The sequence below is a fragment of the Bradyrhizobium forestalis genome, assembly GCF_002795245.1.
Classification (GTDB): Bacteria; Pseudomonadota; Alphaproteobacteria; order Rhizobiales; family Xanthobacteraceae; genus Bradyrhizobium; species Bradyrhizobium forestalis.
Genome location: NZ_PGVG01000013.1, coordinates 1 through 55,473, shown reverse-complemented (window position 1 = coordinate 55,473; position 55,473 = coordinate 1). Strand labels below are relative to the sequence as shown.

Below are 55,473 nucleotides of genomic sequence, written 5' to 3'. Positions count from 1 at the left end.
GAATCCCTCTCGAGTGAGCCCTTTCAGGAAGCCGTAGAGGCTGTCTTCGGCAAGATACGCTCTGTCATGATGGCTGTAGGTGATAAACACGCTTATCGATCTATTAGCGCCTCTGGAGACGGAAGCCGCGTTGGTCGCGACGGGACTGGTGATGATCCCCATGAACTCCGAAAGGATCTCAGACTGGTTAACCTGTGCGAATAGGCGCGCGCCTGGCTCGATATGCCACCTTCGACTTCTGAGATATTCTTCGATGGGTGACAGCGAGGGAATCGTCGATGCGCAGTTCAACATCAGACGGGCGCTACTTGGCCAAGAATCCGGAGCATGCTCGTATAAGCGGCGCGGTTCGGTGATATTCGAATCCGTCACATAGCATGATACGATGATTGCGCCGAGACTCCGTAGTACATCCGCGGCGCTCGTAACGTCTGTTTCGCTTCCATCGGTCGGGTCGCCGTCGGAGAGAAAAAAGATGATAGGGGGACCAAACAACTGGTGTTGCTGAATCTCCGCGCGCAATCGTTCGGTTGCAGTCGTGAGCCCTTCCAACATGGGAGTATTGCCAAACATGCCTACAGCAAGTTTGGTAAGATGGGCCTCCCATAGGTCCCAATTCAGGGCAAGGTCGTGCAACGAAATTGTGGAAGCTCGCCCCCGGCTCGTCTGCAATAAATCGCGAACATCAGGTCCCGGCGAAAGGAAAGCTCCCGGCCCACCGAAACCAAAGCCGTAGGCAAACAGCAAGGTGGACTGAGAAACTTCGCTCAAAGCGCCTTGAGAAAGTTGATCTACCTTCGCGGCATTGCGCTTCAGCGAATCTCGGAATGCTTCCAACCTATTCTGGCCACCAGTACCGCCGCCCATGGCGGAAAGCATGGACCCGGAGACATCTACCAAGATGCCTAAGATCAGGGGGCGCTCACGAGACGGCAAACCTTCAAACATCTCTTCAACATCCAAAACGGATTGTTCATGAGGCAATTTCAGGTTGATTGCAGCATAAGCCTTTTTTGCACAAGGACAAGCATCGCGTTTAAAAGACGGCTCTAGGGCGCCATTGATCCGCGACTATGAAACAGGACTAGCTAACTTTTACTCCCCAGTGGCCGGCCTTGCGCCGCTCCGCCGTGCGTCCCGGACACGATGCTGAGTTGGGACCCGGTTCGGCTTCGTACGCATTGCCCCGGCTCTGCAGCGCACCGCCAAGTGGGCGCTGCGCTGCGTCGGGGCCAAAACTTCCCTTACGCCGATTTCCGGTTCTGCCGGTTCTTGACGAGGTCGTCGACCACGGCGGGATCGGCCAGCGTCGAGGTGTCGCCCAGGCTGCCCGGCTCGTCCTCGGCGATCTTGCGCAGGATGCGGCGCATGATCTTGCCGGAGCGGGTCTTGGGCAGGCCCGGCGCGAACTGGATCTGGTCGGGAGAAGCGATCGGGCCGATCTCCTTGCGCACCCAGGTCACGAGCTCCTTGCGCAGATCCTCGGTCGGCTGCACGCCGGCCATCAGGGTGACATAGGCGTAGATGCCCTGGCCCTTGATGTCGTGCGGGAAGCCGACCACCGCCGCCTCCGACACCTTCTCGTGCGCGACCAGCGCGCTCTCGACCTCCGCGGTGCCCATGCGATGGCCGGAGACGTTGATGACGTCGTCGACGCGGCCGGTGATCCAGTAATAGCCGTCGGCATCGCGCCGGCAGCCGTCGCCGGTGAAGTACTTGCCCTTGTAGGTCGAGAAATAGGTCTGCTCGAAGCGGGCGTGGTCGCCGTAGACCGTGCGCATCATGCCTGGCCATGAACGGGTCAGACAGAGATTGCCTGTCGTCTCGCCCTCCAGGGTTTTGCCGTCGGCATCGACGATCTCCGGCACCACGCCGAAGAACGGCAGCGTTGCCGAGCCCGGCTTCAATTTGGTCGCGCCCGGCAGCGGCGTGATCAGAATGCCGCCGGTCTCGGTCTGCCACCAGGTGTCGACGATCGGGCAGCGGTCCTCGCCGACGACGCGGTGATACCACTCCCAGGCTTCGGGATTGATGGGTTCTCCGACCGACCCGAGCAGGCGGAGCGAGGCGCGCGAGGTCTTCTTCACGGGGGCGTCGCCGCCCTGCATCAGCGCGCGGATCGCGGTCGGCGCGGTGTAGAAGATGTTGACCTTGTGCTTGTCGATGACGTTCCAGAACCGCGAATTGTCCGGATAGTTCGGCACACCCTCGAACATCAGCGTGGTCGCGCCGTTGGCCAGCGGTCCGTAGAGAATGTAGCTGTGGCCGGTCACCCAGCCGACGTCGGCGGTGCACCAGTAGATGTCGCCGTCGTGATAGTCGAAGACGTATTGATGCGTCATCGCGGCATAGACGAGATAGCCGCCCGTGGTGTGCAGCACGCCCTTGGGCTGGCCGGTCGAGCCCGAGGTGTAGAGGATGAACAGCGGATCCTCGGCGTGCATGTGCTCGAGCGGACATTCGGTCGTCACCATCGCCGCCGCCTCGTGATACCAGAGGTCGCGCGTCGGGTTCATGTCGACCTTTCCGCCGGTGTGCTTGACCACGACGACCCAGTCGACGCCGTTGGTCTTGGCGAGCGCCGCGTCGACATTGGACTTCAGCGGCACCTTCTTGCCGCCGCGCAGGCCTTCGTCCGCGGTGATGATGATCTTGGATTGGCAGTCGTTGATGCGCTGGGCGAGGCTGTCCGGCGAGAAGCCCGCGAACACCACGGAGTGGATCGCGCCGATGCGCGCGCAGGCGAGCATCGCGTAAGCCGCTTCGGGGATCATCGGCAGGTAGATCGTGACTCGGTCACCCTTCTTGACGTTGCGGGTGCGCAGGATGTTGGCCATCCGGCAGACCTCGTCGTGCAGCTCCTTGTAGGTGATGTGCTTTGATTGCGAGGGATCGTCGCCTTCCCAAATGATCGCGGTCTGGTTGGCGCGCGTGTGGAGATGCCGGTCGATGCAATTATGGGCGACGTTGAGGATGCCGTCCTCGAACCACTTGATCGAGATATTGCCGGGCGCGAAGGAGACGTTCTCGATCTTGGTCGGCGCCTTCATCCAGTCGATGCGCTTGGCCTGCTCCGCCCAGAAACCGTTCGGGTCCGAGATCGAGCGGGCGTACATTTCCTTGTACTTGGCCTGGTCGATCCAGGCGCGCTTCGTCCATTCCGCCGGCACGTCGTAGATCTTCTCGGACATGGTTCCCTCCACATGCGGCAAGCTCAGGCAATGCCGACATCATCATTTGGCTGATTATGCGTCGGGCTAGCCGGACCCGACAAGGAGCACAAGCTGGACCTTCGGCGGGCTGCCGGCCATGCGAAGGATCAAGGCCACCTGCTGCGACTGTCGCAGATGTGAAACAGCCCCGCGGGCGCCTTTTCTTCGGTGTTTACCCGTTTGCCTGGAACAGCCCGGCGCAGAGCCCTCATGCAGCAATAGAGGTATTTAGAGACCTCTTCTCACTGATTCGGGACTCGCAATACGGTTCGGAACACCCTAAATGGCCAACCCGGGTCCAAAGAGACCCCTCGGAACAAAAATCAGAACGTTGGCATTGATCGATAACAGGCAGGGCTAAGGCATAAGACTATGATGGATCAGCAGAATTTCGGGACGATGCGGCCCGCGTCAGCCGATCCTGCGGCCATTGCCCTCGCCAAAGCCCTCGGACAATGGCCGAAACCGGCCCCTTTCAGGCGCCTGAGCCCGAAGAAAGTCTTCGACACGGCGCCCGCGGCGACGGTCGAGGCGCTCGCCAGGGAGCTGGGCTTGCGGCTCGGCGACCAGAACGAGCTGACCATCCGCCGTATCAAGCGCGGCAAGGGCTACTCCTTCGTCCGTCCCAATGGCGCGCATATCCGCGATGCCCGCACCATCCGTCGGCTGCACGCGATGGCGGTGCCGCCGGCCTATCGCGAGGTGCGCTACTCCGCCGATCCCAACTCGCACCTTCAGGCCGTGGGCCGCGATGCCGCGGGCCGGCTGCAATATCGCTATCACGCCGATTGGGAGAAGGTCCGCGAGCACCGCAAGGCGCACCGCCTGGAGAAGCTCGTCGGAGCGCTGCCAAAAATCCGGCGCAAGGTCTCGGCGTTCCTGTCGGGGGACGAGCCGACGCGCGAGTTCGCGCTCTCGGCCGTGATCGAGCTGATCGCGCGCACCGCGATCCGCCCGGGCAATGAATCCTATGCCCGCCTCAACGGCACCCGCGGCGCCACCACGCTGCTGAAGTCCAACGTCACGCTGGAAGACGACAGCTTCGTGCTGACATTCAAGGCAAAGGGCGGCAAGGCGGTGCGTAAGGAGTGCGACGCGGCCAAGCTGGTGCGCGCCATCGGCATTTTGCAGCGTGTTCCCGGCAAGCGCATGTTCCAGTACCGCGATGCCTACGGCATCGTGCGGGCGGTCAATACCACGCAGGTCAATGCGTTTCTGCGCGAGATCGCCGGCATCAAGATCTCGCTGAAGGATTTTCGTACGCTGATGGCGTCAGCCGTCGTGGTGGAATCGCTGTCGCGGATCACACCGGCGACCAGCCAGCGCGGCCGCAAGAAGCAGGTGCTGGACGCAATCCGCGCCGCCGCGGACAAGCTCTCCAACACGCCGGCCATCTGCCGCAAGAGCTACGTCCACGACACCATTGTCACCGCCTTCGAGGACGGCATCCTCGAGCGCTTCGCCGCGACCATGAAGGGCCAGCGCTCGCAGGCGAGGCGCGAGCAGTTGCTGGCGCAGGTGGTGGCGACCGCGGCGGTCTGACCTCCCCGACACTACGACTTGTCTGAAACGCCTCTGTCCGGACCGGGATCGTTGCCGGCGGCCGCGATCGTCAATCGTTGCAGATAGTGCGCCCATCCCGTCGCATGCGCGGCGGCCTGCGCTTCGCTCGGCAATCCGCTATGCGTCATGCGCAGCAGCGTGCCGCCGTCGCGTTCGATCAGGTCGATCTCGATCAGGCTCGAGCCGGGCGGCACTTCCTGGCCGCCCTCCCAGCCGAACGTGTAGGCCAGACGATGCACCGGCACGACCTCGCGAAAGGCGCCGCGAGCGACGCCGCCGCGCGGGCCAACGCCTTTGAGCAGGTAGAGCCCGCCTGGATACGGCTCCGTGGTCGCGTCGGAGCCCATCCAGCTCAGGATTTTCTCGGGGTCGGTGAGATAGGCGAAGACGGTGGCACGCGGGGCCGCGATCTGGGTCTCGCGTCGCACCATGAACGGCTCGGTCATTGGCGATCATCCCTCGTCTTGCCTTGGGCTGACCCTGGGACATGGCGGCGCTGCGGGGCTCCGTCAAGGATTGCCCGTGACAAAGACGGCTCGGCTTCGTCATCATCGGGCCATGCCCCTCTCCTCGACCCTCGCCTGGCTCGTCGATGCCGCCTCGGATTGTCCCGGGGCCGACCGCCTGCTCGCGGAACTCGGCGCGCATCTGATCACCGACGGCGTGCCGCTTGCGGCAGGTAGCCTGACGTTGGAGGTACCGCATCCACTGATCGCGAAGCGCACGTGGCTGTGGCGTGCCGACAGCGGTCAGGTGATCGAAGCGCTCGGCTTCGCGCCGGGCGGGCTGGCGCCAGACCCGCCGAACGATGCCGGCCGCCGCTGGCTGCGCGACATCGCACACGGCGAGGTGCAGGAAGATGCCGTTGGACGGCCCGATGGGCCGTTGCTCGGCTGGATCGGGCCGCGTTCGTTCAGGGCAGGCGAGATCGAGCAATTGCGCCAGGCCGCTCGCTTCGCCGCGACGCCCCTTGCCGTGCTCGCCGCTCGCGCCACCTTGCGGGCGACGCTGGATGCTTATCTCGGCAAGCGCAGCGCGGAGCGGGTGCTGGCGGCACCTCTGCGGCGCGATCTCGGCGAGACCATCCAGGCCGCACTGCTCTATGCGGACCTGCGCAACTTCACGGTCTTGTCGGAAACCACGCCGCCTGCCGATGTCATCGCCGCGCTCGACGCCTGGTTCGATCGCATCGCCGGTGCGGTTCACGCTTTTGGTGGAGAGGTGCTGAAATTCATCGGCGACGGCGTGCTGGCGATCTTTCCGGTGGTCGAGGCGTCACCGCGCAGCGCCTGCGAGGCCGCTCTGCGTGCGGCCGGCGCAGCCGAAGCCGGGATGGCGTACCTCAACAGGGAGCGCCGCGCGCAAGGGCTGCCGCCGCTGTCGTTTGGTGCTGCGCTCCATCTCGGCGAGATGCTCTGGGGCAATATCGGTGCCGCCAACCGGCTCGATTTCACCGCGATCGGTCCCGCCGTCAATCTCGCCAGCCGGCTCGAGGGTTTGTGCAAGCCACTCGGCCGGACGGTGCTGGTGTCGGGCGCGCTTGCCGCCGAGACGAAGATGCCGCTGATCGCGCTCGGATCGCATTCGCTGCGCGGCATTGCCGCGCCGTGCGAGGTGTTCACGCTGCCGGAGCAGTAGATTCGGACATCGTAGCCCGCATGAGCGTAGCGATATGCGGGACCAGACCATCCCGGATGTCGCGGAGCCTGTCATCGGGCGGCGCTTCGCGCCGACCCATTGGCTCATCCGGGCTACGGCACCAACTAAACCCCGCCCATCTTGCAGACGAGCTTCCACTCCTCCGCCGTCACCGGCTGTACCGACAGGCGCGAATATTTCACCAGGGCCATGCCTTCGAGCTTCTTCTCGGCCTTGACCGCCGCCATGGTCACCGGCGTCTTCAAGGGCTTGTCGGCCTTGATGTCGACGCAGACGAATTTGCCGGTCTTGTCGGTCGGGTCGGGATAGGCTTCCTTGATGATCTCCGCGATCCCGACGATCTCCTTGCCCTCGTTGGAATGATAGAAGAACGCCTTGTCGCCCTTCTTCATGTTCACGAGGTTCTGGCGCGCAGTGAAATTGCGCACGCCGGTCCAGGCCTCGCCCTTGGCGCCCTTCGCAACCTGCTGCTCCCAGGACCACACCGACGGTTCGGATTTCACGAGCCAGTACGCCATGCTTATTCCTCTGCCTTGAAGGGGCGCGTCATCAGCGCCGAGATCGCGGCGTCGATCGTGCTTCGGCCGCTTAGGATCGCCGCGACCGCTTCCGATACCGGCAACTCGATGTTTTGCGAAGCCGCGAGTTCGATTAACACGGGGGCGGTGAACTCGCCCTCGGCGAGCTTGCCGGCGGCAGGCTGCTCGCCGCGCCCGAGCGCGAGTCCGAGCGCGAAGTTGCGCGATTGCGGGCTCGAGCAGGTCAGGATCAGATCGCCGAGACCGGACAGGCCGGTGAGCGTCTCGCTGCGCGCGCCGAGGGCGCGGCCGAGGCGCGTGAGCTCGGCAAAGCCGCGGGTCGTGAGCGCCGCCTGCGCGGAGGCGCCGAGCTTGCGCCCGACCGCAATGCCGACCGCGATCGCCAGCACGTTCTTGGCGGCGCCGCCGATCTCGACGCCGCGGATGTCGGTGGAGTGATAGGGGCGGAATGTCGGCGAGCCCAGCGCCTGCACCAGGCTGCTGGCCAACGCCTCATCGCTTGCCGCCAGGGTCACTGCCGTCGGCAGGCCACGTGCGACGTCGTCGGCAAAGCTCGGCCCCGACAGGATCGCCGGCTGCGCGTGCGGCGCGGCCTCGGCGATCACGTCGGTCATGAACTTGTGGGTGCCGTGCTCGATGCCCTTGGCGCAGGCGACGATCGGTACCGGCTTCGTGATGTGCGAGGCCATCATGTTGACCGCGCCGCGCAAATGTTGCGCCGGTGTTGCAATCAGCAGCATGTCTGCACGCGCGGCAAGCGCCAGATCGCTCGTCACGACAATGTCCGGCGCAAGCCGCACGCCGGGCAGTCGCGGATTGTCGCGCGTCGATGCGATCCGCCTCGCATGCTCCGCGTTGCGCGCCCAGAGCGTGACGCTCCGCCCTGCCCGCGCCGCCACCGTCGCCAGCGCCGTACCCCAGGCGCCCGCGCCGATCACCGCGACGGATTGCAGCGCGGTCATCGCTAGTATCCCGCCCGCGTGTTGCTGTAACCCGCGGGCGCTGTCGCGTTGGCGTCGAGCAACCACCGTGCGCGCGGCTGCGCTTCCATCGTGTCGGTCAGGCCGAGCGCGAGGCGCTCGGCACCGGCCCAGGCGATCATGGCGCCGTTGTCGGTGCAGAGCGCGGGCGGCGGCATGATCAGTTGCGTCTGCGCCTGCTTCGCGACGTCATCGAGAGCGCCGCGGATCGCCTGATTGGCGGCGACGCCGCCGGCGGCGACCAGCGCGCGCGGTGCGCCGAACTGCTCGCGGAAAAGCCTCAGGCCGACGCTCAGCCGGTCGGCGGTCGAGTCGAGCACGGCGGCCTGAAAACTCGCGCAGAGATCGCTGATATCCTGCGGCGTGAGCTCAGTGAGCCGGCTCGCTTCGGTGCGCACCGCCGTCTTCAATCCCGACAGCGAGAAATTGGCATCGGGGCGTCCCTGCATTGGCCGCGGAAACGCAAAGCGCGTGGCGTCACCGCCTGCCGCCGCGCGCTCGACCTGTGGTCCGCCGGGGTAGGGCAGCCCCAGCATCTTCGCGACCTTGTCGAAGGCCTCGCCGATTGCGTCGTCGACCGTCGTGCCGAGCCGCACATACTGGCCGACGCCGGTGACCGCGACGATCTGGGTATGGCCGCCGGAGGCGAGGAAGAGGCAGTAAGGAAATTCGATGCCGTCGGTGAGGCGCGGCGTCAGCGCATGCGCTTCGAGATGGTTCACCGCGACCAGCGGCGTGTCGTGCACCATCGCGATCGCCTTCGCGGTGGTCAGCCCGACGATGACGCCGCCGATCAGGCCGGGCCCCGCGGCAGCGGCGACACCGCTCAACTGGGCGAAGCCGATGCCGGCCTCGCGCATGGCGCGATCGATGATGCCGTCGAGCAGATCGACATGCGCACGCGCCGCGATCTCCGGCACCACGCCGCCGAAGCGGGCATGCTCCTCGACCTGCGACCGCACGATATTGGACAGGATCTTGCCGCTGCCGTCGCCCGCGCGCTCGATCACGGCCGCGGCGGTCTCGTCGCAGGTGGTTTCGATGCCCAGCACCAGCATTGGCGAATTGTTATCCAATTTGCGCCCTTGCGCTCATCCGTAAAGCAGAGTTCAGGTACGTCCGGTAGCATCCCGGGGCCAGATTGCGCAATCGTCACGCGCAGCCGTCCAGGTCAATGCGTCACCGCCACGTGGTTCGGGAACACCAGCGATGTCCATTCTTGTCACACGGCCGCATCCCGACAATGAGGCGACGGCGGAAAATCTGCGCGCGCGCGGGCATGCGGTGCTGCTTGCGCCGGCGCTCAAGTTCGAGCCGGTCGCCTTCCATGGCGAGAGTGAAGCGCCCTACGGCGCCGTTCTCGTCACCTCGGCCAACGCCATCCGCGCCGTCGCGCCGCAATCGCGGGACCTAGGCCTGTTGAAGCTGCCTTTGTTTGCGGTCGGCGAGCATACGGCTGCTGCGGCGCGCGAGGCCGGTTTTGCCGAGGTGATCGTCGCCGGCGGCGATGCTGCTTCCTTGCGGGACAAGGTGGTGCAGAGCGCACGCGCCAAGCTGCTGAAGAAAAAGAGCGTGCTGTTGTATCTCGCGGGCGCGGATCTGTCGCGCGACCTCGGCGACGAACTCGGCACGGAGGGTTTCCGCGTGGTCACGCGGACAACCTATCGCATGACGCCGGTCAAGCACCTGCCGCGCGAGGTCTGCGAGGGCTTTGCCGCCCACGGGATCGAGGCGGTGCTGCACTACTCCCGGCGCAGCGCACGCGTGTTCCTGGATGCGACACGGGACGAAGGCGTCGAAATCTCGGCACTGGCGATCCCGCATTGCTGCCTGTCCGACACGGTTGCGGGCGTGTTACGCGACGCCGGCGCGTCACAGGTTCTGGTGGCCGCAACGCCGGACGAAACTGCCCTGTTCGACACCTTGGAGCGTGCGTTGCGCACCCGTTTGGCGTAAAGGTCGGGCCGAATCCGACGCAATCTAATCCACCCTGGTATGGAAGTGTGAGGAACCGTCACGATGGCCGATGACAAGCCTGAAGACGCTGGATTGGCGCCCGACACGGGTCGTGCCAAGCGCACCCCGCCCACCATCGACCTCGAGGCGACGGAAGTCTCCACCCAGCCGCAGCAGGTCGCGGGCGAGCCCGAGGCTCAGCCGGCGACCGAGCAGGCCGCTCCTGAGGAGGTCAAGATCGAGGAGACCGAGCCCGAGCCTCACCCCGAGTCAGCCGAGGAGCAACTTTCCATTGCGCCCGCTTCCGCCTCGCGGCCGATTTCCCCGTGGGTCATCGCACCGTTCTCGGGCGCGGTGGCCGCAGCGGTCGTGATCGGCGTCGGCTGGATGCTGGGCTGGCCCGTGGTGCAGGCGCCGCCGGCCGCGCCGCAAGTGACAAGCGCGACGGTCGATGCGCTGAGCGGTCGCGTCGCCGCGGTCGAGGCCAAGGCCGGCAAGCCCGTCGCCGATCCGGCCATGGCCGCACGGATCGACGCGTTGGAGAAATCGGCCGGCGCCTTGCGCAGCGACATCGCCAATTTGCGCGCGCAGTCCGACAAGACCGCGAGCGCGCTGAACGATACGAAAACGGCGCCGCGTACCGCCGCGCCTGATATTGCCGCGCTCACTGACCGCATCACGCAGCTCGAGCGCGCCAGCAAGACGGAGCGGGCCGAGCTTGCGCAGCAGGGCGAGAAGATCGCCGATGCAAAAGCGATGGATGACAAGCCGCTGCGCTTTGTGGTGGCGGCGGCCCTGCTCGACGTCGCCGTTCGTCATGGCGATCCCTATCAGTCGCAGCTGTCCGCAGCGCGTTCGCTCGCCGCCAAGCCTGACATGCTGAAGCCCCTCGACACGTTTGCATCGTCGGGCATCCCGACGCCGGTCGCGCTGAGCCGCGAGCTGCTCACCATCGTGCCGAAATTGTCGCCGCCGGCGGAAGCCCCGGCCGCGAGTGCCGGCATCGTCGAGCGTCTTCAGGCGGGAGCGTCGAAACTCGTGCGCATCGAGCGCACCGACGGCGTCGGCAACGATCGCGGTGCCATCGTCGCGCGGGTGACGGCGTCGGCGCTCCGCAACGATTTCGGCGAGGCGCGGCGCGAGCTGAAGACGCTGCCCGAGGCCGATCGCGCGCCGGCGCAGGCCTGGCTCGACAAGGCCGATGCCCGTGACGCCGCGCTCGCCGCGTCCCGCAAATTCGCCGACGATGCCATGGCGGATCTCGCCAAATCAGCTCAGTAAGATTCGCGCAACAATCGGCGCGTAATTAGGGATCGCCATGCTTCGCATCGTCCTTTTCCTCGTTCTTATTGCACTGGCTGGCGCCGGCGCTGCCTGGGTCGCCGACCAGCCGGGCGAGGTCGTGATGACCTGGGGCGGCTGGCGGGCCTCGCCAACCGTTCCGGTGTTCGTGCTCCTTCTCGGCATATTTGCCGTGGCGATCGTGCTGCTTTGGAGCATCCTGACGACGATCTGGCACACGCCGGGGCGTCTGCGCCGCCGTCGCCACGAAAAGCGCCAGGCGCGGGGACGCCACGCCATCACCCACGGCCTGCTCGCGATCGGCCATGGCGATTCTGGGCTCGCCCGCCGTCATGCCGAGGCGGCACGGCGGCATGCGCCGAACGATCCGCTCGCGCTGCTGCTGCACGCGCAATCGGCGCAGCTCGAAGGCAATCGCGACGAGGCGCAGCGCGTCTTCCGCGCCATGGCCGAGCGCGAGGACACGCGCCTGCTCGGCCTGCGCGGCCTGTTCATCGAGGCGCAGCGCGCCGACGATGCGGTCGGCGCCGTGATGATCGCGGAGGAGGCGATCAAGCTGTCGCCGTCGTCGACCTGGGCCTCGCACGCGGTGCTCGGCTTCCGCTGCGCGCGCGGCGACTGGAGCGGCGCGCTCGCGATTCTCGATTCGAATCTGTCCGCAGGCCTGATCGACAAGCAGACCTATCGCCGGCAGCGCGGCGTGCTGCTCACCGCGCGCGCACTGGAATTGGAGAAGATGGATCGCGATGTCGCGCGCGAGAGCGTGATGGAGGCGGTCAAACTCGCGCCGACCTTGGTGCCGGCGGCGGTGCTCGCGGCAAAATTCGAGAGCGAGGCGCATCAGGTGCGCCGCGCCATGAAGCTGGTGGAAGCGGCCTGGCTCGCCAATCCGCATCCCGATCTCGCCGATGCCTATGCACATGTGAAGCTCGGCGATTCCGCGCGGCAGCGCCTGCAGCGGGTCGAGACGCTCGCGGCCAAGACATCGGCGAATGCGCCTGGCCATATCGAGGGCCAGCTTGCGATCGCGCGCGCCGCGATCGACGCCTCCGAGTTCGCCCGCGCCCGCGAGGTGCTTGCGCCCTGCGTCAGCGATCCGACCCAGCGCGTCGCGCTGCTGATGGCCGAGATCGAGCGCACCGAGCATGGCGACGGCGGCCGCGCCCGCGCCTGGACCCTGCGCGCGGTGCGCGCTCGCCTCGATCCGGCCTGGACGGCGGACGGCTATGTCAGCGAGCGCTGGCGTCCGATCTCTCCGGTCACCGGCCGCCTCGATGCGTTCCAGTGGCAGACGCCGGTCGCGAGCCTTCCTTCCGACAAGGGCGCCACGATCGAATCCTCGGCCTTCGAGGAGGCCATGCTGGCGGCCCCGCCGCCGAAGCGGGTGACGGCCACTCCCGAGCAAGGCCCGGCGGAACCGCCGGTGGTGGCCCCGGTGCCGGCACCGGCCGCCCAGGACAATTCGCCCCCTCAGGCCAAGGAAGTTGCCAAGGAAGCTGCCAAGGAGGCTGCCAAGGACGACGAGCCGGCCGTCACGCCCTCCGAGCCGGCGAATCCGGCTCCGACGGGTTCCGAATCATCGCCGCCCGCGGCAACGCCGGTATTCCGAGCCCGAGCCGAGCTCGGCAAGCCGGCCCCGGCGCCGATCCAGGCCGTCATCCCGATCGTCCGTGCACCCGATGATCCCGGGATCGACGACGACGGCCCGAGCGATGAATTTACGGAACAAATCGGCACGCCGAAGGCCCAGGCCGGCGGCTGGCGCGGATTCTGGTCCCGCTGGGGCGCGTGAAGCGCATTTCAGGCCCGGCTTGTCCTTGCCAATTCCGGCCATGCCCGATATCAGGAGCGCGCGTATCGGGGCCGGCATCGCCCGGGTCCCGGCAGGGTTCGCCGCAATAGCTCAGTCGGTAGAGCACGTCATTCGTAATGACGGGGTCGGGGGTTCGAATCCCTCTTGCGGCACCACCTATCAATTTGTCCAGCCTGGACACATAGGTAACAGATCGTACCTAAGACATGGGTGACAACCTCGTGCCGAGCCAGGATCATTCGCGTCTTCAGCCTTGGCTCCGAAAACGCGAATGGCCGGGACGAGCCCGGCCATGACGCAAGTTCAAGCAATCTGAGTGGATGATCGAGCTTACTGCGAGACCGTCTGCACCACGCTTCCGATCGGGCGCGTTGTCGTACCCGCGGTCGGCACTTTCAACTCCTTCAGCAGCGCCTCGTCATATTCCGGCAGGGTCTGGAAGCTCGTCTTGGCCTTCATCTGCACGACCTTGTAGCCGCCGGCCTTGAGCCGCGCGAGTAGCGCCGGCAGGGCCTCGCCGGTGTGCTTTTGGAAGTCGTGCATCAGGATGATGCCCTTGCCAAGCTTGTCGAGCCTGGTCATCACGGTCTCGACGATCTTCTCGGGCGTCGCGCCCTTCCTGAAGTCGAAGGAGTCGATGTCGGTCGAGAACATCGCGACGTTGCGGGTGCCGAAATAGGTCACCATCGCCGAATTGTGCTGGAGCTGCGGGAAGCGGAAGAACGGCGCCGGGTTGGTGCCGAGCGCGAACCGCACCGCGCTAAAGCCCTTCTCGACCTCGTCCTTGACCTGTTGCTCGGTCATCTTCTTGCTGTTCAAATTGACATGCGACCAGGTGTGCGTGCCGACCGTGTGGCCCTGGGCCAGCACCTGGCGCAGGATCTCCGGATGATAGGTCGCGTGCTTGCCGACCGAGAAGAACAGGCCCTTGGTGCATTCATCCGCGAGCGCCTTCAGCACTGCGGGCGTGTTGACCGGCCACGGACCGTCGTCGAAGGTCAGCACGACCTCCTTGTCGGTCAAGAAGTCGAACTGCTTGAAATGCTCAAAGCCGAAACCGGGGCCGCCGGTCGTGTCGATCTCGACGACGCGGGACACACCCAACGCGTTCGGATTGGCGCAGGCCTGTTTCGGCTGCATCGGCATGGCCGGGGCGGGCGCAGGTGCCGGAGCGGCTGCGGCCGGTTTGGCCGCGATCGCCGCGGTGGTCTCGATGTCGTCCTTGGCGGCGAGCTTCGCCTGTGCCGGCAATGGGTCGGCGGCACGGGCGGCAACTGTCTTGGGAGCGCCCTGATCGGCGCGCGCGGAATAATAAAACCAACCGCCGGCGGCGATCACGACCGCGGCAACTACACTGGCCAGCATCAGGCCCAACGCATTACGCATCGCTACTCTTTCCAATTACGCAACCAAACCGGCGGAATTTCCCGCGCGACGAGCCATTAATGCGAAGTAAGAGTTAACGTGACACCAACACGACAGCGGTTGTGGAGGAAATTCAGCGAGGTGCGCCAAAGTGACCGGGATCACAGAGGTAGGGCAGCTCGTGACCGCCATCACATTGGAAACTGATTTGTTGGAGCATCGTAGTTCCCATCACAACGGGCGCCGTTGAGATGGCGCCAATGGGAGCTTCAAATGACCAAGTCGTTTACTGCCAAATCCCTGAGTAGCAAGATCCGCGACACCAGCCTGGCGCTGGGCTTTGCCGCCATCGCCTCGCTCGCTTCGACGAGCGCGAGCTTCGCCTTCACGGCCGAAGCGCAGCAGATGTGTACGGGCGATGCCTTCCGCCTCTGCTCGGCGGAGATCCCCAACATCCCGAAGATCACGGCGTGCATGATCAAGCATCGCTCGGACTTGAGCGCCGGCTGCCGCGCGGTGATGGACAAGGACCTCGCCAAGGGCGCCTCGCGCAAGGTCGCTGACGCCCAGGACAAGCAGTAAGCAACGCGCAACCGAGATCGTTGCGTCGGCAGCTCCCCTCGCGATGTGCCTCAAGCCGAGGCCGTGCGGCATTCGTCCGTTCGGCAACAAAGCCGTTGCAGCCTCGGAACCGTCGCACTAGCTTCGCCCGCAGATTCTTTTGCGTTACGAGGCATTACGCGATGGCTAGATTTCCTCTCATCATCCCTTTGCTCATGTACGCGTCGGCTGCGTCTGCGCAGCAGCAGCCCGGCCACGATGCTTGCGCGCGCGACGTCACACGCTTCTGCCGCGCCGTCATGAACAATGGCGATGGCGCCGTACTCGCCTGCCTGAAGCAGCACCGCACCCGCCTGAGCAAGGCCTGCGACAAGGTGCTGACGGAGCACGGGCAGTAATTGTCATTCCGGGGCGATGCGAAGCATCGAGCCCGGAATCCATTTCACCGGGCATAATGCGGCTCGTTGGATTCCGGTTTCGCGCTACGCGCGCCCCGGAATGACGAGCGAGGGGTTACGTACTGCTCCCCGCCGCGGTTGCGACCACCGGCAGCACCTCGTCCTTCGCGCGGTCCGGCGTCTCGTCCTTCCAGCGCACCGAACCGAATGGGCGCTCCAGCATGCGGCGGATCCGCACCGGCTCGGGGCCGATGTGGAAATCGATCGCCTGCTGATGCAGCGCGCGTTCGGACTGGGTCGAGCGGTTGCGCTGGCGTAAATAGTCGAACCAGGTCGGGCAGTGATAGCGCTCGGTCCACAATTCAGGATCGGCGATGTCGCGGGCGATCGACCAGCCATAGGCGCCGTTGCGCTGCCGGGAGAGCTGCACGTCCTGCATCACGTTGTGGAACGCGCGCGCGTTCTCCTGGGCGACGCGGTACTCGATCTCGACCACCAGGGGCCCGCTGCGTCCGGTCAGTGACAACTTCACCTCGGGATCGGCCAGCACGTCCGCATCCTCGTTACGGGCGCCGACGCGCGGCATCGTAAGCCAGATCCCGAGCAGCGGCGAGATCAGCATCAGGCCGGCTGCGACCAGCAGCGCGACCTCGACGCCGGCATAGTCGGTAAGATGGCCCCAGCCCCAGGCGCCGATCGCGATGCCGCCGGAAATCGAGGCCTGGAACGCCGCCAGCGAACGGCCCGCGACCCAGCGCGGCGCCGACAGCTGCACGCCGATGTTGAACAGCGCGATCGCAGCCATCCAGACCGCGCCGGCCAAGACCAGCGCGGTTGCCGTCAGCACCGGCTCCGTGCTCAGGGCAAGCGTAGCCATCGCGAACGCCATCGAGATGGTGCAGGCGCGGATCGCGGCCTCGCCGCTCATGCGCTTGCGCAGTTCGTGGATGTTCAGCGCGCCGATCACCGCCCCCATGCCGAAGGCGCCCAGCATGATGCCATAGGTCTGCGCGCCGCCATGGAGGAGATCACGCGCGACCAGCGGCATCAGCGCCATCACGGCGCCGCCGATCAGGCCCATCACCAGCGTGCGCAACAGCACGATCTTGATCGGCGGCGAATTGGTGATGTAGCGCACGCCCGAGACCATGGCGCGGTTGAGCTTTTCCCGGGGCAGGCGCGAGGGCTCGGTGCTGCGGCGCCAGAGCAGCAGCACCACCAGCAGCGGCAGATAGAGGATCGCATTGCAGGCGAACGCGGCCACCGCGCCGAGCGCAGCGACGATGACGCCGCCGACCGCGGGACCGAAGCTGCGCGCGATGTTGTAGCTGATGCCGTTCAGTGCGACGGCCGAGGGCAGTGCATCGGGCGGCACCTGCTCGCTGACCGAGGATTGCCAGGCCGGACCGAACAGCGCGTTGCCGCTGCCGACGACGAAGCAGAAGGCGAGCAGCGTTTCCGGGGTGATGAGCTTGAGCCCGGCCAGGATCGTCAGCGCCGTTGCGCCGATCAGCGCGATCGACAGCGAAACCACGCTGACGATGCGGCGGTCATACATGTCGGCGATGGCGCCGGCCGGCATCGAGATCAGCATGATCGGCAGCATCAGGGCGGTCTGGACCAGTGCCACCTTGTCGGCCGAGGCCGCCATCTGCGTCATCGCCCAGGCCGCGCCCACGCCCTGGATCAGGAGGCCGAGATTGGAGAGCAGGCTGGCGAGCCAGATGCGCCGGAACACGGTGTACCGCAGGGGCGCGGTAATGCCCTCGGCGGCCATTTTCTGACGGTTCGTCTGCTCGGTCATATCCCCTTCCAAACGGTCTGGCAGAAATGGTCCCGGGCGATTCCGGCAAATTCAGTGATGCCTGCGAAAGTCCTTCGCTGTCCAGTGGTTAGGCCGCTATAAGCAGTGCAAAGAGGCGGGTTGCCGGGGAGGAACAAATGAAGCTGTCGCGACGGACGATCCTGCAGGGCGTTGGCAGCTTGCCTTTCGCGGTTGCGAGCTTGCGGGCGGGCGCACTGGCGCAGACCGCACCTGCGGCCACGCCGAGCACGGAGGTGCCGCCGATCCTGTTCGTCCACGGCAATGGCGATTACGACGCGCTCTGGATGACCACCTTGTGGCGGATGGAGTGCAACGGCATCGCCCGGGATCGCATGATGGCGATCAATTTCACCGATCCCCTGGCGCGCAGCGACGACAAGGTCGAGCAGGCGGGCCGCTCCTCGACCGAGGACCAGCGCCGCGAGCTCGCCGCTGCTATTGCCGAGCTGAAGCGCCGCACCAGTGCGCCTCGTGTGGCGCTGGTCGGCAGCTCACGCGGCGGTTATGCCATCCGCAACGTCATCAGAAGCGGCGGCGCCGACGATGTCAGCCACGCCGTGCTGTGCGGCACGCCCAATCACGGCGTGTTCGCGACCGACGAACAGCCCAACAACGAATTCAACGGCCGCGGCGCGTTCCTGCGCGGCCTGAACGAGGGCGAGAGCGAGGTGACGCCGGGCGTCGCCTTCCTCACGCTGCGCAGCGACGGCATGGACAAATATGCGCAACCCGATGGCCGCTTCATCGGCAAGCCCGGCACGTCGACCAATGTCACCGCCGAGGGGCCGGAGCTGAAGGGCGCCACCAATCTCGTGCTCGGCGCGCTCGACCATCGCGAGGTGGCGTTTCATCCACGCGCGTTCCGGGAGATCTACAAGTTCATCGCCGGGCATGAGCCCATGCGCATTGCGATCGTGCAGGAGACCAGCGTGAAGCTGAGTGGCCTGGTCACGGGCGCGCCTGGCGGCGTGTCGACCAACCGTCCGGTCGCGGGCGCAACCGTCGATGTCTTCCGTGTCGACCCTGATACCGGTGAACGCAAGGGTGGTGCGCTGCACAGCGCAAAGACCGGCTCCGACGGCCGCTGGGGGCCGGCGCAGGTCGATCCTGCCTGGTCGCTCGAATTCGTCCTGACGTCGCCGGATGCGCCGACGACGCACATCTACCGCTCGCCCTTCCCGCGCTCGTCCGACGTCGTGCACCTCCGGCCCGCGCGCCCGCTCGGGCCGGCGGACAAGGACGCCGGTTCTGTCGTGATCATGTCGCGGCCGCGCGGCTATTTCGGACTGCCGCGGGACGTGGTGCTGTTCGACGGCAAGGAGCCGGCCGACGTCAAGCCGGGCGTGCCCACAGATGCGACAGCAGCCCTGCGGCTTCCGGCCAGTGAGGTCGGGCGTAACATCGTGGCCCAATTCGGCGAAGAACGGATCGTGGCACGCGCCTGGCCGGCCGCCGAGAACAGGATTGCGATTGCCGAAATGACTTACTAGCTGTCTAGGTGCGTCAGATCTGCGGGAGGGAGCCATGAATATCGCCAGTGTGCGTCGGCCCATCGTTCCTCCGGCTCCCCCGCGTGCACCCGACGACATGTCCTTCCTTGGTAAGCTCGCGGTGATCCGGCAGAACATGATCGCGACCTGGGGGCAGCGCGCCTATGAGGAAGACGTCATCCCGGGCCGCTTTTTTTTCCGCAACAGCTTTATCCTGAACCAGCCGGACGCGATCCGGCACGTCCTGGTCAGCAATTACGAGAACTACACGCGCACGCCGGCGGGCATCCGCATGCTGCGCCCCGTGCTCGGCGATGGCCTCCTGATCGCGGAAGGTCATTCCTGGACGTTTCAGCGCCGCACCCTTGCGCCGGCCTTCACGCCGCGCGCCACCGCAAATCTCGTCCCGCACATGACGGCTGTGCTCGACGAGACCATCACAAAGCTTGACGCGCGAACAGGCGAGCCCATCGACCTGCGCGAGGTCATGCAGCGCATGACGCTCGAGATCGCCGGACGCACGATGTTCTCGTTCGGCATGGACCGGCATGGCGCGACCCTGCGCAATTTCATCATGGAATACGCCGCCCGGTTGGGGCGGCCTTATTTCCTCGACATGGTGCTACCAGTGTCCTGGCCGAGCCCGATGGATTTTGCCCGCGCCCGTTTCCGCAAGCGCTGGACCGAATTCGTCGCCATGCTGATCGCCGAGCGGCGGGCGGCCGGAAAGAAGGACGGCGCGCCGCCGCGCGACCTGTTCGATCTCATGGACGAGGCGCGTGATCCCGAGACCGGCAAGGGTTTTTCCGACGAACAGCTCGTCGATGAGGTCGCGACCATGATCCTGGCGGGTCACGAGACCACGGCGACGGCGCTGTTCTGGGCGCTTTACCTGCTTGCGCTCGATCCCGATACGCAGGAGGAAGTCGCCACGGAGACCCGCGGCGAGCATCTCGACAGCATCGCCGATATCGATCGCCAGAAATTCACCCGCGCCGTGATCGAGGAGACCATGCGACTCTATCCGCCCGCCTTCCTGGTTGCGCGAGCCGCGCGCGAGAAGGACAATGCGGCGGGTATCGAGATCGGCAAGGGCGACATCATCATGATTGCGCCCTGGCTGCTGCACCGGCACGAGAAGCTGTGGGATCAGCCGAACGCGTTCGTTCCAAAGCGCTTCATGTCGAAAGAGCCGCCCGACCGCTTTGCCTATTTGCCTTTCGGTGCAGGGCCGCGCGTCTGCATCGGCGCGCCGTTCGCGCAGGCCGAATCCGTGCTGGCACTGGCCAAGCTGATCGGATCATTCCGTGTCGAGCTTGCCGAGCCGACGAATCCCGTGATCCCGCTCGGTGTCGTCACTACCCAGCCGGACCACTCACCCATGTTCCGCATCACGCGTCGGTGACAGGCGCTCGTCTGGCCGATGGCGTGATCCACCCTAGATAGAGCCCCGCCATGAGCGACATCCAGGCCCAGTTCTCCGTTCTGAAGCAGACCGCCGACGCGAAGGTGGTCGATGCGATCGCGCGTCTCATCGAGGATGGCGAGGATCACGAGCTCAACCGCGTCAACGTCGTCGATTTTTCTAGGCAGCACGGCCTCGACGAGGAGCGCGTGATTTCAGCGTTCCTGCATGCCGCCCGGCTCGGGCTGTTCGATCTCGGCTGGAACGTGCTGTGCCCGGGATGTGGCGGCGTGCTGGGCGCGCACTCGACGCTGAAGGCGCTCAAGCCGGACGATTATCACTGTGCGCTCTGCGCCTGCGGCTACAAGGCCTCCGTCGACGACCAGGTCGAGGTCTCCTTCACCGTGAACCCGCGCGTCCGGCGCATTGCGGCGCACGACCCTGATACGCTTCCGGTCTGGGAATATTTCAAGCAGGTATTCTGGAGCTCGGGCGTCGACTTCAACAAGGAATCCTTTGCGACCCTCGCGAACGAGGTGACGCTCGACACGATGGAGCTGCCGGCGGGCGAGAAAGCGACCATGTCGCTGCAACTGCCGAACGACTTCGTCATCATCTTCGAGCCGGTGACGCACGCCGCGCATTTCATCGACATCCAGGGCGAGCCGACCAAGGACCGCCAGCAGCTCGCCATCATGTACAACAAGGTGCAGGCTCCGACGGGAACGACGACGATGCGGCCGGGCCCGCTGCGTCTGTCGCTGGAGAACCAGGCCGGCGTGCGCGTGCTGCCGTCGGTGTTCATCGCAGCCGAGGCGCTCCACCACCTCATCGGCAAGCGCAAGCCGTTCCTCACCGCCAAGCGGATGCTGTCGAACCAGACCTTTCGCGACGTGTTCAAGGCGGACAATCTCAGTCTCGATCAGCGGCTTCAGATCACTTCGCTGACCTTCCTGTTCACCGATCTCAAGGGCTCGACCGCACTCTACGAGCGCGTCGGCGATCTCGCCGCGTTCGACCTCGTGCGCGCGCATTTTCACGCGCTGCTCGAGATCATCTCCTCGGAAAGGGGTGCCGTGGTGAAGACCATCGGCGATGCCGTGATGGCGACCTTCGTCCGCCCCGAGCACGCCATCGTCGCCGGCCTGCGGATGCGTGCGGCCATGGACGAGCTCAACAAGAAGCGCGGCACCGCCGATCTCATCGTCAAGATCGGCATCCATGAAGGTCCTTGCCTTGCGGTCATGCTCAACGAGCGGCAGGATTATTTCGGCCAGACCGTCAACATCGCGGCCCGCGTGCAGAGCCTGTCGACCGCGCAGGAGATCCACATCACCGGGCCGGTCGCGGATGCGCCGGCGGTGGCCGAACTCCTCCAGCAGCGCGAGATCAAGCCGATCCAGAAACAGGCCGCGCTTCGTGGTATCGCCGACAAGATGGTGGTGTACGAGATACCGTGAGGGGCTTCCGCTGTCGTCCCCGCGAACCGTGGGGACCCATAACCACAGGCTGTGGTTTGGCGACGACTTGGGCAACGACCATCCAGCCAATTTCAGAAATCACGCGGTATGGGTCCCGGCGTTCGCCGGGACGACAGCGAAGGGCTTGGCTTGCTGCTTGCGCCTGAATGACAGCGAGCAGATTGCCGAAACGTAATGCGCGCGCGGAACTGACGCCGTTGCGCCGGTAGGGTTTCCCGCTCATATAATGCCCGTAGCTGCCGCACCCGCGGCGTCATCGATCTCGGTAGGACCTCATGCTCGACGGCTTGCGTCAGTTCATCGCCGACATTGTCGGTCCCCAAGTCCAGGACCGCGCATTCGGCGACAGCGATTATCGGCTGGCCGCGACCGCGCTGCTGGTCCACGTGGTCTCGCTGGACGGCCAGCCGAGCGCGGCCGAGCAGCGCAAGCTGCACGGCCTGATCGAAAGCCATTTCGGCCTCGATCGCGGCACCGCGGATCGTCTGATCGCCGATGCGACGGAGGTCGAGGGCGAGGCGGTGGACCTCTATCACTTCACCAGCGTCATCATGCGCTCGCTCGACGAAGAGGGCCGCAAGCGCATCGTGCAGATGATGTGGGAGCTGGTCTATGCCGACGGTCAGGTCAGCGAGTTCGAGGACAATGTGGTCTGGCGCGCGTCCGACCTGCTGGGGATTTCCCAGCGCGACCGGATCGAGCTGAAGCACGCGGTTGCAGAGCGTGTCGGTGGCCAGGTCAAGGCTAGCGCCGTCGGCGGCTGACGGTTCTGGACGCGGCGAATCGCGGCTGCGCGGATACATGAAGAAACTTTAATCTATTCGCTGCCTGCGCCGAATTCGCCTGTAAATCAACGGTCTTTCCGCACTGCCTGTCGTTCTGCTCAAGCGGCCATGCTGCCAGTGCCGCTTGCCTGTTGCGCTCGGCCTATGCTCTCGTTCCGCCGTTGCGGGGCCAAAATACTTGAATTCAAGAGACGTCGATCGTGGCTGAGCGGGTGACGCTGATTACTGGTGCCTCGGCGGGCATCGGCATGGAGCTGGCGCGTGTGTTTGCCGCCAATGGACATCGCCTCGCATTGACCGCGAGACGAGCGGATCGGCTCGAAGCGCTCGCGAATGAGCTCGCCGCCGAGGGCGGCAAGAAGCCGATCGTGATCGCCTGCGATCTCGAGGACGCGGATGCCGGCGAGACGATCGCGGCCGCACTTGCCGCCGAAGGCGCCGAGCTCGATCATCTCGTCAACAATGCCGGCTTCGGTGTGTTCGGCGATGCCGTCGAGCACGATCGCGCGGAGCAGCTCGGCATCGTCGACGTCAACGTCCGGGCCCTGACGGATCTGTCGCTGCGCTTTGCCGATCAGCTCATCAGGAACAAGGGCGGTCTTCTCAATGTCGGCTCGGTCGCCGGCTTCCTGCCTGGCCCCGGCATGGCCGTGTATTACGCGTCCAAGGCCTATGTGATTTCCTTCACCGAAGCATTGCGGGCGGAGCTTGCACCGCGCGGCGTCCGCGTCACCGTGCTTTGCCCGGGTCCGGTCCCCACCGAATTCCAGGCCCGCGCCGGCGTTGGATCGCAACATGATACGGCCGTTCTCAGCGTCTCTGCCGCCGAAGTTGCACGGGAGGCGTATCGTGGCCTGATGACCAACAAACGGGCAGTGCTGCCGGGTCTCGGCATCAAGATTGTGCCGTTCGCGCTGCGTTTCTTCCCGCGCGGCTTCATCCTGGCAGCTACCAGCCGGTTCCAGAGGCAGAGGCGCTGAAGAACGCCCCGCGCATCCGTAGTGGCCCGGAGCTTGCTTCAAGATCGGCGCGTGTGTGCGCAAACTCACACGATGTTAACCATCGCTTAGCTATGCTGGCGGTCTGAACCGATAGCACTCGCAGAGGCCATGTCGTTCCGGACGGACAGGTTTGGTGGCGCAGAGGTGGTGCCCTTCCCACGGAGGGCGCCGAGCGCCGCCGCCTCTGAAGCCCGGCTGCCGGTTCTGATCGTCCTGCATCAGGAATGCTCGACACCGGGCCGCGTCGGCAATGCGCTGCGCGCGCTCGGCCATCGCCTCGACATCCGCCGTCCCCGCTTCGGCGATCCCCTGCCCGAGACGCTCGACCGGCATGCCGGCGCCGTGATCTTCGGCGGCCCGATGAGCGCCAACGATCCCGACGATTACATCCGCCGCGAGATCGGCTGGATCGACATTCCGCTCCGTGAGCAGCGGCCGTTCCTCGGCATTTGCTTAGGTGCGCAGATGCTGGCGATGCAGCTCGGGGCCCGCGTCGCGCCGCATGCGCAGGCGCTGACCCAGATCGGCTATTACCCGATCAGGCCGACCGCCGCAGGCCATGCGCTCTGCCCGCATTGGCCGGCGCAGGTGTATCACTGGCATCGCGAGGGATTTGAGCTGCCGGTCGGCGCCGAGTTGCTCGCAGAAGGCGACGATTTTCCGGTGCAGGCGTTCCGGGCCGGCAATGCTTTCGGCGTGCAGTTTCACCCCGATGTGACCTACGCGATGATGCATCGCTGGACCACGCGCGGCTATGACGGCTTCAGCGCGCCCGGTGCACGGCAGCGGCACCATCACTTCGCGGATCGTGCCGTCTACGATGTCGCCGAGCGCGCCTGGCTCGATCATTTCATCGATGGCTGGCTGGCGGGCCGGCCGGTGCTGGCGCAAGCGGCCGAGTGATCGCGCCTTCGCGCGAGGTCCTTGGCGCAGATCCTTAGCGCAGATCCTTGGCGCAGATCCTTGGCGCAAGTCCTCCCCCCATCCCTGGATATGCTAGGCTCGTCGCCAACGAGCACGTGCGAAATCGCGCCGGCAAACCAGGGAGAGCGTCATGGCCTATGAACACATTCGCTACGAGGTGAGCGACAAGATCGCGACCATCACGCTCAATCGTCCCGATCGCATGAATGCCTGGACGCCGATCATGGAGCGCGACGTGCGCCATGCGATGGAGGCGTCAAACGCCGATGGCAATGTCCGTGTCATCGTGCTCACCGGCGCGGGCCGCGCCTTCTGCGCCGGCGCCGACATGGATGCACTGAAGGGCCTCGACCCCGATGACGTCAGGCGCGCATCGAACCTGCCGCCGTTCGACATGAATCGCCGGCCGGATTGGCAGACGCGCTACGGCTATTACCCGTCGATCAAGAAGCCGATCATTGCCATGCTGAATGGCGCCACGGCCGGCATCGGCCTCGTGCACGCGCTCTATTGCGACCTGCGCTTTGCTGCCGACAACACCGTGTTCACGACGGCCTTCGCGCGGCGCGGTCTGATCGCCGAGCATGGCATCAGCTGGATGCTGCCGCGTATCGTCGGCCATGCCAATGCGCTGGATCTGTTGCTCTCGGCGAGGCGCGTGTCGAGCGAGGAGGCGCTGCGGATCGGCCTGGTCAACCGGCTCTCTCTGCCGGAGAAGCTGCACGAGGAGACTTATGCTTATGCGCGCGATCTCGCCGATTTCGTCTCGCCGAGCGCGATGGCCGTGATCAAGCGGCAGCTCTACGAGGTGCCGTTCCAGACGCTGGCCGAGGCGACCATCGAGGCCAACCGCGAGATGATGGTGGCGCTGAACGGGAGTGATTTCAGAGAGGGTGTGGCGAGCTTCATGGAGAAACGGCCGCCGAAGTTTACGGGGAGGTAGGGGGAGTATTCCTCAATCAGTCCGGCTTCGCCCTTTGGGCTTCGCCGGACACCACGCTTCACCCTTCGGGCTCCGACGTGGCTGCGCCACGCGTAGCCCGAAGGGCGAAGCGTGGTGGAGCCAGGCGGGATCGAACCGCCGACCTCGTCATTGCGAACGACGCGCTCTCCCAGCTGAGCTATGGCCCCTTTGCTGGCCGCTCTGGTGAACGCGGCCGACAACCGGGCGCCATTTAAGTCCCCGCCAAGGTCAAGTCAAGGACGGGCGTAACCCGGTTTTAGCCATCCCGGCGCCGACTTCCCTTGTTTGGGTCGGGGGGAACCGATATCTAGCAACGGGGGCCAATCCCACCCGCGCCAGAATTTTCAAAAGCCAGAGTCTTCAAAAGCCATGCGTGCCGTTCTCGACATCGTCATCATCGTGCTCGACCTCTACGTCTGGCTGCTGATCGCCTCCGCGATCCTGTCCTGGCTGATCGCCTTCAACGTCGTGAACACCCGCAACCAGTTCGTGTCGGCGGTGGCGGAGTTCCTGTACCGGATCACCGAGCCGCTGCTGGCGCCGATTCGCAATTTCCTGCCCAGTCTCGGCGGTCTCGACATCTCGCCGATCATCCTGATCCTGATCATCATGTTCATCGAGCGGGTGATCCTGTACTACATCTACCCGAACGTGATCTGAGCAGGCTGGAGCGCCTTGGTTGCGAACGAAGCTTCAAGGGAACCCTGGCGTTACTCGACCGCAGGAATCAGCATCGCGCTGCGGGTGACGCCGCGCGGCGGTCGCGACGACATCGACGGGATCGAGCAACTCTCGGATGGCCGCAGTGTGCTCAAGGTGCGGGTGCGCGCCATTGCCGATGGCGGCGAGGCCAACAAGGCCGTTTTGGTGCTGCTGGCGAAATCGCTTGGCGTTCCCAAGAGCAGTGTAAAGCTGCTATCCGGAGCCACGTCCCGGCTGAAGCAGATCGCGGTCGACGGTGATCCGGCTCGGCTTGGCGAAACCCTGCGCCAGCTCACATCGGCCAAATCGACGGACTGAGAGAACGGACATGACCGCTGAGATCATCGATGGAAAAGTCATTGCCGCGGACCTCCGGGCCCGCGTCGCCGACGAGGTCGCCCGCGTCAAACGCGAGCACAATCTGGTGCCGGGCCTCGCGGTCGTCCTGGTCGGCAACGACCCCGCCAGCGAGGTCTATGTCCGTTCCAAGCATACCCAGACCCAAGCGGCCGGCATGGCCTCGTTCGAGCACAAGCTGCCGACCGACGTCTCGCAGCAAGATCTGCTGACGCTGGTCGCAAAGCTCAACCGTGATCCTGCCGTGCACGGCATTCTGGTGCAGCTGCCGCTGCCGAAGGGGCTGAACACCGAAGCCGTCATCAACGCCATCGACCCGGCCAAGGACGTCGACGGATTGCATCCGAACAATGCCGGCCGGCTCGCCGGCGGCTTCGAGGCGCTGTCGCCCTGCACGCCGCTCGGCTGCATCATCCTGACCAAGAGCGTGCACGCCTCGCTCGAAGGCATGAACGCCATCGTCATCGGCCGCTCCAATCTGGTCGGCCGTCCGCTGGTGCAGTTGCTGCTGAACGAGAACGCCACGGTGACCATCGCGCATTCGCGTTCGCGCGACCTGCCCGGCCTCGTGAGGAAGGCCGACCTCGTCTATGCCGCGGTGGGTCGACCAGAGATGGTGCGCGGCGACTGGCTGAAGCCGGGTGCGACCGTGATCGATGTCGGCATCAACCGCATCCCGAAGGAGGACGGCAAGACCCGCCTCGTCGGCGACGTCGCCTATCAGGAAGCACTCGCCGTTGCCGGTGCCATCACGCCGGTGCCCGGCGGTGTCGGCCAGATGACGGTGGCGTGCCTGCTGGTGAATACGCTGCGCGCGGCGTGCGCGATTGCCGGCCTGCCGAAGCCGGCGGTGTAGCTGAACTCTCGTGTCCCGGACGCGGCGCGGCATGAAATGACGCGACGCTGAGCCGGGACCCACGGCGCCACCGTACTGGGCCCCGGCTCAGCAGCGCATCGTTTCACGCTGCGCTGCGTCCGGGGCACGGAAACTCAACCCTTCTTCTTCTTCTCGCGCTCGATGCCTTCGAGGATCAGCTTGTGCGCTTCCTCCGGGCCGCCCCAGCGCAAAATCTTCACCCACTTGCCCTTTTCGAGATCCTTGTAGTGCTCGAAGAAGTGCTGGATCTGCTGCAGCGTGATGTCCGGCAGGTCGGAATAGCTCTTCACCTTGTCGTAGCGCTGCGTCAGCTTGGACGATGGCACCGCCAGGATCTTCTCGTCGCCGCCGGCTTCGTCTTCCATGAACAGCACGCCGACCGGGCGCACGCTCATGACGGCGCCGGGGATGATGGCGCGGGTGTTGATGATCAGGACGTCGCAGGGATCGCCGTCATCCGACAGCGTGTGCGGGATGAAGCCGTAGTTACCGGGGTAACGCATCGGCGTGTAGAGGAAGCGGTCGACCACCAGCGTGCCGGCCTCCTTGTCCATCTCGTACTTGATCGGTTCGCCGCCCACGGGGACTTCGATGATGACGTTGACATCGTGGGGGACGTTTTTTCCGATCGAGACCGCATCGATACGCATTCAAGACTCCGTTGTTGCCGAGGTGAAATCGCGCCCGGCAGCGATTTTGGCGCTGTCATACGCGGGCTCGGCCCGTTGATCCATCGCGTTTTTGTGAAATAATGAATCCGGCGATCACCGGCTCGAAAGCCAACGGTATCGACGGACGGGAAACGCTGCCGGGAAGGGTTTCAGCAGCTCAATTGGTCCAAGCGAAGGCAACCTTATCGAGCGATTTCGGCCCGAACCGCTCCGACGAGCGTGCGACCATGCGCCCGCCCAACGCCCGGTAGAACTCGGTCGCCGGGTCGTTGTCCGAGAGCGCCCACACCACCATGCTCTTCAGCCCGCTCTGCATGAGGTCGCGGCGGGCGGCAGCGAACAGGCGGCGGCCGAAGCCGAGCCCCTGAAACTCGGGGCGCAGGTACAGCTCGTAGATCTCGCCGTCGAAATGCAGGCTGCGGGCACGGTTGCGGCCGTAATTGGCATAGCCCGCGATCTTGTCACCAAACACGAGCACGCTGACGCGGCTGCCCTTGCGGATCGCGCTGTCCCACCACTGCGGACCGCGGCGGTTGATCAGCTTCTCCAGCTCGGCGCCGGGAATGATGCCCTGATAGGCCGAGCGCCAGGCTTCGTCATGGGTCGACGCCACCGCAGTTGCATCTGCAGCTTTGGCCGGCCGGACCTCGATCAGGGTTGTGCTCATGGACGCGATCAAATCAAGTCGCCGCGCCGGCGGCAAGACCTATCGTTAATTATCGGTTAACCTGTGGACTTTCTGCATCAGTATTTCGACCATGTTGTACCGAAAGAGGACAAGCCGCCATTTCAAACGACAACCGCAGGGCCAGGCGTCGGTGCAAAACTACGTCGCGGTAACGGGGGAACGGCAGTGGCACCGCAGAAAGTCGGCCGCAAATGATTCGTTCCTACTAATCTGGCTGTCGCTGTTCGCGTTCGCTCTCGGCAATTCATGCGGCTCCTCAACACCATCGCGCTCCTGCCTCTGCTGGCTTTCCTGACTGCGTCCCCTCTGTGCGCTCAGGTCACGCTCGGCCCATCAGGAGAGGAGGGCGAACCGTTTCGTCGGCAAGAGTGGTTTGTGCCCTCGCCGGATACCGACCTTGCTGCGCATGCCCTCCTGTTTCGCCCGCCCGGCCCAGGTCCGTTCCGGCTCGCGGTGATCGTGCACGCCTCGACGCAGAACGCGTTGCGTCGTGCGCAAATGCCGCAGCCGGAATACCGCCCGCTTGCCGCCTATCTCGTCGCGCGCGGTTTTGCCGTGCTGGTGCCGGAGCGGCCCGGCCATGGTGCGACCGGCGGCCGCTATGTCGAGGATCAGGGCGGCTGTGACGAGGCCGACTACGCACGCTCGGGCCGGGCCACGGCCGACGCAATTGCGCTGGCGCTAGCCTATCTGCAAAAACAGGATTTCATCCGCAGGGATGCCGCGATCGTGATCGGCCATTCCGCCGGCGGATGGGGTGCGCTGGCGCTCGCCAATACCGATCCGAAGGTGATCTCCGCGATCACAGTGTTTGCACCGGGGCGCGGCGGCCATGCCCATGATGAGCCGAATCGAATCTGTGCGCCGCATACGCTGCTTGCCGCCGCAGCGGAGTTTGGCAAGGCGGCGCGCATTCCCGTCACGTGGCTCGTTGCCGTCAATGACAGCTATTTCGCGCCCACATTTTCGCAGAAACTCGCTGATGCATTTCGTGGCAGCGGCGGCAAGGCCGACTTTCGCTCGCTGCCGGCTGTCGGCAGCGAAGGCCACTGGATGATCGAAACCGAAGCCGGGGTCAAAGCCGCAAGCGGCGAGCTCGCGCGCGCACTGAACCCGCCCAGGCCTGTGGCGACCAAGAAGCCATGACGCTGTATTACCTGGTCAAATTTATCCATGTGCTCGGCGCCATCGTCATCCTCGGCACCGGGACCGGCATTGCCTTCTTCATGCTGATGGCGCATCGCATGCAGGATCCGGAGTTCATCGCGCGTACCGCCTCGGTGGTGGTGATTGCGGATGCGATCTTCACGCTGTCGGCCGTGGTTCTCCAGCCGGTCAGCGGCGGCCTGCTGATGATGCTGTCGGCGACGTCGATCACCGAACGCTGGCTGCTCGCTTCGCTCGCGCTCTACGTCCTTGCCGGCTTGTTCTGGGTCCCCGTCGTCTTCATGCAGATCGAGATGCGCGATCTCGCACGCAAGGCCGCCGCGCAGCGCAGTGAGCTCCCACGGCGCTATTTCGTCCTGTTCCGCCGCTGGTTTGCATTCGGCTTCCCCGGCTTCGGGGCGACCATGCTGATCCTCTGGCTGATGATCGCAAAACCGTTCTGAGAGAAACAATGAGTGGGCGAACCATTTTGGTGCTCGGCGCCTCCGGCCTGATCGGCCGCTTCGTCACCGACGATCTGCGCGCGCGGGGCTTTCGCGTCGTCGGCGTAGCGCGGAGCCTGTCGCCGGCGCAGAGGATGAGCGCGCTGGACATCGAACTGCCGATTCTCATCCTCGATGCGGCCGCGCTGACGCGCCTCCTCAGCGGGCATTCCGTCGATATCGTCGTGAACTGCCTCGGCGTGCTCCAGGATGGCCCCGGCAGCAACACGAGCGCGGTGCATCGCGATTTCGTCGCGCGGCTGCTTCAGGCGATCGGCGGCAGCGGGCGCGCAATCCGGCTGGTGCATATCTCGATCCCCGGCACCCCTGAGGCGGATCGCACCGCCTTCGCCACGACCAAGCGCGAGGCCGAGCGCCTGATCGGGGCTAGCGGCATTCCCCATGCCATTCTGCGGCCCGGCTTCGTGATTGCGCCGGCAGCCTATGGCGGCAGCGCCATGCTCCGCGCGCTAGCTGCCTTTCCGGTCGATTTGCCGGCCAAGGACATGGCAACGCCATTCCAGCCCGTCGCGATCGAGGATATTTCGGCGACCATCGGCTGGCTTGCCGCACGCGACGTCGACGATGCCTCCCTGAAGGCGGTGAGCTGGGACCTGATGCAGGCCGAACCGGTCACCATGGCCGGCGTCGTCAAGCAGTTTCGCCATGCGTTCGGCACGGCCGGCTGGCCGCGCATCGCGATGCCGGCCGTCATGCTCGATCTCAGCGCACGCCTCGGCGATCTCGCCAATTATCTCGGCTGGATGCCGCCGATGCGCCGGACGGCCATCACCGAGCTGCGCCGTGGCGTGCGAGGTGATCCCTCGGCGTGGTTGGCTGCGACAGGCATCGCGCCGAAGACACTGGCTGATATCGTCGGGCGCCATCCCGCCACCATCCAGGACAAATGGTTCGCGCGCCTGTTTCTGGTCAAGGCGCTGATCTTCGCGAGCCTGGCCGCATTCTGGATCGTCTCGGGCTTCATCGCCTTGTTCGTATCCTACCGCGCCGCCGCCGGCATCTTGAGCGCGCACAACTTCCCACCCGCGCTGGTCGACCCCATCACCATCGGCACCAGCCTGATGGACATGAGCATCGGCGTGCTGATCGCCTTCCGCCGCACCGCGGCGGTCGGGCTCGTTGCGGGCATCACCGCCTCGCTGGGCTATATGGTGGGGGCGGCGATCCTGACGCCCGACCTGTGGATCGAACCGCTCGGCGCGCTGGTGAAGACCGGTCCGGCGATCGTGCTGATGCTGGTCGCGCTGCTCATGTTGGACAACCGCTGATGCCAAAATGGCCTGACGACGACGTGATCCTGTTCGACGGCGTCTGCGTCTTCTGCTCGCGCTGGGTCCGCTTCGTCGCCAGGCGCGACACGGCGAAGCGGTTTCGTTTCACGCCGATCCAGTCGGTCTATGGGACGCGTTTGGCGCGAACGTTCGGCATCGATCCGGATGATCCCGACACCAACGCGGTCGTCCACGGCGGCGAGGCGTTCATGAAGTCGGATGCAGCCCTGACGGTGCTGTCGCAGCTCCCCGGCTGGGGCTGGGTGCGCGCATTGTTCGTCGTGCCTAAGCCGGTGCGCGACCCGATCTACAACCTCATCGCGCGCAATCGCTATCGCATCTTCGGGAAGTATGACGCCTGCTTCGTGCCCGATGCGGATTTACGGGCGAGGGTGATCGAGTGATTCGACAGCGATGCGACAAACTCAGTGTCGTCCCGGCGGAAGCCGGGACCCATAACCACAGGGTAGCGTTTGGCGAAGACTGGAAGTGAAGGGTCGATCCGCGGTACGAGCACCACGCATTACTGAAAGATCACGCGGTATGGGTCCCGGCGTTTCGCCGGGACGACATGGAGATGAGACTAGCGCTTTCCACTGACCGCCAGCACTTCCTTCGCCGCCCGCTCGCCGCTGTCCCGCGCGCCATGCGCTGTCGTGAAGAAGGTCGGCGACGTTGCTTCGCCCGCGAAGAACAGCCGTCCATCCACCGGCGCGGCCAGCACCGCGCGATCCCCGGCGTGCCCGGGCAGCGCGTGAGAATAGGATCCCCGCGCAAACGGATCGCGCGCCCAGCGGGACTCGCAGAGCGGCTTCAGCTTGCGCCTGATATCGTTGCCCAGAAAACCCGCGATCTCGTCGATGCTGTGCGCGGCGATGGCGCCGTCGCCCGCGTCCTCCAGCTCGCGCGCAAAGCTGCCGCCGAAGAAGCCTTCGATGCAGGGCTGGCCGAACGGGCGGATGTGATAGGTGCCCATCTCGGTGCGCATGGTGGCGCCGCGCAGGTTGCCCTCCTTCGGAAGGGTCTCGGCGTCCTCGAGCGCCAGCGTCACCTTGTCGTTGACGCCGAGCGGTAGGCCGGCTGCTGCGTTCACCTTTGCGGGGAGCGGCGGCGAGAAGCGGATTGCTTCCTGCGCAATGAGATTGGTCGGCACGGTGACGATCACCTTGTCCGCGGTCAGCGTGCCCCGCGGCGTCTCCAGGCGTAGGCGCCTCTCGGAATGATCGATCAGCGTGACGTTGCAGTTCAGCGCCACCGGGCAGGGCGCACCATAGGCCGCAATCAGCGCGCCATAGCCGCGGCGGACACGCCAGTTGAGGTTGGTGTCCTCATAGGCGTCCCAGTCCAGCGTGGACATGTCCTTCAATTCGCAGCCGTTGATATAGGTCGAGATCGCATCGATCATCGGATTCCAGCGATTGCCGGGCTCCAGACTCAAGCTCGCGGGTTCGTCCTTGCCCTTCTGCGCGGCCTGCCACAGGCGCTCATAGAACGCGTCCATCGCGCGCATGAAATCGTCGCGCTGGTCTTGCGGAAAGGCGTTGCCATAGGCGCGCTCGCGCCAGGGCGGCAGGTCTTTGTTGAGCTCGAAGCCGAGCCGTCGCGCGATTGCGACGAAGGAGTTCTTGTCGGCCGAATGCAGCCAGCCGCAGCCGACGTCGAATGTCACCTCGGGCGAGGCCTGCACGGTCCAGGCCCGGCCGCCGAGCCTGTTACGCGCCTCCAGCACGATCACGGAGAGGCCGGAGCCATGCAGCGCATGCACGGCGCCGAGGCCGGCGGCCCCGGCACCGATGATCGCGACGTCGACGGAGGAGGGGAGGGAGGTCATGGGCGGGCTCTAGCACGTCTCTGATACGCGCTGAAGCCACCACAAGTCAGGTGTCATCACCCGCGAATGCGGGTGATCCAGTATTCCAGAGACGATCGTGATAGAGCCGAGAAGCTGCAGCGTACTGGGTCGCCCGGTCAAGCCGGGCGACGACAGTTTCGTAGGAGAGCGGCGGCCTTACGCCACCGCTTCCTTGGCCTTCTCCGCGCGCTTGCGCTCGTTCGGGTCGAGGTGCTTCTTGCGCAGGCGGATCGACTTCGGGGTGACCTCGACGAGCTCGTCGTCCTCGATATAGGCAAGCGCCTTTTCCAGGGTCATGCGGATCGGCGGGGTCAGGCGCACCGCTTCGTCCTTCGAGGTCGTGCGGATGTTGGTGAGCTGCTTGCCCTTGAGCACGTTGATCTCGAGATCGTTGTCGCGGGTGTGCTCGCCGACGATCATGCCCTTGTAGACCTTCCAGCCCGGCTCGATCATCATCGGGCCGCGGTCTTCCAGCTTGAACATGGCGTAGGCCACCGCTTCGCCCTGGTCATTGGAGATCAGGACGCCGTTGCGGCGACCCTGGATCTCGCCCTTGTACGGCGCGTAGCCGTGGAACAGGCGGTTCATGATCGCGGTGCCGCGGGTGTCGGTGAGCAGCTCGCCCTGATAGCCGATCAGGCCGCGGGTCGGCGCGTAGAACACCAGGCGCTGACGGTTGCCGCCGGACGGCTTCATCTCGATCAGCTCGGACTTGCGCTCGCTCATCTTCTGCACGACGACGCCGGAATGCTCCTCGTCGACGTCGATCACGACCTCCTCGATCGGCTCCATGGTGGCGCCGGTGGCCTCGTCCTTCTGGAACACGACGCGCGGGCGCGACACCGAGAGCTCGAAGCCCTCGCGGCGCATGGTCTCGATCAGGATCGCGAGCTGCAATTCGCCGCGGCCCGACACTTCCATCGCGTCCTTGTCGGCGGCCTCGACCACGCGTAGCGCGACGTTGCCTTCGGCTTCGCGCAACAGACGGTCGCGGATCATGCGGCTTGTCACCTTGTCGCCTTCGGTGCCGGCGAGCGGGGAGTTGTTGACGATGAACGACATCGACACCGTCGGCGGATCGATCGGCTGCGCCGGCAGCGGCACCTCGACGGTCGGATCGCAGAAGGTGTCGGCGACGGTGCCCTTGGTGAGGCCAGCGATGGCGACGATGTCGCCGGCTTCGGCTTCATCGAGCGGGGTGCGCTCGAGGCCGCGGAACGCCAGGATCTTGGTGATGCGCCCGGACTCGACCAGCTTGCCGTCGGCGTTCAGCACCTTGACCTGCTGGTTCGGCTTCAGCACGCCGGACGAGATACGGCCGGTGATGATGCGGCCGAGATAGGGGTTGGCCTCCAGGATGGTGCCGATCATCCGGAACGGACCCTCTTCGACCTTCGGCGGCGCGACGTGGCGCAGGATCAGGTCGAACAGCGGCTCCATGCCCTTGTCCTTCGGACCCTCGGGGCTCTCGGCCATCCAGCCCTGCTTGGCCGACCCGTACAGGATCGGGAAGTCGAGCTGCTCCTCGCTGGCATCGAGCGCCGCGAACAGGTCGAACACCTCGTTGATGACTTCGGTCGGGCGCGCGTCGGGGCGGTCGACCTTGTTGATGACGACGATCGGCTTGAGGCCGACCTTGAGCGCCTTGGAGACCACGAACTTGGTCTGCGGCAGCGGGCCTTCGGCGGCGTCGACCAGCACCAGGGCGCCGTCCACCATGTTGAGGATGCGCTCGACCTCGCCGCCGAAATCGGCGTGGCCCGGGGTGTCGACGATGTTGACCCGGGTGTCCTTCCACTGCACCGAGGCTGCCTTGGCCAGGATGGTGATGCCGCGCTCGCGCTCCAAATCGTTGGAGTCCATGGCACGTTCGGTCACCTTCTGGTTCTCGCGGAACGTGCCGGATTGCTGCAGGAGGCGGTCGACCAGGGTCGTCTTGCCGTGGTCGACGTGGGCGATGATGGCGACGTTACGAAGATTCATGAGTGAGCTTCTTTGCGGTCGAACAATGGGTTAAGCGCGATCTCGCCGGTCGGACCGGGACCTCTTCTCGAAACAACGCTGGAAGACTGGAAACGGGGCGCTTTGCGCCCAAAAAGGAAGCCCGGCCATATCAGACCGGGCGCCCTGCGCGTTGCGGCGCAATATATGCAAAAACGGCCAAAAAACAATGTGTTCTTTGGCCGTTGGTTGACTGAATTTTGTCCGGGAATTCCCGGGGCTTAAGTCTGGGTTCCGGGATGGACGGGGGCCTTTCGCCCCTTGATCGCCGCCCAGATCAGGACGGCGCCTCCGATGCCGACCACCAGTCCCAGGAAGACCAGCGGCGCGATGTCCGAGTCGATCTTGCCCCCCTCGGATATGGAGATTCCGCCGAACAGCAGTGCACAGAGACCCGGAAGCAGCATGATGATCCCCGCAACCACCATCAGCGCTGTGAGGCAGCCGCTGCGTGCCTGGCCGGGCGTTGGCAGGGGTGGCAGAACCGGCGGTGGCGTATCGCTCATTGTGGCGCTTCCTCGCTTTGCCTTGCCTCGCGATACGTCTGCCCTTCGAGCCCGGCGCGAATCCGGGCGATCGCACCGTTGCGATAGAAGAGGTTGTAGGTGTCGAACGGAATGATCGCGCCCTGCTCCGTCACGAAATGGATGCAGCTGCGCTTGACGTTGCCGACGCAGAAATTGAAGCGGTCGAGAAACTGCACGATGGTGACGCGGAAGACGTTCTCGTAAGTGAGACCCTGCGGCACCTCGAAGCTCGGCAGGCAGCACAACAGTTCGCAGACGCGCTCGGAGGTGTTGAGCGGCCCCGACGACAGCGAGAACAGATCGACGAATTTTTCCCGCAGCATCGGATATTTTTCCGGGCTGATGGTGTTGGGCATCACCGCAACGAGCTGCTCCTGCTGTAACAGCGAGGTCAGCGGCAGCACCTTCTCGCCATTGCGCAGGCCATAACCGATCGAGATGCTTTCGGGATTGCAGGGCAGCGGGATCATGTCCTTGTCGCCGAACACGCCGGTCTCGATCACGCGCTTGCGGATCTCCGACAGCATGATGCGATCGGCATTCTTGTCGAAATTCTCGTTGCGGCCGGCATCCTGCACCGGCTGCAGCGTGACGCCGCGAACGCATCTCCAGGTGAGGGCGTGGCGTACGATGTCGCCGATCTCGGCGTCATTGACGCCGCGCTTGATGGTCGCGACCAGCGTAGTCGAGACGCCGTAATGCTCGAGATTTTCCAATGCCTGCTGGCGGATTTTTCGCAGATCCGCGCCGCGCAGATTGATCAGCGCATCGCGCTGCAGCGAATCGAACTGGAGATAGACCTCCAGCCCACGCTTGTTCTCGGCGAGCCGCGCCACGAAGTCCCGTTCGCGGGCGATGCGCAGGCCGTTGGTGTTGATCATGACGTGGCGGATCGGGCGGGCGCGCACGGCCTCCAGGATCTCGAAGAAATCCGGATGCAGCGTGGGCTCGCCGCCGGAAATCTGCACGAGGTCTGGCTCGCCCTCGCTCGCGACCAGCGCGTCGAGCATCTTCTCGACCGTCGCCAGCGGGGTGAATTTCGTTCGCGCCGGCGCGGAGTCGGCGAAGCAGACCGGGCAGGTGAGGTTGCAATGCTCGGTGATCTCGATCAGCGCCAGGCAGGAATGCTGCTCGTGGTCGGCACACAGGCCGCAATCATAGGGGCAGCCGAATTCGGTGCGTTGCTGGAATTGCAGCGGGCGGTCGCCGGGCTTGATGAAATCCTTGCACAGGCGCCAATAGGCGGCATCCGTCGACACCAGTGTCGACTGCACGCCGTGCTCCTTGCAGCGCTTCTCGTACCAGACCTCGTTGCCCTGGATCTGGATCTTGGCTGGCACCAGCGTCAAGCAGGTCTCGCAGAGGGATTGGGTCTGGCCCCAGAAGATGTGGGGACGCGACTTACGCAACGGCGCGTTCATGCAAGTAACTCGTTTTGCAAGCGTCTCGCTTTGGGCGCCGTCGCCAGCATGACGGCGGCGTAGAGCAGGATGGACAGCGACAGCAGGTGAAACAAAGTAAGGGGGCCGATCAGCGTGCCGTACGGCTTGAGGAATTCCCACAAAAAGCGTTGCGCTCCGTAATAGGCGAGCACCAGGTAGAAACCATTGGTGATCACAAAGGCGTTCCGGTTCAAGACCGCCAGCACATAGACGAGTGCGAACACGGCCATGGCCACGCTCTCGTAGAGCTGCACGGGATGGCGGAGAACGCCGTCGCCGAAATCGTGGCCGAAGGGCAGCGCCGTCGGCGTGCCATAGGTGAAGTCGTCGAGGCCCGCGAAGTAGCAGCCGATCCGGCCGATCGCGATGCCGAGCGCCAGCGGCAGGGCAAACCGGGCTCCGGTTCGCATCGTGATCCCTGCGCACCATTTGTAGAGCTCGATCGCCACAATGCCGCCGGCCAGCGCGCCCTCGACCGAGCGCGCAATGCCGCTCTCGCCCGACAGCCACAGATTGGCGGAGCCGAACAGATAGGCGCCGATGCCGGCGCCGAACACCAGCGCGGCGATATAGGGCAGCTCGAAGGATTGCGCCGGAAACCGCAAGCCCTGTCGCGACAGCCAGTAGACGGCCGCCGCGGCCGCCAGCCACGCTACGACGTCGAAGAGAGTGTGAAGCAAAGCCCCGCCCATGCGGGGAGAGTATAGCACGATCACGCTCAAAAGAGCGCGCCGCGCGCCACCTTCTCCCACAGGGGAGAAGGAAGAAGATCCCCTACCCCGCCTCCCGCTCCTCGGTTGGATAGACGCCTCGCAGCACCTCCTCGAAATGCATCTTCACGGCGTCATTGCACAGGCAAGCGCGCTGGCGCAGGCCATCGCGGCTGCGAACCAGGATCGAGCCGCGCCTTGTGTCGAGAATCCGTTCCGCCTTGAACGACTGCAGCACGCGGCTGGCATAGCTGCGGCCAACACCGAGCAGGGTCGCGAGCTGTTCGTGAGTCAGGGGTACGCTGCTCTCGTCGCCGGTCCTCTCCATCGCCGCCAAGATCCATTTGGCGGTGCGCTGCTCGATCGAGTGGATCGCATTGCAGGCGGTTGACTGAAAGATCTGGGCCAGCATGCAATCGGCATAGCGGGCGAAGATATTGCGCATTGACGCCGAGCGCAGCTTGGCCGCTTCCAGCTTGGCCACGTGAATGCGCGCAAACGGCCCGCCGAACTTCACGCAGATCCGGGTATAGGCCGGCAGAAACCCCTCGCTGACGATGCCGCCCACCGCGCCTTCGCGGCCGACCAGAATGGTTTCGACGTCGCGGCCATCCTCGTTGGGGACGAGGAAAGTCGCGAGTGACGGTCCGCAGGGGAAGTGGACGACCTGGACGTCATCGCCGGGATTGTAGAGCAATTGGCCTGCTGCGGAGTCTTCGACGGTCACGTGCGGTGCAAGCAGGGCGTAGTCTGCCTGGCTCAAACGCCGCAGCAGATTGTTGGCCGGCCGGCTCTCGACCTCGGTGACCTTGCCGATACGCGCATCCATCGCGAGCTCCTGTCGTCCCTCCCACCTTAGCGAGCTCCATCCATCCCTTGTGTGCACAAGTGGACAGACTCAAGAACGATGATGTGGTGGGTTTCGTTCCTGGAACCTTCCGCTGAGGCGCAGGCATCGTGTCGCGGCAGTCCTGGTCCGAACCCCCCACAAAAGAAGCGATCATGCCACCTGCACTTTCCGATGACTCAGGCCGGCCTGCCGATGTTCTCATCGTCGAGGACGACCCGATCATCGCCATCGATTTCGAGGACCGTCTGCTCGGATTTGGTGTGGCCGGTGTGCGGACCGTCGGTTCGGTGACGCAGGCGCTTGATGCCATCGCGAAGCGTACGCCCGACTTCGCGCTGCTCGATGTCGAGCTGATCCGCGAGACGAGCTTTGCGATCGCCGAGCGGCTGATCGCGCTGAAGGTTCCATTCGTCTTCGTCACCGGCTACGGCGCCGAGGCGAGGATACCGCCCGAATTCGCCAGCCAGCCGCGCTTGCAGAAGCCGTGCTCGAGCGACGCGCTGGAAGCGGCGCTTCAGGTCGGCGCCGCCAATTAGTGATCAGCTCTGCTTCGGATCGAGCGTCGTCGACCACAGTGCGACGTCGGCGCGATCGCGCAGGGTCACCGTCATCTGGCCTGAGGCGCCGTCGATCTTGACGTGACCGAAGAACTGCATGCCCGCGGACGGCGGCAGGTTCTGGTTGCCCTTGCCCGGCGCCTTGATGAAGCGCACCTCGGGGCCAAACGTATTGTCGAGCGCGTTCGGACCGAACGTGCCGGCATGCAGCGGGCCCGAGACGAATTCCCAGAACGGCTCGAACTCCTGGAATTGCGCCTTGTTCGGATCGTAATAGTGCGCGGCGGCGTAATGCACGTCCGCCGTCAGCCACACCGTGTTGCTGATCGGCGCCATCTTGATGAAGCGGAGGATGTCGGCGATCTCGAACTCGCGGCCACGCACCGGGCCGTCGCCCTGCGCAATGGCTTCCGAGCCACCCTTCGGCGTGTCCGAGACGACAAGGCTGATCGGCATGTCTGACGCGATCACCTTCCATGTCGCGCGCGAATTCAAAAGGCCGCGCTTGAGCCAGGCGATCTGGTCCGGGCCGAGGAAATAGCTGGCGGGACCGTAGGCGGTTTCGAGATTGGCGCCGTTCGGGCCGCGATAGCTGCGCTCGTCGAGCACGAACACGTCGAGATGCGGGCCGTAGGAGATCTGGCGATAGACCCGGCCGGGCTCGGTGATGCTCTCGCGCATCGGGTACATTTCGTGAAAGGCGCGGCCCGCGCGGGCTGCGAGCAGCGAGATGTCGCGCACCTTGTAGGCGGCCGGCAGCTCTTTCGATAGCGACCAGTTGTTGGTGACTTCGTGGTCGTCCCATTGCACGAAGATCGGCACTTCCGCATTGAAGGCGCGGAGATTGTCGTCGGTGAGATTGTATTTGTGCGCGGCGCGGTACTCGTCGAGCGTCTCGGCAACCTTGGTCTTTTCGGGAATCGTGACGTTCTTCCAGATCTTGCCGTCGGCGAGCTTCACCTCGGATGCAATAGGTCCGTCGGCGTAGATCGTGTCGCCGGAATGCAGGAAAAAATCCGGCCGGTGCTTGCGCATCGCCGAGAAGGTGAGCATGCCGCCATCGTCGGGGTTGATGCCCCAGCCCTGGCCTGCGACGTCGCCGCCCCAGACGAAGCTGACGTCGCGGCGGTCGGCCGGCGCGGTGCGGAAGCGGCCGACGACGGACTCGCCTTCGATCGCGCCGTGCGAGAGATCGCGGAAGCGGACGCGGTAGAAGATGTCCTGTCCGCCCGGCAGGTTCTCGATCAGCATCTTTGCGGTGAAATCGCTCTCGGGCAGCGCCGCGATCGGCGGCAGCGCGCGGGCATCCTTGAAGGATTCGGTCGTCGCCACCTCCACCAGCATCTGGGCTGGACGGTCGGCGCGCGCCCACACCACGCCGCCGTCGACGGTGCCGTCGCCCGCCTGCACACCGTGGGTGACCGCCGGCCGGTCGGCTGCGCGCGACAGATGGGGCATTGCGATGGCCCCGAGCGCGCCGGCGCCGGTCGCGAGGAAACGTCGGCGCGAGAATTTGATGTTCATGTCTGGCTCGCTGGCTGGCTGCCTTGCGCTGTCATTCCGGGATGGTGCGCCAGCACCAGACCCGGAATCTCGAGATTCTAAGGTGCGCAATTGCGCACCAGAGTTCGATGCTGATGCATCGCCCCGGAATGACGGCGCAAGCTATATTGAGACAATGTGACGCAGCAATAACGCGCCGGCACTTAGGCGTTGCCGGCGGCCCGGAACTGCGCGCTTGCGCGTTGCAGGTTCTGCGGCAGGCTGAACAGCACCGCCTTGCGGTCGGCGACGGCGGCGTGAAACTGGTCGAGCGCGATGTTGAAGGCAGTGAGCCCGCCTTCCTCGATCGCGCCGTGATCGTAGCAGCGTAGCGTGTCGCGCAGGATCTCGTCGGCCTCGGCCTGCATCTGGTCGAGCTCTTCGGTCGTCTCGCTCTTGCGCGCTGCCGCGATCATGTCCAGCAGCCGCTCGCGCAGATGGCTGTTGTTGTCGCGCTCGTCTTTCTTGAGGTAACCCGCAAACCAGGCGCCGATCGAGCCCATGGCGGACAACGCCATCAGGCCCCACCAGATGTAATCGCTGTACTTGTCGAGGAAGGTCTTTTCCTCGCCGTCGACGAAGGCGGCCGCGCCCGGATGCACCGGGATCACTGCGTCCTTGTCGGTGTCGGGCGTTTCGATCTTGGCCGCGAGCGGGAATTCCGTCACCAGCTGCTGGCGCACGGCGAAGAGCTGGCGCGTGAACGCCGCAATGGTGGTTTCGGACACACCTTTGCGCGCCACGATGTGGTGCGAGAAGCTGATGGTCTTGACCTCGTCCTCCGGGCGGGCGGGCGAGCCGCCATAGGTGCCGGCGGGAATCTCGGAGGCTTCGTAGACCGGGTGGTTTTGCGCGATCGCGTCCGCCGATTCGATCGCGAGGAAGGTGGGCGCGCCGAAATCCTTGGTGGAGGCGGCGATCGCGTCGGCCGTGATCTTGCTGTTGACCGGTCCGGCCGCGAGATAGACGTCGGCCTTCTGCGCCTTGATCGCCTCGGCAACTTCATTGGCCGGAAATTGCACGATCTCGACCTTGGCAGAATCGACGTTGTATTGCTGGAGGATCACCTTGAGCAGGTTGACATTGGCCTGGGTGCGGCCGACCACGCCGACGCGATGGCCAGCGAGCTGCGCGATCTTGGTGATCTTGGCGCCCCGCTTCTTGCCTTTGCCCGGCACGGACCACAGCACCACAACGTTCTTGCGCAGGGTCGCGACCGCCTGCGCATTCTTCGGCACGTCGAGGTCGCCGCGCACGATGGCGAGATCGACCTTGCCTTCCGCGAGCGCATTGGCGCTGGCCGTGGCGCCGTCGGTCTGGATCGGCCGCAGCCGCACCTGGCCCTTGCTCTGCGTGAAGGCCTGCGTCAACGTCTGCACGACCTTGACGTCGTCGCTGTTGGCGGGGCCGACCGCGATCTTGAGCGTCACGGGGCGCATCGCGAAGTAATAGCCGCCAGCGAGCGCGCCGATGATCGCAAGCACGAGCGCCAGAGACACGAGCGCCGTCTTCCGCGCCGCGGATCGCGGCGAAGGCGGAGGGGGCGTTTCGGCCAGGTCCAATCCCCCGGTCATCGATCTCCCAAACAGGCGCTTCAGGCTCAGTTTCATCTTGGCCGGCGATTTACGCCCGCAATTGTAGCAAATTTCTTGTCCGGCGGGGTTACATCTCCGTCATGGTTAGCGGATGCAGGAAATCCCGTATGAACCCGGGCGCCGGGGCGGTGTTAGAGTAAAGTTCCCCTAAGAGGACGGAGACGACCATGGCAGAACGGCTCTCGGCGGAGGCGCGCCAGCAGGCGCTGGGCGGATTACCAGGCTGGACTGACGTCCAAGGCCGCGACGCCATCGGGAAAACCTTTGTCTTCAAGGATTTCAACGAGGCGTTCGGCTTCATGGCCCGCGCCGCGCTGGTCGCCGAGAAGATGGATCACCACCCCGAATGGCGCAACGTCTACAAGACGGTGGAGGTGGTGCTGTCGACCCACGACGCCGGCGGCGTCACCGCGCGCGACATCGCGCTGGCCAAGGCGATGAACGCCATCGCAGGCTGACACCAAGCTGACGTCTTGCAGGGACCGGCCGCATCCCCATCTTGTGATCAGCCGGGATGGGGCGATCCGCCGCCTCCGGCAGAACGGGGAGCATCTGAGCATGGCTGCCGAGCACGGCGTCGGGTTCGAGCCGGCCGATCGGCTCGCGGAAGACCGCGAGAGCGTGCGCCGCCGCTTCTGGCGCAAGCTGAAGCGTGTCGCCGCGCAGCTGCCGTTCGCGGAAGACCTGCTTGCCGCCTATTACTGCGCGTTCGACCGCCAGACGCCGCGCCACGTCCAGGCCTCGCTATTGGGAGCGATCGCCTATTTCATCCTGCCGTTCGACTTCGTCGCGGACGTGATGCCGATCCTCGGCTTCGCCGATGATGCCGCCGTGCTCGCTACCGCCATTCGCATGGTTGCCAGCCATATCACGGCCGAGCACCGCGAAGCCGCCCGCGCCGCGCTGAAGCGTGGGGTGGAGGAGGCAGAGGCGGAAGCGCGGTAGCGTTCACCACACACTCCGCTGTCATGCCCCGGCTTGACCGGGGCATCCAGTACGCCGCGGCCCATCGATTGAATCGCTGCCGCCTCGGAATACTGGATCGCCCGGTCAAGCCGGGCGATGACAGCTCGCGTGTAGACGGTGCTTGCGCTGCGTCGTTGCTCGCGACAACCCCTACTTCTTCTCCGCCCGCGCCTTCTCCGCGTCCCACGCCTGGAATTGCCTGAACAGCGTCTCCTTGTCCGCGTCGGACACCTGCGCGGCCGCCGGGCTCTGCTTCAGGAACGCCTCGAAGCGCTGCCGTGTCACCGGCTCGATACCGTGCTTGTCGAGCCATTGCTGCGCCACCGGCAATCTGTTCCAGCCGGAGAGCGGCGCCGCCAGCGAGACCTCCTTCCACTTGGGATGGAAGGGCGGGTTCTGCAGCGCCGTGAATTTCGTGAAGAACGCGTCCACGAACAGCGCGAGCTTGCGATAGCGTTCGGTGTTGGGCGCCCAATTATAGGCCGCGAGCACCGCGGGCACCGCGATCGTGTCGACGCTCTCGCCCTCCTTGATCAGGTTCGGATAGTCCTTAGGCGTCAGGGTTGCCGGCAGGTAGTCGCTCTGCAGCGGCTTGGCGTAGTCCACCTTCGCGAGATGGAAGCGGCCGTCATTGCCGAAGGTCGAGACCGATTTGTACGGCTTGCCCCCGACCACGATGACGGCGTCGATCTCTCCGGCCTTCAGCTTCTCCAGCGCGATGCGCTGCTCGACATAGACGAACTTCGCCTTGATCCCGAGCCGCTCGAATACGGTGAGCGCGGTGACGAAGGTGCCGCCGTTCGGCAGGTCGACGCTGACGGTCTTGCCCTCGAGGTCCTTCAGCGTCGCCACCGATTTCGGCGCGATCACCTGCATCTCCTCGTTGTAGAGCTTCGTCACATAGGTGAACTGCCGCTTGATGTCCTTGGCAAAACCCTTGCGCTCGAGATAGTCGAGCGTGTCTGCGCGCACGATGCCGAGATCGACGCCCTGCAGGAACAGGATGTCGGCGACGCTCTGCACCGAGCCGCGGCCGACGATCGGCAGCACGCGGATCCTGTTGCCGTCGTCGAGCACCGAGGCGAGGTCGGCGCCGAACTGCACATAGGTGCCGCCGATCGTGCCCGTGATCAGCGTGACGGTGTTGGCGTTCAGCGCCTGCTTGGTCGAGGTCGAGCCGAACTGGAAGATCGCCTTCAGGCTGTCCGAGACCTTGGCCGGATCGTATTCGGTCTGCTCGGCGTGGGCCGCGAAGGCACAGATGGTCGTGATGGCGGCAAGCGCCATTTTCAAAGTGTTACGCATGATGTCCCCTGAAGTGGTCTAGTTCGAGAGCTGGGCGAGACGCTGGCGCGCCTCCACCGATCCGAGTGCCGCGGCCTTCTGATACCAGTCGCGCGCGGCGGTCGCGTCAGCGGCGATGCGCCGCGAGTCGCTGGTGCCCAGCACGGCCGGGTCATAGCTCTGCGCCAGCATGAACGCAGCCGTCGCATCCTGTGCATTGGCCGCGCGTTCAAGCAGCAGGCGGGCTGCAACAATATCGCCGACGCCCAACAGGTTTTTCGCGCGCGTCATCAGCCCGGCCAGCGTGTCGGCGTCGAGCGTCTTGGCGAGCGCAGGCGGTGCGGGCAGCGCCGCGACGGGCACGGGCGCTGGTTGGATTTGTCCTTGGGCTTGCAGCGCCGTCTGGTAGGCGGTCGCGATCGCCTCGCGGCTCGGCGTGGCCGGTGCAGGGAGAGCCTGCGCGTCGGCGCTCGCCAGCCTCGTGTCGCTCAGGCGGGCCGCATCCTTCGGGGTCTGCGGTATGGTCGGCGCGCTGGCCGACGCCATGGCTTGGTCCGCCGCGATGCCAGCCCAGCTGCCGGCATAAGCGGCGAAGAGGCCGCGAAAGTCGGACTGAAGCAGTGTGACCAGAACGGCCAGGGTGAATGCCGCCAGAACCGCCGCGAGCACACGCGGGACAATTCTGGAGCGCAACGCCACCGGCGCATATTCCCGCGGGTCCGGTGCGCCGAGCGGGTCGGACAGGAACAGTGGAATTGGATCGTCCTGTGCAAGCTCGGCGCGCTTGGCACGTGCGCGGATATAAGACGCGATGGGCGGATGTGATGCAGATCGATCGGAGTCAAGCGCGTGCGACTCCTTCGACGGACGGTAGGCCGTCGTCTCCATGGTGTGATGCTCCCCATTACTGACGCAACGCAGGGGCCGTCCCGGCTTCAGTCTTCTTGTTGTTGTCCAGAAGCGCCCCGCAAACTGGAACCGGTAAATCGCCGTCCGATTCAGCCCAAAAAACGACGGCGGTTTGCGCGAATCTGGAGATATTTGGGTTTGATTACGGCGAGCCAGCGGAATGCACCGCAATTTCGCTCGTGATGGTTGAGGGCATCTTCACCATACGGGCGATGCGTAGGTTTGTGCGGGAGGCGTGAGTTGGCCCACGCCGTCTATCCCAAATTCGGTGTCACGCTCCGGCTTGACCGGGGCATCCAGTACGCCGCGGCCTCTCGGCTAAATCACTGCCGTCTCGGAGTACTGGATCGCCCGGCCGAGCCGGGCGATGACAGCTGTGTAAGCTGAAACAGCGTCGCGATGACACGCGCTCACGGATGTAGGATCACCTTGCCCATCGCCTGACGTCCCGCCAGCACCTTCAACGCGTCTGCCGTCTGGGCCAGCGGGAAGGTGCGGTCGACATGCGATGAGATCTTGCCTTCCGCGGTCCACTTTACGAGCTTTACCAGATTGGCGCGGTTCTTGGCCGGGTTGAGCCGGGTCCAGGCGCCCCAGAACACGCCGCGGATGTCGCAGCCCTTCAGCAGCGCGAGGTTCAGCGGCATCTTCGGGATGTCGCCGGCGGCAAAGCCGATGACGAGGAAGCGGCCCTCCCAGGCGATCGAGCGCAGCGCCTGCTCGGCGTAAGCACCACCAACCGGATCGAAGATGATGTCGACGCCCTTGCCGCCGGTGAGCTTGCGCAGGCCTTCCTTCAGATCCTCCTTGGCGTAATTCAGCGTCAGCTCGGCGCCATGCGCCTTGGCGAATTCGAGTTTCTCGTCCGACGAGGCGCAGGCGATCACCTTGAGGCCCATCAGCTTGCCGAGCTCGCAGGCAGCAAGGCCCGTGCCGCCGGCAGCGCCCAGCACCGCGAGCGTCTCGCCCGGCTTGGGGCTGGCGCGATCTTCCAGCGCATGCAGCGCGGTGCCGTAGATGATGATGATGCCGGCCGCGCGGTCATAGTCGAGATTATCAGGAATCTTCACGATCGACGCCGCCGGCAGCGCGATCTTCTCGCGCGCGCCGTTGTGGCCGCAGGAGGCGACGACGCGGTCGCCGACCTTCAGGTCGGTGACACCAGCGCCGATGCTCTCGATCACGCCCGCAACTTCAGCGGCCGGAGAGAACGGGAACGGCGGCTTGATCTGGTACTTGCCCTGGATCATCAGGATGTCGAAGAAATTCAGCGCCGCCGCCTTGATCGCGATCACGGCTTCGCCGGGGCCCGCCACCGGATCTGGCACCTCAGTCAGCACGAGATCGTCGGGCTGGCAATATTGCGAGCAGAGGATGGCTTTCATGGCGGCACCTTGAGGCGTTTCGAGTGGAATTATAGTTGGTCCGGTTTTGCCGGATTTACTGCGGCCCGACAATCCGGATTCTTTGTCTCGGGTCATGCGACGGCCTATCCTCCCGTCATTGCGAGCACAGCGAAGCAATCCAGAATCCGTCCTGCGGAAATAGCTTGGATTCTTCACTGCGCTCGTAATGACGAAATCCGCGGAGAAAGGATTCAAACGATGTTTGAAACAAGCCTGCTCGGGAGCAAGCGCATCCTCGTCACCGGTGGTGGTTCGGGTCTCGGCGCCGCGATGGGACGTCGCTTCCTCGCGCTCGGCGCCGAGCTCGTGATCTGCGGCCGCAAGCTCGCCCGGCTCGAGGCAACGGCGCGCGAGATGCGAGAAGAGACCGGCGGCAAAGTCACGACCATCGCCTGCGATATCCGCGACGGTGCGGCCGTTGACAGCATGATGGATGCGATCTGGCGCGAGGCGCCGCTCGACATCCTCGTCAACAATGCCGCCGCCACCTTCATCGCGCAGAGCGAGCATCTCTCCTTCCGCGCCGCGGACGCAATCCTGGCGCCGACGCTGCACGGCGCGATGTATTGCACGCTCGCCGCCGGCAGGCGCTGGATCGAGGGCAAGCATGGCGGCGTCGTGCTGTCGATCCTCTCGACCTCCACCATCACCGGCCGCGCCTTCACGGTTCCGTCGGCGATGGCGAAGTCGGCGCTGCTGGCGATGACCAAGAGCCTTGCGGTGGAGTGGGGCCCGAAGGGCATCCGCACCGTCGCGATCGCGCCGGGCCCGTTTCCGACCGCGGGGGCCACCGGGCAGCTCCGTCCCGAAGGCCGTGACGAAGGCTGGACGTCGCGCAACCCGCTTGGACGTACCGGCGAGCATAGCGAGCTTGCCGATCTCGCCAGCTTCCTGGTCTCGGACCGCGCCGCCTACATCAATGGCGAGATGGTGGTGATCGACGGCGGCGCGCATTTGCGCAGTTCCGGCGCCGAGGATCTGCTCGGCTGGACCGAGGCGCAATGGGCCGCGCAACGCGCCGCGCGATCCAAGGCCTAGTCGCCGTTCATACCGCTAACTGCCTTCCCAAATTGGGCTTTCCCGGCTATCCCTGCCCGGGGACAAAGCGCGCTCGGGCCATCTTCCAGTCACAATATTGAGGGAACCACTCCAGCATGTGGCGGGTGCTGATTTTAGCTTTGATGACTGGCGTCATGGCCGGGGGAATGGCCGATTCTGCGTGGGCGCAGACGGCGCAACCGGCGCCGAAAGCGACACCGAAGCCGGCCGCGCCGGCGGCCAATACGACGGCAAAGGCGGCCTCGAAGCCCGAGAGCAAACCGGCGGCCTCGCCCGCGGCAGTTGCGGGCGGTGCGGAGCCGACCCTGATCGGCCAGTTCGGCACCTGGGGGGCATACGCGGCGGCGCCGAACGGCAAGAAGGTCTGCTTCGCGCTGGCAAAACCCTCGTCGTCGAAGACCAACCCGCCGAACCGGCCGCGTGATCCCGCCTATGCCTTCGTCTCGACCCGGCCTGCTGAAAAGGTCAACAACGAGGTCTCGGTCATGATCGGCTACGCGCTGAAGCCGGGCTCGGAATCGACCGTCGAGGTCGGCGGCGCCGCCTTCGCCATGTATACGCAGGGCGACGGCCTCTGGATCAAGAACGCGGCCGAGGAAGAGCGGATGGTCGAGGCCATGCGCAAATCCGCCGATCTCGTGGTCAAGGGTGTCTCGGCCAAGGGCACGGAGACGACCGACACCTTCTCGCTGAAGGGCCTGGCCCAGGCGCTCGACAAGATCGCCCAGGACTGTCGGCGGTAAGACTGCAGGCGATAAGGTCGCAATCGGCGATTCCGGTTGCTATATAGGGGCGGTTCCAAGTTTTTCCGTCATTCCGGGATGGTCCGAAGGACCTGACCCGGAATCTCGAGGTTCCGGGTTCGATGCTCCGCATCGCCCCGGAACGACCATGTAATCAGGTCCATTCAATGCAACCGATGACCGAGCCGCACAACGCAACATTGGTGGAGAAGACTCCGCTCGAAACCTATGTGCCGCCGGCAAAACCGTCGCTGATCGGCCTGTCGCGCACCGAGCTTGCCGATCGCCTCGGCGAGATCGGGGTCGCGCCGGCGCAGCGCAAGATGCGCGTGCAGCAGCTCTGGCACTGGCTCTATTTCCGCGGTGCCCAGAGCTTCGACGAGATGACCTCGATCTCGAAGGGCATTCGCGCCGATCTCGCCCAGCATTTCACCGTCGACCGTCCCGAAGTCGTGGCCGAGCAAATCTCCAATGACGGCACCCGCAAATGGCTGCTGCGGCTGCCGAGCGGCGACAATGTCGAGAAGGCGCATGAAGTCGAGTGCGTCTACATCCCCGAGACCGACCGCGGCACGCTCTGCGTCTCCTCGCAGGTCGGCTGCACCCTGAACTGCGCCTTCTGCCACACCGGCACGCAGCGCCTGGTGCGCAACCTCACCGCCGGCGAGATCGTAGGCCAGGTGATGGTCGCGCGGGATCGTTTGAATGACTGGGCCGATCGCGAGGACGGCACGCGCCGTGTCACCAACATCGTGATGATGGGCATGGGCGAGCCGCTCTACAATTTCGACGCGGTGCGCGATGCGCTGCTGATTGTTGGCGACAATGAAGGCATCGGCATCTCCCGCCGCCGCATCACGCTGTCGACCTCGGGCGTGGTGCCCAACATCGTGCGCGCCGGCGAGGAGATCGGCGTCATGCTCGCGATCTCACTGCACGCGGTGCGCGACGAGCTGCGCAACGAGCTGGTGCCGCTCAACCGCAAATATCCGATCAAGGAGCTCTTGCAGGCCTGCCGCGACTATCCCGGCGCCTCGAACGCGCGCCGCATCACCTTCGAATATGTGATGCTCAAGGGCGTCAACGACTCGCTCGACGATGCCAAGCTGCTGGTGAAGCTGCTCAAGGGCATTCCCGCAAAAATCAATCTGATCCCGTTCAATCCCTGGCCCGGCACGGCCTATGAATGCTCGGACTGGGACCAGATCGAAAAGTTTTCCGAATACATCTTCAACGCCGGCTATTCCTCCCCGGTGCGCACCCCGCGCGGCCGCGACATCCTCGCCGCCTGCGGCCAGCTCAAGTCGGAGACCGAAAAGCTCTCCGCGCGCGAGCGTCAGGCGCTGCGCGCCATGGCGATGACGGATTGAGGATGGCCACGTCCTCGATGCTCGTCATGGCCGGGTCAAGCCCGGGCATGACGGTTGTGAGCGTCGCGACAGCGTTGATCGGCAACTTGCTTATCCTATGTCCCTGATCGGCCGCCTCATCGTCATCTTCATCGGCTTCCTCGCCGCCTGCTTCGTCGGCGGCATGATCATCGTCGTCGCGCTGCTGTTTCCGGAATTCGCCGATCTCGGCGCCGGTCCCGTCGACCAGGGCACGCTCGATATCCTGCTCGGCTTCGGCTTCATCTTCGTCTCGGGCTTCGCGCTGGTGCCGGCGGCGGTGATCGTCGCGATCACCGAAGCACTCTACATCCGCAGCGCGCTGGCCTATGCCGTCGGCGGCGGCCTCGTCGGGCTGGCCTGCTATCTCGGCCTTGTTCCCTTCCACTCCGACACGCTGCAGTTCGAGGGTATCGTGCGGCGTCACCTGGAAATCATGACGGGTGCCGGCATCGTCGCCGGCGTGGTTTACTGGTTGATCGCCGGCCGCAATGCAGGCGCCTGGCGCGATCCGCCGCCTCCGCGCAAGCCGCCCCCGCCGCTGCCGTCGAATTCGAGGCCGGATGCAAGGTGATTTGCTTACCCTCCCCTGGAGGGCAGGGCGATCGCATATGCTTTCACGGGGACTGTCCGCGGGCTTGCTCCGCCTCTCCCGCTTGCGGGAGAGGCCGACGCGCCCCGGGCGATGCGAAGCATCGTCCCGAGCGCGGCGGGTGAGGGCTCTCGCCGCGCAGGGACATACCCGGCAAATTCTCGACAACCCCAACGCGGAGACACCCTCTCCCCAACCCTCCCCCGCAAGCGGGGGAGGGAGCCCACTGCCGATGCAGCAGCATCGTGCAAGCCACATGCGATCGCCCTGCCCTGGAGGGGGGTCGGATCGCATCATCGATGCGATCCGGGGTGGGGTGACAGACTATCCGCGACGGCGGTGTCGAGGATTCGAGTTTGCGGACAGTCGAGAGACTATTTGTGTGGCTTCACCCCACCTCGGTTCGCATTTCGCTCCGCTACATGCGAACCGATCCTCCCCCTCCAGGGGAGGATGGGCACTTCCGTTGGGGTTTCCATCCCCGTCCCGCTCCGCTAAACCGCGCGCCATGAACCGGACTGGACTCTTCATCGCTCTGGCGCTGTGGCTCGTGATCGGCGTCGTTTTCGGCCTCTATCCCGAGCTCGATCTCAAGCTCGCGTCGCTGTTCTTCGATCCCGCGACCAGGACATTCCCGCTCAAGCTGAACGGCTGGGCCGGCTTCGCGCGGGACGCGGCGATGTGGATCGCCTGGGCGTTCGCGCTTCCCTCGATCGTCGCGCTCGTGGTCAAGATGATCCGGCCCGACCGGCCGCTGATGGTGCCGGGGCGCACGGTCATCTTCCTGCTGGTGACGCTGATCATGTCGGCCGGCATTTTGACCAACCTGACGTTCAAGAATTACTGGGGCCGTCCGCGTCCGGTGGTGGTGACCGAGTTTGCCGGCGATCAGCAATTCGTGCCGTGGTGGGATCCGCGCGGCGGCTGCGGGCGCAACTGCTCGTTCTTCTCCGGCGAAGGAGCGACGGCATTCTGGACGCTCGCGCCGGCCGCGCTGGCGCCGCCGGCGTGGCGGCCGCTCGCCTATACTGCCGCCGTGGTGTTCGGCGCCGTCACGAGCGGGCTGCGCATGGCCTTCGGCGGCCACTTCTTCACCGACGTTTCCATCGCGGGCCTCGTTACCTTCGTCGTGATCTGGTTCGCCTACGCGCTGATTTACCGCTGGCCGCGGACGCGGTTCTCGGACGAGGCGGTGGATGCCGCCCTGACCCGGCTGAACATGCCCGCTTACCGGCTCCGCCAGCGCCTGTTCGGCCGCAAGACCGGTCCCGAGCCCTCGGTTTGAGCCCATTAAATGGGTGCCGAGCCCTGCGAAATTTGATATTCGCGCGGTCAAGTTCGAAACCTTCGTCAGCCCCTTGAGACCCGATTGGAAGCCCCATGACCACGATCCTGAAAAGCCTGCCCAAGGGTGAGAAAGTCGGCATCGCTTTTTCGGGCGGCCTTGACACCAGCGCGGCGCTGCTCTGGATGAAGCAGAAGGGCGCGCGCTGTTACGCCTACACCGCCAATCTCGGCCAGCCCGATGAGGCCGACTACAACGAGATCCCGCGCAAGGCGATGGAGTTCGGCGCCGAGAAGGCGCGCCTCGTCGATTGCCGCACGCAGCTCGTCCACGAGGGCATCGCCGCGATCCAGTCCGGCGCCTTCCACATCTCGACCGGCGGCATCACCTATTTCAACACCACGCCGCTGGGGCGCGCCGTCACCGGCACGATGCTGGTCGCGGCGATGAAGGAAGACGGCGTCAACATCTGGGGCGACGGCTCGACCTTCAAGGGCAACGACATCGAGCGCTTCTATCGCTACGGCCTGCTCACCAATCCCGGCCTGAAGATCTACAAGCCCTGGCTCGACCAGCAGTTCATCGACGAGCTCGGCGGCCGCGCCGAGATGTCGGCGTTCATGACCGCGCAGGGCTTTGCCTACAAGATGAGCGCCGAGAAGGCATATTCGACCGACAGCAATCTGCTCGGTGCGACGCATGAGGCGAAGGATCTCGAGAGCCTCGACAGCGGCATCAAGATCGTCAACCCGATCATGGGCGTGCCGTTCTGGCGCGACGACTGCGCCGTCAAGGCTGAGAAGGTCGTGGTGCGTTTCGAGGAAGGCCAGCCGGTCGCACTCAACGGCCAGACCTTCTCTGATCCCGTCGCGTTGTTCCTCGAAGCCAATGCGATCGGCGGCCGCCACGGCCTCGGCATGAGCGACCAGATCGAGAACCGCATCATCGAGGCCAAGAGCCGCGGCATCTATGAGGCGCCCGGCATGGCGCTTCTCCACATCGCCTATGAGCGCCTCGTCACCGGCATCCACAACGAGGACACCATCGAGCAGTACCGCATCAGCGGCATGCGCCTCGGCCGTCTGCTCTATCAGGGCCGCTGGTTCGATTCGCAGGCCCTGATGCTGCGCGAGACCGCGCAGCGCTGGGTCGCGCGCGCCGTCACCGGCGAAGTGACGCTGGAGCTGCGCCGCGGCAACGACTATTCGATCCTCAACACCGAGAGCCCCAACCTCACCTATGCGCCCGAGCGGCTCAGCATGGAGAAGGTGGAGGACGCCGCGTTCACGCCGGCCGACCGCATCGGCCAGCTCACCATGCGCAACCTCGACATCGCCGACACCCGCACCAAGCTGAAGCTCTACAGCGACACCGGCCTGCTCTCGGGCAGCGAAGGCTCACAGATCTTCCGGCTGGAAAGCGACAAGGGGTGAGGCGTCTCGTGTCCCGGACAAGCTGCAACGCGCAAGCGTGGCAGCGCTGAGCCGGGACCCAGAATCCATCCGCAGTTTCGCTTTGGCTCCTGGGCCCCGGCTCTGCAGCGCTTTGCGCTGCGTCCGGGGCACGAAAACATCCAAACAAGAAAACATTCAAACAAAAATGGCCGGGATCGCTCCCGGCCATTTGCGTTTGTGCTTCGCCTCAGCGCGGCGGCGCGGTGCCGGGCGGTGGCGGCGGCAGCGAGGCCTGGCCGCCATTGAGCAGCGGCGTGATGCGGCGGACCGTGACGCGCCGGTTGATCAGGCTCGGCCCCTGCGTCTGCTCCTTCAGATACTGCTCGCCATAGCCCTGCGACGTCAGGTTTTCCGCGGGCACATTGAACTGCTGCGTCAGCAATTCGGCCGCGGACTGCGCACGGCGGTCCGACAGCGACAGATTGTCGACCTCGTTGCCGACCGCGTCGGTGTGTCCCTCGATCAGGAACACTTCGCGCGGATTGCGCTGGATCGCCTGGTTGAGGCCGTCGGCGATCACCTGCAGCCGGGCCGCCTGGTCCGGCGGGATGGTCCACGATCCCGTCTCGAAGTTGATCGTGTTGACGTCGATGCTCGGCATCTGCATGCGGACATTGGGGCTGTAGCGGATCTCGTCGAGCGAGTAACGCCGCTCGATCCGCTGCACCGGCGGTGCCTGCATGGTCGCGTAGATCACGTCCGGCGACGCCTCCTCGGCGTCGACGATGTAGCGATCGTAGGGAATGTTCACGACCGGCGGCGGCACGTCGACATAGAAGCCGCCGACCGCGCGCGGATCGCGGTAGCTGTTGTCGATGATGACGATCTCGCGCCCGCCGGGATCCCTGCGGATTCGCCGTAGCAGCGAGCCGTCCGGGCCGACCACGGTGATCACCTCGCTGCCGTCGGGACGGATCACGACGGTGCGGGTTTCGCCGCCGACCGTGTCGGTGCGGATGTCGCGGGCGCCATAGCGGAAGCGATAGAGATCGTTGCCGCGGACATAGGCCTGCCCGCCCGGATCGCGGATGATGATGCGGTCCGGCTCGTTGTAGATGGTGCGGCCGCCCTCGACGACCTCGCGCCGCTGGTTGTGGAGGTCGGCGATGGTCGCGCCGATCACGGCGCCGGCCACCACGCCCGCACCGATCGCGAGCGGCGTCAGGTCACGCTGCGGCGGACGCGGCGGTGGCGGCAGCGGTGCAGCGATGGTCGGAGCAGCCCGGAAGGCGGGCGCAACCGTCGGCGGCGCGTATTGCGCCCGGTTCGGCGGCGGTGCTGCGGCGGGCGAGCCGGGGACGACGGTCGGCGCTGCGGCGCCCGCGGGAGCCGCGGGCCGAGGCGGGAGGCCGCCGGCCTGGGGCGGCGCAGCCGGAGTTCCGGCAGCGGGCGCGCCGGCAGGAGGCGCTCCACCCTGCTGACCGGGGGTTGGCGTCGCCGTTGGGGCTGGGGTTGCGCCGGGAGCGGGCGTTGCCGCCCCTGGACGTCCGGGCGGCGGCGTCGGAGTGCTGCCGGGAGCCGGCGTCGCCGTTGGAGCGGGCGTGGCGCCGGGGGCCGGCGATCCCGCCGCCGGAGGCGAGCCAGGACGTGTGCCGGGCGGAGGTGCGCCGGGGCGGCCAGCCGGTGGCGCGCCAGGCGTGCTGCCAGGCGCCGGCGTTGCCGTCGGCGCAGGTGTCGGCGTCGGTGTCGCCGGCGGGGGCGCCGGCGGCGCGCCCCGCCCCGATTCTCTACCCAGTCTCGGCGGGCGGCTATGCCCCCCCCGGGTGTGCCGGAGGCCTCCGGCGCCATCTGGCTATACGGCGCAGTATGGTGCCTGGCGGGGGCAGAGGGGTACAGTCAGCATCACATGAAA

General features: G+C 65.3%; 52 protein-coding genes and 2 tRNA genes (1 of these 54 only partly in view). 31 read left to right on the top strand and 23 right to left on the bottom strand.

What is annotated here, in order from left to right; genetic code table 11:
• Together CVM73_RS17475 and acs are read right to left on the bottom strand one after the other, a co-directional pair.
• Window positions 1–948 carry the 5' portion of a TIR domain-containing protein gene (locus CVM73_RS17475; protein ID WP_100233193.1) on the bottom strand. Its footprint begins 372 nt before the window's first position, so only the first 948 of its 1,320 coding nucleotides appear in the window; it begins with the start codon at window positions 946–948; the stop codon falls past the left edge of the window.
• Between the two features lie 296 nt (window positions 949–1,244).
• Window positions 1,245–3,191, bottom strand: coding sequence for an acetate--CoA ligase (gene acs / locus CVM73_RS17470; protein WP_167406895.1), 1,947 nt, complete (start codon window positions 3,189–3,191; stop codon window positions 1,245–1,247).
• 393 nt (window positions 3,192–3,584) lie between these two features.
• Between acs and CVM73_RS17465 the strand changes: the two genes are divergently transcribed.
• Window positions 3,585–4,754 (top strand): DNA topoisomerase IB, encoded by a 1,170-nt coding sequence (locus CVM73_RS17465; protein ID WP_100233191.1) that lies wholly within the window; start codon window positions 3,585–3,587, stop codon window positions 4,752–4,754.
• Between the two features lie 11 nt (window positions 4,755–4,765).
• Here the strand turns inward: CVM73_RS17465 and CVM73_RS17460 are convergent, their stop codons facing one another.
• Complete coding sequence (locus tag CVM73_RS17460) at window positions 4,766–5,221, bottom strand: SRPBCC family protein (protein ID WP_100233190.1); 456 nt, start codon at window positions 5,219–5,221, stop codon at window positions 4,766–4,768.
• Window positions 5,222–5,333: 112 nt separating this feature from the next.
• On the opposite strand from CVM73_RS17460, the gene CVM73_RS17455 reads away from it, so the two are divergent.
• Window positions 5,334–6,413 carry an adenylate/guanylate cyclase domain-containing protein gene (locus CVM73_RS17455; RefSeq protein ID WP_167406908.1) on the top strand — a complete coding sequence of 360 codons (1,080 nt, stop codon included), beginning with the start codon at window positions 5,334–5,336 and terminating at the stop codon, window positions 6,411–6,413.
• Window positions 6,414–6,538: 125 nt separating this feature from the next.
• Here CVM73_RS17455 and CVM73_RS17450 read toward each other — a convergent pair whose 3' ends face one another.
• Genes CVM73_RS17450 through tsaD form a run of 3 tightly spaced genes read right to left on the bottom strand, consistent with a single transcriptional unit; the run spans window position 6,539 to window position 9,011 of the window.
• Entirely contained in the window at window positions 6,539–6,952 is a 414-nt protein-coding gene (locus tag CVM73_RS17450) for an EVE domain-containing protein (protein ID WP_100233188.1), read from the bottom strand.
• A gap of 2 nt (window positions 6,953–6,954) precedes the next feature.
• Window positions 6,955–7,935 carry an NAD(P)H-dependent glycerol-3-phosphate dehydrogenase gene (locus CVM73_RS17445; protein WP_100233187.1) on the bottom strand — a complete coding sequence of 327 codons (981 nt, stop codon included), beginning with the start codon at window positions 7,933–7,935 and terminating at the stop codon, window positions 6,955–6,957.
• A 2-nt stretch (window positions 7,936–7,937) separates the two neighbouring features.
• Entirely contained in the window at window positions 7,938–9,011 is a 1,074-nt protein-coding gene (gene tsaD / locus CVM73_RS17440; protein WP_100233186.1) for a tRNA (adenosine(37)-N6)-threonylcarbamoyltransferase complex transferase subunit TsaD, read from the bottom strand.
• 151 nt (window positions 9,012–9,162) lie between these two features.
• Here tsaD and CVM73_RS17435 point away from each other — a divergent pair, with 151 nt between their 5' ends.
• The 4 genes from CVM73_RS17435 (at window position 9,163) to CVM73_RS17420 (ending at window position 13,179) form a co-directional block, all read left to right on the top strand.
• Window positions 9,163–9,909, top strand: a complete 747-nt coding sequence (locus tag CVM73_RS17435) for a uroporphyrinogen-III synthase (RefSeq protein WP_100233185.1) — start codon at window positions 9,163–9,165, stop codon at window positions 9,907–9,909.
• Between the two features lie 63 nt (window positions 9,910–9,972).
• The gene (locus CVM73_RS17430; RefSeq protein WP_100233184.1) at window positions 9,973–11,190 is read left to right on the top strand and encodes a COG4223 family protein; all 1,218 of its coding nucleotides are present in this window, start codon (window positions 9,973–9,975) and stop codon (window positions 11,188–11,190) included.
• Between the two features lie 37 nt (window positions 11,191–11,227).
• Window positions 11,228–13,003 carry a heme biosynthesis protein HemY gene (locus CVM73_RS17425; protein WP_100233183.1) on the top strand — a complete coding sequence of 592 codons (1,776 nt, stop codon included), beginning with the start codon at window positions 11,228–11,230 and terminating at the stop codon, window positions 13,001–13,003.
• Window positions 13,004–13,103: 100 nt separating this feature from the next.
• Window positions 13,104–13,179: transfer RNA gene (locus tag CVM73_RS17420), tRNA-Thr, on the top strand.
• 175 nt (window positions 13,180–13,354) lie between these two features.
• On the opposite strand, the gene CVM73_RS17415 is transcribed toward CVM73_RS17420, so the two are convergent.
• Window positions 13,355–14,410, bottom strand: a complete 1,056-nt coding sequence (locus CVM73_RS17415) for a polysaccharide deacetylase family protein (protein ID WP_100233182.1) — start codon at window positions 14,408–14,410, stop codon at window positions 13,355–13,357.
• 252 nt (window positions 14,411–14,662) lie between these two features.
• On the opposite strand from CVM73_RS17415, the gene CVM73_RS17410 reads away from it, so the two are divergent.
• Window positions 14,663–14,971: a hypothetical protein gene (locus CVM73_RS17410; RefSeq protein ID WP_100233181.1), complete on the top strand. Its 309-nt coding sequence runs from the start codon at window positions 14,663–14,665 to the stop codon at window positions 14,969–14,971.
• 161 nt (window positions 14,972–15,132) lie between these two features.
• Window positions 15,133–15,348, top strand: a complete 216-nt coding sequence (locus CVM73_RS17405) for a cysteine rich repeat-containing protein (protein ID WP_100233180.1) — start codon at window positions 15,133–15,135, stop codon at window positions 15,346–15,348.
• Between the two features lie 115 nt (window positions 15,349–15,463).
• On the opposite strand, the gene CVM73_RS17400 is transcribed toward CVM73_RS17405, so the two are convergent.
• Window positions 15,464–17,152: an MFS transporter gene (locus CVM73_RS17400; protein ID WP_100233179.1), complete on the bottom strand. Its 1,689-nt coding sequence runs from the start codon at window positions 17,150–17,152 to the stop codon at window positions 15,464–15,466.
• A 137-nt stretch (window positions 17,153–17,289) separates the two neighbouring features.
• Between CVM73_RS17400 and CVM73_RS17395 the strand changes: the two genes are divergently transcribed.
• The 7 genes from CVM73_RS17395 (at window position 17,290) to CVM73_RS17365 (ending at window position 25,202) form a co-directional block, all read left to right on the top strand.
• Complete coding sequence (locus CVM73_RS17395) at window positions 17,290–18,663, top strand: hydrolase (RefSeq protein WP_100233178.1); 1,374 nt, start codon at window positions 17,290–17,292, stop codon at window positions 18,661–18,663.
• A 34-nt stretch (window positions 18,664–18,697) separates the two neighbouring features.
• Window positions 18,698–20,068: a cytochrome P450 gene (locus CVM73_RS17390; protein WP_100233177.1), complete on the top strand. Its 1,371-nt coding sequence runs from the start codon at window positions 18,698–18,700 to the stop codon at window positions 20,066–20,068.
• A 50-nt stretch (window positions 20,069–20,118) separates the two neighbouring features.
• A complete protein-coding gene (locus CVM73_RS17385) occupies window positions 20,119–21,528 on the top strand; it encodes an adenylate/guanylate cyclase domain-containing protein (RefSeq protein ID WP_100233176.1) in 1,410 nt (469 codons plus the stop codon).
• A gap of 296 nt (window positions 21,529–21,824) precedes the next feature.
• On the top strand, window positions 21,825–22,313 hold the full coding sequence (locus CVM73_RS17380; RefSeq protein ID WP_100233175.1) for a tellurite resistance TerB family protein: 489 nt from the start codon (window positions 21,825–21,827) through the stop codon (window positions 22,311–22,313).
• A 221-nt stretch (window positions 22,314–22,534) separates the two neighbouring features.
• Window positions 22,535–23,314, top strand: coding sequence for an SDR family NAD(P)-dependent oxidoreductase (locus CVM73_RS17375; RefSeq protein WP_100233174.1), 780 nt, complete (start codon window positions 22,535–22,537; stop codon window positions 23,312–23,314).
• A 129-nt stretch (window positions 23,315–23,443) separates the two neighbouring features.
• A complete protein-coding gene (locus CVM73_RS17370; protein WP_100233173.1) occupies window positions 23,444–24,238 on the top strand; it encodes a glutamine amidotransferase in 795 nt (264 codons plus the stop codon).
• A 151-nt stretch (window positions 24,239–24,389) separates the two neighbouring features.
• The gene (locus CVM73_RS17365; protein WP_100233172.1) at window positions 24,390–25,202 is read left to right on the top strand and encodes an enoyl-CoA hydratase; all 813 of its coding nucleotides are present in this window, start codon (window positions 24,390–24,392) and stop codon (window positions 25,200–25,202) included.
• A gap of 112 nt (window positions 25,203–25,314) precedes the next feature.
• On the opposite strand, the gene CVM73_RS17360 is transcribed toward CVM73_RS17365, so the two are convergent.
• A tRNA-Ala gene (locus tag CVM73_RS17360) sits at window positions 25,315–25,390 on the bottom strand.
• A gap of 202 nt (window positions 25,391–25,592) precedes the next feature.
• On the opposite strand from CVM73_RS17360, the gene CVM73_RS17355 reads away from it, so the two are divergent.
• Genes CVM73_RS17355 through folD form a run of 3 tightly spaced genes read left to right on the top strand, consistent with a single transcriptional unit; the run spans window position 25,593 to window position 27,138 of the window.
• Complete coding sequence (locus CVM73_RS17355) at window positions 25,593–25,883, top strand: YggT family protein (protein ID WP_018645113.1); 291 nt, start codon at window positions 25,593–25,595, stop codon at window positions 25,881–25,883.
• A gap of 15 nt (window positions 25,884–25,898) precedes the next feature.
• Window positions 25,899–26,243: a DUF167 domain-containing protein gene (locus CVM73_RS17350; protein ID WP_100233171.1), complete on the top strand. Its 345-nt coding sequence runs from the start codon at window positions 25,899–25,901 to the stop codon at window positions 26,241–26,243.
• A gap of 10 nt (window positions 26,244–26,253) precedes the next feature.
• Window positions 26,254–27,138: a bifunctional methylenetetrahydrofolate dehydrogenase/methenyltetrahydrofolate cyclohydrolase FolD gene (gene folD, locus CVM73_RS17345; RefSeq protein WP_100233170.1), complete on the top strand. Its 885-nt coding sequence runs from the start codon at window positions 26,254–26,256 to the stop codon at window positions 27,136–27,138.
• A gap of 134 nt (window positions 27,139–27,272) precedes the next feature.
• Here folD and ppa read toward each other — a convergent pair whose 3' ends face one another.
• On the bottom strand, window positions 27,273–27,809 hold the full coding sequence (gene ppa, locus CVM73_RS17340) for an inorganic diphosphatase (RefSeq protein WP_027573074.1): 537 nt from the start codon (window positions 27,807–27,809) through the stop codon (window positions 27,273–27,275).
• A 178-nt stretch (window positions 27,810–27,987) separates the two neighbouring features.
• On the bottom strand, window positions 27,988–28,497 hold the full coding sequence (locus CVM73_RS17335) for a GNAT family N-acetyltransferase (RefSeq protein ID WP_008136728.1): 510 nt from the start codon (window positions 28,495–28,497) through the stop codon (window positions 27,988–27,990).
• Window positions 28,498–28,764: 267 nt separating this feature from the next.
• On the opposite strand from CVM73_RS17335, the gene CVM73_RS17330 reads away from it, so the two are divergent.
• The 4 genes from CVM73_RS17330 to CVM73_RS17315 are packed head-to-tail and all read left to right on the top strand — an operon-like array spanning window position 28,765 to window position 31,863.
• Window positions 28,765–29,664 carry an alpha/beta hydrolase family protein gene (locus tag CVM73_RS17330; RefSeq protein WP_100233169.1) on the top strand — a complete coding sequence of 300 codons (900 nt, stop codon included), beginning with the start codon at window positions 28,765–28,767 and terminating at the stop codon, window positions 29,662–29,664.
• Window positions 29,661–30,128 carry a DUF2269 family protein gene (locus tag CVM73_RS17325; RefSeq protein ID WP_100233168.1) on the top strand — a complete coding sequence of 156 codons (468 nt, stop codon included), beginning with the start codon at window positions 29,661–29,663 and terminating at the stop codon, window positions 30,126–30,128. Before CVM73_RS17330 ends, CVM73_RS17325 begins: the two co-directional genes overlap by 4 nt.
• Before the next feature lie 8 nt (window positions 30,129–30,136).
• The gene (locus CVM73_RS17320; protein ID WP_100233167.1) at window positions 30,137–31,456 is read left to right on the top strand and encodes an SDR family oxidoreductase; all 1,320 of its coding nucleotides are present in this window, start codon (window positions 30,137–30,139) and stop codon (window positions 31,454–31,456) included.
• Window positions 31,456–31,863 (top strand): thiol-disulfide oxidoreductase DCC family protein, encoded by a 408-nt coding sequence (locus tag CVM73_RS17315; RefSeq protein WP_100233166.1) that lies wholly within the window; start codon window positions 31,456–31,458, stop codon window positions 31,861–31,863. Before CVM73_RS17320 ends, CVM73_RS17315 begins: the two co-directional genes overlap by 1 nt.
• A 179-nt stretch (window positions 31,864–32,042) precedes the next feature.
• Here CVM73_RS17315 and CVM73_RS17310 read toward each other — a convergent pair whose 3' ends face one another.
• The 6 genes from CVM73_RS17310 to CVM73_RS17285 form a co-directional block, all read right to left on the bottom strand.
• Entirely contained in the window at window positions 32,043–33,290 is a 1,248-nt protein-coding gene (locus CVM73_RS17310; RefSeq protein WP_100233165.1) for a flavin monoamine oxidase family protein, read from the bottom strand.
• A gap of 177 nt (window positions 33,291–33,467) precedes the next feature.
• Window positions 33,468–35,294, bottom strand: coding sequence for a translational GTPase TypA (gene typA, locus CVM73_RS17305; RefSeq protein ID WP_100233164.1), 1,827 nt, complete (start codon window positions 35,292–35,294; stop codon window positions 33,468–33,470).
• Between the two features lie 239 nt (window positions 35,295–35,533).
• Window positions 35,534–35,818, bottom strand: a complete 285-nt coding sequence (locus CVM73_RS17300; RefSeq protein WP_100233163.1) for a hypothetical protein — start codon at window positions 35,816–35,818, stop codon at window positions 35,534–35,536.
• Entirely contained in the window at window positions 35,815–37,260 is a 1,446-nt protein-coding gene (locus CVM73_RS17295) for a radical SAM protein (RefSeq protein WP_100233162.1), read from the bottom strand. Before CVM73_RS17295 ends, CVM73_RS17300 begins: the two co-directional genes overlap by 4 nt.
• Window positions 37,257–37,973 carry a prolipoprotein diacylglyceryl transferase family protein gene (locus CVM73_RS17290; protein WP_100233161.1) on the bottom strand — a complete coding sequence of 239 codons (717 nt, stop codon included), beginning with the start codon at window positions 37,971–37,973 and terminating at the stop codon, window positions 37,257–37,259. Before CVM73_RS17290 ends, CVM73_RS17295 begins: the two co-directional genes overlap by 4 nt.
• Before the next feature lie 82 nt (window positions 37,974–38,055).
• Window positions 38,056–38,820, bottom strand: a complete 765-nt coding sequence (locus CVM73_RS17285) for a Crp/Fnr family transcriptional regulator (RefSeq protein ID WP_100233160.1) — start codon at window positions 38,818–38,820, stop codon at window positions 38,056–38,058.
• 173 nt (window positions 38,821–38,993) lie between these two features.
• On the opposite strand from CVM73_RS17285, the gene CVM73_RS17280 reads away from it, so the two are divergent.
• Window positions 38,994–39,377, top strand: coding sequence for a response regulator (locus CVM73_RS17280; protein WP_100233159.1), 384 nt, complete (start codon window positions 38,994–38,996; stop codon window positions 39,375–39,377).
• Window positions 39,378–39,380: 3 nt separating this feature from the next.
• Here the strand turns inward: CVM73_RS17280 and CVM73_RS17275 are convergent, their stop codons facing one another.
• Both CVM73_RS17275 and CVM73_RS17270 read right to left on the bottom strand, forming a co-directional pair.
• Window positions 39,381–40,922, bottom strand: a complete 1,542-nt coding sequence (locus tag CVM73_RS17275) for an alkaline phosphatase D family protein (RefSeq protein WP_100233158.1) — start codon at window positions 40,920–40,922, stop codon at window positions 39,381–39,383.
• 182 nt (window positions 40,923–41,104) lie between these two features.
• The gene (locus CVM73_RS17270) at window positions 41,105–42,550 is read right to left on the bottom strand and encodes a TAXI family TRAP transporter solute-binding subunit (RefSeq protein ID WP_100233157.1); all 1,446 of its coding nucleotides are present in this window, start codon (window positions 42,548–42,550) and stop codon (window positions 41,105–41,107) included.
• A 152-nt stretch (window positions 42,551–42,702) separates the two neighbouring features.
• Between CVM73_RS17270 and CVM73_RS17265 the strand changes: the two genes are divergently transcribed.
• Together CVM73_RS17265 and CVM73_RS17260 are read left to right on the top strand one after the other, a co-directional pair.
• A complete protein-coding gene (locus CVM73_RS17265; protein ID WP_100233156.1) occupies window positions 42,703–42,993 on the top strand; it encodes a 4a-hydroxytetrahydrobiopterin dehydratase in 291 nt (96 codons plus the stop codon).
• 100 nt (window positions 42,994–43,093) lie between these two features.
• Complete coding sequence (locus CVM73_RS17260; protein ID WP_167406894.1) at window positions 43,094–43,480, top strand: YkvA family protein; 387 nt, start codon at window positions 43,094–43,096, stop codon at window positions 43,478–43,480.
• Window positions 43,481–43,651: 171 nt separating this feature from the next.
• Here the strand turns inward: CVM73_RS17260 and CVM73_RS17250 are convergent, their stop codons facing one another.
• The 3 genes from CVM73_RS17250 to CVM73_RS17240 all read right to left on the bottom strand — a co-directional run bounded on the left by CVM73_RS17250 (window position 43,652) and on the right by CVM73_RS17240 (window position 47,079).
• A complete protein-coding gene (locus CVM73_RS17250; RefSeq protein ID WP_100233153.1) occupies window positions 43,652–44,806 on the bottom strand; it encodes a TAXI family TRAP transporter solute-binding subunit in 1,155 nt (384 codons plus the stop codon).
• A gap of 18 nt (window positions 44,807–44,824) precedes the next feature.
• Window positions 44,825–45,673, bottom strand: coding sequence for a hypothetical protein (locus tag CVM73_RS17245; protein WP_100233152.1), 849 nt, complete (start codon window positions 45,671–45,673; stop codon window positions 44,825–44,827).
• A 431-nt stretch (window positions 45,674–46,104) separates the two neighbouring features.
• Window positions 46,105–47,079 carry an NADPH:quinone oxidoreductase family protein gene (locus CVM73_RS17240; RefSeq protein ID WP_100233151.1) on the bottom strand — a complete coding sequence of 325 codons (975 nt, stop codon included), beginning with the start codon at window positions 47,077–47,079 and terminating at the stop codon, window positions 46,105–46,107.
• A 219-nt stretch (window positions 47,080–47,298) separates the two neighbouring features.
• Here CVM73_RS17240 and CVM73_RS17235 point away from each other — a divergent pair, with 219 nt between their 5' ends.
• The 6 genes from CVM73_RS17235 (at window position 47,299) to argG (ending at window position 53,600) form a co-directional block, all read left to right on the top strand.
• Window positions 47,299–48,138 carry an SDR family oxidoreductase gene (locus tag CVM73_RS17235; protein WP_100233150.1) on the top strand — a complete coding sequence of 280 codons (840 nt, stop codon included), beginning with the start codon at window positions 47,299–47,301 and terminating at the stop codon, window positions 48,136–48,138.
• A 116-nt stretch (window positions 48,139–48,254) separates the two neighbouring features.
• Complete coding sequence (locus CVM73_RS17230) at window positions 48,255–48,902, top strand: invasion associated locus B family protein (protein ID WP_100233149.1); 648 nt, start codon at window positions 48,255–48,257, stop codon at window positions 48,900–48,902.
• A 167-nt stretch (window positions 48,903–49,069) separates the two neighbouring features.
• The gene (gene rlmN / locus CVM73_RS17220) at window positions 49,070–50,272 is read left to right on the top strand and encodes a dual-specificity RNA methyltransferase RlmN (protein ID WP_100233147.1); all 1,203 of its coding nucleotides are present in this window, start codon (window positions 49,070–49,072) and stop codon (window positions 50,270–50,272) included.
• 97 nt (window positions 50,273–50,369) lie between these two features.
• Complete coding sequence (locus tag CVM73_RS17215; RefSeq protein ID WP_100233146.1) at window positions 50,370–50,864, top strand: hypothetical protein; 495 nt, start codon at window positions 50,370–50,372, stop codon at window positions 50,862–50,864.
• A gap of 526 nt (window positions 50,865–51,390) precedes the next feature.
• Window positions 51,391–52,167 carry a phosphatase PAP2 family protein gene (locus tag CVM73_RS17210; protein ID WP_100233145.1) on the top strand — a complete coding sequence of 259 codons (777 nt, stop codon included), beginning with the start codon at window positions 51,391–51,393 and terminating at the stop codon, window positions 52,165–52,167.
• A gap of 95 nt (window positions 52,168–52,262) precedes the next feature.
• Window positions 52,263–53,600, top strand: coding sequence for an argininosuccinate synthase (gene argG / locus CVM73_RS17205; protein WP_100233144.1), 1,338 nt, complete (start codon window positions 52,263–52,265; stop codon window positions 53,598–53,600).
• A 208-nt stretch (window positions 53,601–53,808) separates the two neighbouring features.
• Here the strand turns inward: argG and CVM73_RS41750 are convergent, their stop codons facing one another.
• Window positions 53,809–54,759 (bottom strand): OmpA family protein, encoded by a 951-nt coding sequence (locus CVM73_RS41750; RefSeq protein ID WP_167406893.1) that lies wholly within the window; start codon window positions 54,757–54,759, stop codon window positions 53,809–53,811.
• Window positions 54,760–55,473: the final 714 nt, after the last annotated feature.

Bases quoted from the DNA above. Each gene is read 5' to 3' on its own strand.
- folD (WP_100233170.1), top strand. From the start codon at position 26,254: ATGACCGCTGAGATCATCGATGGAAAAGTCATTGCCGCGGACCTCCGG.
- CVM73_RS17240 (WP_100233151.1), bottom strand. From the start codon at position 47,079: ATGAAAGCCATCCTCTGCTCGCAATATTGCCAGCCCGACGATCTCGTG.
- CVM73_RS17335 (WP_008136728.1), bottom strand. From the start codon at position 28,497: ATGAGCACAACCCTGATCGAGGTCCGGCCGGCCAAAGCTGCAGATGCA.
- rlmN (WP_100233147.1), top strand. From the start codon at position 49,070: ATGCAACCGATGACCGAGCCGCACAACGCAACATTGGTGGAGAAGACT.
- CVM73_RS17445 (WP_100233187.1), bottom strand. From the start codon at position 7,935: ATGACCGCGCTGCAATCCGTCGCGGTGATCGGCGCGGGCGCCTGGGGT.
- CVM73_RS17245 (WP_100233152.1), bottom strand. From the start codon at position 45,673: ATGGAGACGACGGCCTACCGTCCGTCGAAGGAGTCGCACGCGCTTGAC.
- CVM73_RS17270 (WP_100233157.1), bottom strand. From the start codon at position 42,550: ATGAAACTGAGCCTGAAGCGCCTGTTTGGGAGATCGATGACCGGGGGA.
- CVM73_RS17250 (WP_100233153.1), bottom strand. From the start codon at position 44,806: ATGCGTAACACTTTGAAAATGGCGCTTGCCGCCATCACGACCATCTGT.
- tsaD (WP_100233186.1), bottom strand. From the start codon at position 9,011: ATGCTGGTGCTGGGCATCGAAACCACCTGCGACGAGACCGCCGCGGCC.
- CVM73_RS17400 (WP_100233179.1), bottom strand. From the start codon at position 17,152: ATGACCGAGCAGACGAACCGTCAGAAAATGGCCGCCGAGGGCATTACC.
- acs (WP_167406895.1), bottom strand. From the start codon at position 3,191: ATGTCCGAGAAGATCTACGACGTGCCGGCGGAATGGACGAAGCGCGCC.
- CVM73_RS17365 (WP_100233172.1), top strand. From the start codon at position 24,390: ATGGCCTATGAACACATTCGCTACGAGGTGAGCGACAAGATCGCGACC.
- CVM73_RS17455 (WP_167406908.1), top strand. From the start codon at position 5,334: ATGCCCCTCTCCTCGACCCTCGCCTGGCTCGTCGATGCCGCCTCGGAT.
- argG (WP_100233144.1), top strand. From the start codon at position 52,263: ATGACCACGATCCTGAAAAGCCTGCCCAAGGGTGAGAAAGTCGGCATC.
- CVM73_RS17295 (WP_100233162.1), bottom strand. From the start codon at position 37,260: ATGAACGCGCCGTTGCGTAAGTCGCGTCCCCACATCTTCTGGGGCCAG.
- CVM73_RS17390 (WP_100233177.1), top strand. From the start codon at position 18,698: ATGAATATCGCCAGTGTGCGTCGGCCCATCGTTCCTCCGGCTCCCCCG.
- ppa (WP_027573074.1), bottom strand. From the start codon at position 27,809: ATGCGTATCGATGCGGTCTCGATCGGAAAAAACGTCCCCCACGATGTC.
- CVM73_RS17405 (WP_100233180.1), top strand. From the start codon at position 15,133: ATGGCTAGATTTCCTCTCATCATCCCTTTGCTCATGTACGCGTCGGCT.
- CVM73_RS17315 (WP_100233166.1), top strand. From the start codon at position 31,456: ATGCCAAAATGGCCTGACGACGACGTGATCCTGTTCGACGGCGTCTGC.
- CVM73_RS17450 (WP_100233188.1), bottom strand. From the start codon at position 6,952: ATGGCGTACTGGCTCGTGAAATCCGAACCGTCGGTGTGGTCCTGGGAG.
- CVM73_RS17370 (WP_100233173.1), top strand. From the start codon at position 23,444: ATGTCGTTCCGGACGGACAGGTTTGGTGGCGCAGAGGTGGTGCCCTTC.
- CVM73_RS17215 (WP_100233146.1), top strand. From the start codon at position 50,370: ATGTCCCTGATCGGCCGCCTCATCGTCATCTTCATCGGCTTCCTCGCC.
- CVM73_RS17285 (WP_100233160.1), bottom strand. From the start codon at position 38,820: ATGGATGCGCGTATCGGCAAGGTCACCGAGGTCGAGAGCCGGCCGGCC.
- CVM73_RS17460 (WP_100233190.1), bottom strand. From the start codon at position 5,221: ATGACCGAGCCGTTCATGGTGCGACGCGAGACCCAGATCGCGGCCCCG.
- CVM73_RS17210 (WP_100233145.1), top strand. From the start codon at position 51,391: ATGAACCGGACTGGACTCTTCATCGCTCTGGCGCTGTGGCTCGTGATC.
- CVM73_RS17395 (WP_100233178.1), top strand. From the start codon at position 17,290: ATGAAGCTGTCGCGACGGACGATCCTGCAGGGCGTTGGCAGCTTGCCT.
- CVM73_RS17330 (WP_100233169.1), top strand. From the start codon at position 28,765: ATGCGGCTCCTCAACACCATCGCGCTCCTGCCTCTGCTGGCTTTCCTG.
- CVM73_RS17465 (WP_100233191.1), top strand. From the start codon at position 3,585: ATGATGGATCAGCAGAATTTCGGGACGATGCGGCCCGCGTCAGCCGAT.
- CVM73_RS17275 (WP_100233158.1), bottom strand. From the start codon at position 40,922: ATGAACATCAAATTCTCGCGCCGACGTTTCCTCGCGACCGGCGCCGGC.
- CVM73_RS17415 (WP_100233182.1), bottom strand. From the start codon at position 14,410: ATGCGTAATGCGTTGGGCCTGATGCTGGCCAGTGTAGTTGCCGCGGTC.
- CVM73_RS17300 (WP_100233163.1), bottom strand. From the start codon at position 35,818: ATGAGCGATACGCCACCGCCGGTTCTGCCACCCCTGCCAACGCCCGGC.
- CVM73_RS17260 (WP_167406894.1), top strand. From the start codon at position 43,094: ATGGCTGCCGAGCACGGCGTCGGGTTCGAGCCGGCCGATCGGCTCGCG.
- CVM73_RS17310 (WP_100233165.1), bottom strand. From the start codon at position 33,290: ATGACCTCCCTCCCCTCCTCCGTCGACGTCGCGATCATCGGTGCCGGG.
- CVM73_RS17385 (WP_100233176.1), top strand. From the start codon at position 20,119: ATGAGCGACATCCAGGCCCAGTTCTCCGTTCTGAAGCAGACCGCCGAC.
- CVM73_RS17380 (WP_100233175.1), top strand. From the start codon at position 21,825: ATGCTCGACGGCTTGCGTCAGTTCATCGCCGACATTGTCGGTCCCCAA.
- CVM73_RS17280 (WP_100233159.1), top strand. From the start codon at position 38,994: ATGCCACCTGCACTTTCCGATGACTCAGGCCGGCCTGCCGATGTTCTC.
- CVM73_RS17235 (WP_100233150.1), top strand. From the start codon at position 47,299: ATGTTTGAAACAAGCCTGCTCGGGAGCAAGCGCATCCTCGTCACCGGT.
- CVM73_RS17425 (WP_100233183.1), top strand. From the start codon at position 11,228: ATGCTTCGCATCGTCCTTTTCCTCGTTCTTATTGCACTGGCTGGCGCC.
- CVM73_RS17435 (WP_100233185.1), top strand. From the start codon at position 9,163: ATGTCCATTCTTGTCACACGGCCGCATCCCGACAATGAGGCGACGGCG.
- CVM73_RS17320 (WP_100233167.1), top strand. From the start codon at position 30,137: ATGAGTGGGCGAACCATTTTGGTGCTCGGCGCCTCCGGCCTGATCGGC.
- CVM73_RS17230 (WP_100233149.1), top strand. From the start codon at position 48,255: ATGTGGCGGGTGCTGATTTTAGCTTTGATGACTGGCGTCATGGCCGGG.
- CVM73_RS17325 (WP_100233168.1), top strand. From the start codon at position 29,661: ATGACGCTGTATTACCTGGTCAAATTTATCCATGTGCTCGGCGCCATC.
- typA (WP_100233164.1), bottom strand. From the start codon at position 35,294: ATGAATCTTCGTAACGTCGCCATCATCGCCCACGTCGACCACGGCAAG.
- CVM73_RS17355 (WP_018645113.1), top strand. From the start codon at position 25,593: ATGCGTGCCGTTCTCGACATCGTCATCATCGTGCTCGACCTCTACGTC.
- CVM73_RS17265 (WP_100233156.1), top strand. From the start codon at position 42,703: ATGGCAGAACGGCTCTCGGCGGAGGCGCGCCAGCAGGCGCTGGGCGGA.
- CVM73_RS17430 (WP_100233184.1), top strand. From the start codon at position 9,973: ATGGCCGATGACAAGCCTGAAGACGCTGGATTGGCGCCCGACACGGGT.
- CVM73_RS17290 (WP_100233161.1), bottom strand. From the start codon at position 37,973: ATGGGCGGGGCTTTGCTTCACACTCTCTTCGACGTCGTAGCGTGGCTG.
- CVM73_RS17410 (WP_100233181.1), top strand. From the start codon at position 14,663: ATGACCAAGTCGTTTACTGCCAAATCCCTGAGTAGCAAGATCCGCGAC.